Here is a 57,671-nt window from a genome sequence, read left to right on the forward strand (position 1 = left end):
TGAGGTCTTTATTGAAAACTGCGCCAAGCACGGCATTGTCATTGACCCCGCTGTTGCACTTGGAGTGTGAAAGCGCCCTGCTTTTTTGAGGCTTTATCCTTAAATCATCGTGGTTCTTCCTGGAGCGACCAACATGCGGTTTCGACACTTGCTAGGCCTTCTTTCGATCGTCGTGCCTCTTTCGTTGATGACAGCAACGAGCGCTCGCGCCGACGATCTCGGCACGCTTTCCGCGGGCAAGCTGCTGGCCGGCGTGGACGCGAACAACAAGCCCTATTCCTACATCGATAACGGCAAGATGACCGGCTTCGACGTTGAACTGCTGCGCGCCATCGGCGCGAAGCTGGGCTTGAGCGTCGACTTTCGCGCACAGGATTTCAGCGGCCTTTTGCCCAGCGTGTCGAACCAGCAAATCGATCTTGCGGCCGGGTCCATATCGATCACGACGGACCGCCTGAAGATGGTCGATTTCTCCGAGGGTTATCTCACTGGCTTGCTGAGCGTCGCGGCCTTGCCGGGCAGCACTATCACGAGCGACAAGGCATCGGTCAAGGGAAAGCGCATTGGCGTGGTGCAGGGTACGATTGAAGACACGTATTCGGACAGCTACTTGCCGGGCGCGCAGATCGTGCGTTTTCCAAACGTGAATGCGGGCTTTCTTTCCATGCGCTCGAAATACATCGACGGTTATTTCATCGATAAATCGCTAGTCGACGGCCTGCAGGAAAAGTATCCGCAATTGAAGATCGAGGACCGGCTGGACATCTCCGCGATCAACCTGCCAGCCGGTTTCCCGATGCGCAAGGGCAACGCGAAACTCGAGGCAGCGGTCAACAAGACGCTTAACGATCTGGTGGCGGACGGCACGTGGCTCAAGCTATATACGCAGTTCCACCCCGGTTATCCGAAACCTGAAAGCCTGCCGCCGTATGTGATGAAAACCGGTAGCTGATTTCTTAAAGCCCGCCTTTTCCGGAGAGCGCCATGAATGCATTCCTGCAGAACTTCCTCGACTGGCAGTTGCTTACGGGATCGCTGCCTGCGCTGCTTGAAACCGGGCTTGTGAATACGCTGGTGCTCTCGCTCTTTTCAACCTTGCTTGGGATTATCGCTGGCATGGTGCTGGCGCTGATGGCCGTCTCCCACATGCGATGGCTCGAAGTCCCGGCGCGCGTATTCGTGGATGTGTTTCGCGGCTTGCCGGCGGCGCTCGTGATCTTGCTGGTCGGACAAGGACTTGCGCCCGTCGGCCTCGCGATCTTCGGGCCGAACCCGTATCCGCTTGCAATCGTGGCGCTGGGATTGATTTCATCGGCGTATATAGCCGAGATTTTTCGCTCGGGCATTCAGAGCGTCGGCAAAGGGCAGCTTTCCGCATGCCAGGCGCTTGGCATGAACTACTGGACAGCCATGCGTCATGTGATCGTGCCGCAAGGCATACGGCGCATTTTGCCCGCGCTCGCCAATCAGTTCATCTCGATTGTGAAGGACTCGAGCCTTGTTTATTTCCTCGGCTTGCTGACGTCGCAGCGCGACCTCTTCACCATTGGGCAGAACACGTCGGTGAATACCGCGAACCTGTCGCCGCTGGTCGCGGCAGGGCTTGTCTATCTACTGATTACCGTGCCGCTCACGCACGCGATCAATCATATCGACCGCTGGACCAACCGCCATTCCAATCCGCGCTTCGGCGGCGCGAGCGCGACCACGAGGAAGCAGCTCAAGCGTCAGGCCGCCGCCGCACGGACCAGCATGACCGGACAACATAACTAACGCAGTTCAATACGAGCGGGGAAGACATACTTTATGGGACCACAAGTCGAGACCGTCGCCGACGACACCACCCTGCCCGAAGAAGTGGATGTCGTCGTGGTCGGCGGCGGAATCATCGGCGTGAGCACGGCGCTTTATCTCAGCGAAAAAGGCCTTCGCGTGGCGGTATGCGAGAAGGGACATATAGCGGGCGAACAGTCGAGCCGCAACTGGGGCTGGGTACGCGTCACGCATCGCGACATGCGGGAGTTCGAGTTGAGCATCGAGAGCCTGAAGCTGTGGCGCAAGCTCGACGAAACGCTTGGTATCGATACCGGGTTCAAGCAGTGCGGCATCCTGTACATGGCCAATGACGATGCAAAAATGGAAGGTCATCGCGTATGGCTGGAAAGAGCGCGGGCTCTCGCCGGCAAGGACGCATTCGATACACGCGAAATCGATGCCAAAGGCGTAGCCGATCTGTTGCCCGGTGCATCGCGCACATTCAAGGGCGGTTTATACACGGCGGGCGACGGCCGCGCCGAACCGCAAAAAGCTGCACCTGCAATTGCAAATGCGTTGCGCAAGCGGGGCGTGAAAATCCTGACGCCGTGCGCGGTGCGCGGCATTGAAACCAGCGCGGGCCGCGTCAGCGCGGTCGTCACCGAACTCGGCACGATCCGATGCAGGAGCGTGGTCGTCGCGGGCGGCGCGTGGTCGCGCTTGTTCTGCGGGAACCTGGGTATCGATGTGCCGCAACTGATGGTCAAGGCTTCGGTGCTGCGCACTGCGCCCATTGAAGGCGGTCCGGTGGTAAGCGCGAGCAACAAGGAGTTTGCGTTTCGCAAGCGCGCGGACGGCGGTTACACGATCGCGTTCGGCTTTCGTACGTACACGGATATCACGCCGGACAGCTTTCGCCTTTTTTCGAAATACATTCCTGCGCTCAAGAGCCAGTTGGGCGCGCTGCGCATTGGCGTGGGCGAGCGTTTTTTCGAAGAACTGCGCCGGCCGCGCAAATGGGCGCTGGATCAACGCACCGCCTTCGAGGACGTGCGAACGCTCGATCCCGAGCCCATTTCGCAATATACCGACGCCGGCCTGCGCGAGTTCGTGAAGGTCTTTCCGCACATGAGCGGCGCGCGTATTGCGCAACGCTGGGCGGGTTTGATGGACGTTACGCCGGACGCGATTCCCGTTATTTCGGGCGTGCAAAGCGTGCCGGGACTTTTTATTGGAACGGGATTTTCAGGGCACGGATTTGGCATTGGGCCGGCTGCGGGAAAACTAATGGCCGATCTGGTCGCCAACGACACACCGCTCGTCGACCCGCACATGTTCCGGCTGAACCGCTTTAGCGACGGAACGAAGATCGTGATCGACGCAGGTTTTTGAGGAACGCCATGAACAAGGTAGCCATGATCTCCGGCGCGAATCGCGGTATTGGGCTCGCGGTTGCGAAAGAACTGCACACGCGCGGGTATCGGTTATCGCTGGGAATGCGCGATCCTTCGTCAGCGCAATTTCCATTCGATGCCTTCACCTTCGCCTACGAAGCCCGCGATCCGCTGAGCGCGCGCCGCTGGGTCAACGCCACTGTCGAACATTTCGGCCAACTCGACGTATTGATCAGCAACGCGGGAATCTGCACGCATATCACGCTGGAAGACGGCACCGACGACATGCTCGAAGAGACGCTCGATATCAATGTCAAGGCGCCGTTCCGTCTGATCCAGGCGGCATTGCCGTATCTGAGAAAACCGGGAGACGCCCGCGTTGTGCAGATCGCGTCGCTGTCGGGAAAGCGCGTGAAGAATCTGAACGCGGGCTACCAGATGTCAAAGCACGCGGTGATCGCGTTGAACCACGCGGTGCGGCGCGCCGGTTGGGACGACGGCATTCGCGCGACCGCCATCTGCCCTGGTTTCGTGAACACGGAGATGGCCGCTGGCATAGCGGATCTTGAACCTCAGGCGATGACGCAGCCTGAGGACCTGGCAGTGCTCATCGCGAATACGATTGCCATGCCGAACACAGCGAGCGTGGCCGAGATTCTCGTAAATTGCCGTCACGAAGATCTATTTTAAGCAGGCGGGTGCGTGACGTTCCACTGCTTGAGCGCACGCGATTCACGATCGAAACCGAGCACGCTGACAGACGCGGTATCGAGGAGCAAATGCGCGCCTAACGCCGCGGAATCCGCCATCCAGCAGGCGCCCAGCACGCGCAGGAAATGCGCGTGCGAGAACAGCGCAATGCGCGCATGGGGTCCGCTGACGCCAAGCAAACGCCCGATCAACGACTCGGCCCGCGCCTGGATATCCTGAAGGCTTTCGCCCTCCGGTATCGGCGAAGTCCAGACCGACCAGTCCGGCTCTTCAGCACGAATGTCCTTCGTCTTGCGGCCTTCATAGATGCCGTAATTCCATTCGCTCAAGCGCGGCTCTTCTTCAGCATGCGCGATCAATCCGGCTTCCTCGCACGTGTCACGCGCGCGGCTCATGGGGCTGTGCAACACGAGGTCGAAAGTTTGCGCGGCGAGCACCGGCCGAAGCGCATGCGCCTGTTCGCGGCCGTGATCGGTCAGCGGGATATCGGTGCGGCCGGTATGCTGGCCCGATTTGCTCCATTCTGTTTCACCATGACGGATCAGCCAGATCTCAGGTTGGTTCGTAGCGGTTGCGTTCATTGTCGGCCATTAAAGAAAGAGGGATCGGCTAGCTGAAGCTATAAACCAGGACGATTCTACGGCTCGATACGGAAACTTTCAGGGTCACGCTCGGGACCCGGCTTTACGCGGCGAAGCGGTCCGCCCTGAACGGTGTGGTATCGACGAGCGGTTCTTCGCCCGTCATCATCGCGGCAATCAGCCTGCCCGTCACCGCGCCGAGCGTGAGCCCGTGATGCGCGTGACCGAACGCGAACCACATGTTCTTGTGGCGCGGCGCGGGCCCAATGATCGGCATCATGTCGGGCGTGCACGGACGCCGGCCCATCCACGGTTCGTCATCGACGCGATCGCCGAGCGGGAACAAGGTCCGCGCCACCGGCTCGGCGCGCATCAGTTGCACCGGCGTCTTCGGCGCGTCGCGATCGGCGAGTTCCACGCCGGTTGTCAGGCGAATGCCGCGTGCCATGGGCGCGAGCAGGAAACCGTTGTCCACATCGAGCACGGGATGATTCAGGACCGTACCCGCTCGCGGCGCGTAGTGCATGTGATAACCGCGCTTGACCGCAAGCGGCAGCCGATACCCAAGCGCCGACGTCACATCTTTTGCCCACGGCCCCAGCGCAATCACCGCATTCGATGCGCTCACCGGCCCCTCGTCCGTTGTCACGCGCCAGCCATCGCCCTCGGCTGCGAGCGTGGTTGCGTCGCCCATGAAGAAGCGTCCGCCCAGCCGTTCGAAATACGCGGCATAACCCGCAACCAGCGCGCCCGGATCATTGACCGACACGGCATCCGTGTAATGCAGTCCGCCAACGAGCGACCGGTCGAGATGCGGCTCGGTTGCTTGCAACGTTGCCGGATCGAGCAGCTTGTACTGCACGCCGAATTCACGATGCCAGCGCTCCGCGTCGCGCGCTTCGTCGTATTGAGCGGCCTGGGTGTGGAAGACCTTGATCCAGCCGGTTGGCTTGAGCAGGGATTGCACGCCGGCCTCCTGCGCGAGGACTTCATGCTCGGTCACGCAATGCTCGATCAGCGTTGCATATTCGCGCGCGATGGCCGCATGCCGCGAGGGTTCGGAGTTGCGCCAGTATGCCCACAGGAATGGCGCGAGCGCGGGCAGCGCGTCGCGATGGTAATGGACGTCGATGGAATCGTTCCTTGCATAGTGCATCAACGTGCCGATATCGCGAGGCAGCGCGTACGGATAGACCCCTTCGCGCTGCAACAATCCGGCGTTTCCAAACGATGTTTCAAGCCCGGGACGCTTACGGTCCACGAGCGCGACCGAGCGGCCGCGCTTTTGCAGATGCACGGCGATTGACACGCCAACAATGCCCGCGCCCAGCACAATGGTGTCGAACTTCATGCGCCTGATATCTCCTCTGTGGCTGATGTTTTAGCTTCAGGGAGAGATCATACGCGTGCGTTCGCACGGTTCTGGCGCAAGATGCCGCGACTTTATAAAAGTGCCGTAGAGTGTGCCGATATCGGCTGGTTTGATGCGGTCCCCGGCCTGATGCGTTAAAGGCCGGGCATCGGCAAGATGCTTATTCTGCCGCCCACGCCTTCGCGGTATCGAAGGCGAAATCACGATAGGAACGCGGCGCACGGCCAAGCAACTCGCTCATCCGCGCAAGCGCGTCATCGTTCGCGGCCATGCCGTCCTGCTGGAAACGGCCGACCATCAGGCGCATGTCACGCGCCACCCAGCTTGGCGCGCGGCTCGCCATTTGCGCCTCGAAAGCATCAAGATCATCGCCGCCATAGTTCACGGGTTTTCCCAATGCTTCAGCCCAGATCGCGGCCAAGGCGCTTCCGGTCATTGCTTGCGGACCAACCAGTTCAACGACCTCGCGCGGCAGCGGCGTGGCCGAGCGTTCCCGCTTCAACAAGAACGCAGCCGCGATCTGAGCAATATCGCCGGTATCGACCATCGATACGCCGACGCTTCCCACCGGCATCGGATACACCGAATTCTTGGCGATCACCTCTTTCAACGAGACATCGTTCTGCATGAAATAACACGGGCGCAGGATGGTAGCCGGCAGATCGAATTCCTCGATCATCCGTTCAACGGTGTATTTGCCCGTGAAATGGGGAACGTCGGTGAAACGGTCGGCGTTGAACACCGAAAAATACACGATGCGTTCAATGCCGGCATCGCGCGCGAGGCTCAGTGTGAGGATTGCCTGTGTGACTTCGTCGGCCACGACCGCGTTCAGCAGGAAGAGCGTGCTGACGCCATCGAGCGCCGCGCGCATGGATGCAATGTCGGTCATATCGCCTTTTCGCACGTCCACGCCGGCAGGCAGGCTGGCTTTCTCGGGCGAACGAACGACCGCCCGCACGCTGGCCCCCTCGTCAACCAGCCGATGAACAATCTGCGAACCAATAGCGCCCGTGGCGCCAGTAACCAGGATAGTCATGATCGAAGCCCTCAAAAAGGAAGTGAGTGTGAATTCATTCTGGCCGTTCCTTTGACGGGACGAAAGCCCTAATATTGAGACAACTCGTCTCATCGATGGAACGGTCATGGACCTGCATGCATTGTCGGATTTCAACGCGGTCGTCACGCACGGCGGATTCGGGCGCGCAAGCCGTGCCACCGGGCGCCCCAAGGCCAGTCTTTCGCGGCGCGTGGCGCAACTCGAGGAAGCAATGGGCGTGCGCCTGCTCCAGCGCGGTTCGGGAACGCTGATGCTGACCGAGGAAGGACACGCGCTGCACGCGAGTACGGGACGATTGCTGGCGGAAATCGAAGAGGCGGCGGACGCGGTCGGGATGACATCACGCCGGCCGAGCGGCCGCTTGCGGATCAGCGCGCCGACCTTTCTTGCCTACGAAACCTTGGGGCGGCTCTCCGCGGCGTTTATCGCGCACTATCCGGATGTACGCATTGAAGTCATTGCGGAGGACCGGTTCGTGGATCTGATCGCGGAAGATTACGACGTGGTGATCCGGGCCAATCCCGCGCCCAATACCGCGCTCGCCGGCCGCTGTTTCCTGCGCGGTCCCCAGATTGTGGTGGCGTCGCCAGCGGTGGCCGAGGCGCTTAAAAACGACGGCCCCATCCCGGCAGTAGCGCTTCTTTCAGCGCCCGATCAAGGCGTCTGGCATATCGACGGCGCAGAAGGCGCACGCACGCTGCATACACGAACGGTTGCCCGTTTTTCATCGATATCCATGGTTCGCGCAGCCGCGCTCGCGCGCGCGGGCGCCGCCGTGCTGACCGACTATCTGGCCCGCGACGCGCTGCAAAGCGGGCAACTCGTGAATCTGGGAACCTTGCGGGATCGAAGCGTGGAAGTGTGGGCGCTCTATGCCACGCGGCGTCAGCTCAGTCCCAAGATCAGCGCCTTCGTGCAACTTCTGGTCGATACATACGCTGGCGTCAATGTGCCCGCGAGCATCGGCGGCAATTGACGAAATTACTCGGTCCGGGTCACTTCCCTGAGTATGGCGGCGGTGCTGTCGAAGTGATGGTCGTTTATTTTTTCGAGAATCGCGATTACTTCACCATCGGCGCCGTTTTGCTTCGCGACGCGCAGCACATGCTCCTTGTTCGCTGGAAATTCAACGCCCTTCAGCGCGCGCTCGACATCGTCGGGACGCGGTTCGTCAGGATGCCGATGATTCTGCGCGTGAGCGGGATGCTGGGCCATGACGCCCTCCTTTTACGTGATTGAGGCCACATCAGGCGAGCAACGTGCATTCCCGCCTGCCGGAGCACGTCCTGATTGCGCTCAAGCCACGACCACGAGTTGCCAGAAGAAAAACACCGCAAGCGATACCGCGATGGTCAACAACGGCTTGCGCGTCAACGCACATACGCCGATAGCCACGCCGGCCGCGACCAGCTGCGAATTGCGCCACGTCAATTCCGCGCCGCCGCCATGAGGCGCGAGGGTCATCGGCACAATGATCGCCGTCAGCACGGTCACCGGCACGAAACTCAGCGCGGTCCGCACGATAGGCGGAAAACTCAGCCGCTCGCCGAGCACGAATACAGCGGAGCGAATGGCATACGTGATGAGCGCCATGCCCATGATCAACAGGAAATCGTTCATTTGGCACGCTCCAGCTTGGCGGGATTGCTTCTTTCATCGCGCATCGACAACACCATGCCCACCGCCACGCCCACGACCACCGCCGCAAGCAATCCGAGCTTATAGGGCCAGCCGTTCCAAGCAAACGCCAGCATGCCGGCCGTGACCGCCGCCGCCACGAATCGCAGCGCTACCAACTGTGGCACGACGATCGCGATAAACGTAGCGACCATCGCGAAGTCCAGGCCCTTGGACTGCAGTCCGGGAAACGCCGACCCAAACAGCAGGCCGATGACTGTCCAGATCTGCCAGTTCACGTACATGGACACACCCGAGCCGAGGAAATAGTAAGGCCCCGTTTGTCCCACCGGCTGCTTCTGATAATGCGCATACGAGACGGCGAACACCTCGTCCGTCAGGAACGCGCCAAGTGTCCAGCGCCAGCGTGCGGGCAGGTGGGCCACATACGGCGCGAGCGTGGCGGAATACAGCACGTGGCGCACATTGACAATGAACGTCGTCGCCCAGATCACGGCGAAACTGGCGTGCCCGGCGATCAAACCCAGCGCGATGAATTGCGCCGACCCCGCAAACACGGCCAGCGACATGAGCTGCACGGTCCACGCGTGCAACGGCCCCGTGGCCGCGAGCGTGCCGTAGATGACGCCGAACGGGGCGGCCCCGACCATCATTGGAATGGTGTCGCGCGCGCCCGCGCCGAACTCGGCGAGCTTGCGGGTCTGATACGGTGTTTTCAAGGTTTCCTCCATGAACCAGGAGGATAGGACCTGGAACCGCGCGCTCGCTTGTACGTTCTTGCGGTCGGCAAAGACTTAGGGTTATCGCCAGCGTCCTGGCGGCACGCCGAACGTCTTCTTGAAGTGCCGCGTGAAATGGCTTTGATCGGTGAAACCGCTTGCCGCGGCCACATCCGTTACCGACGCTCCCGCGCGTAATCCCTTTAGCGCGCGATTCAGGCGCATCTGGTTGCGCCACGCATGCGGCGCGAGCCCCGTTTCGCGCGTAAAGAGACGCGCGGCGTGGAAGGTCGAAAGCCCGACCGTCTGCGCCAATTCCGTCAGCGATAACGGTGCGCTCATGTCATCGACGAGCCGCGATTTCATCGATTCCACGCGGGCTGTATCGAGCCGCATATGCGCAACCGGCGGGCGTTGCCCCGCATGCCGCACAAGCAGCGTGGATACTGCATCGAAAAGCGCGTGCTCCGCCGCGAGCGGGTCGCCGGCCGACTCCAGGACCTCCAGCCCTTCCAATGCCTGATGCGCCCGCTGCACGCGCCGGGCGACGTCGGCGTCGCGGATGATATCGGCGGGAAACCACGGCGTGGGCTGCGCTCGGCCTGCCACCTCATTTGCGACGGATTGCACGAATTCCACCGGCAGATAAAACACGCGATACCGCCAGCCGACATCCATCGCCCGCGCGCCCGTATGCAACTCGCCTGGATTGATGATGGGCACCGAGCCCGCTTCCGCCACATATTTAGAGCCGCGATAGTCGTAGCATTCCGCGCCCTCTTCGATCACGGGAATGGTGTACGCGTCGTGCCAGTGCGGCGTGAACTCGTGGTCGTAATACTCGGCCGTCAGCATGTCCGCGCCCGGCAGGAGCGGCGTGCGCCAATAGCGCGCGGTATTGCTGAAACGGGTGGCGGTCATGGCTTGCGGTACCGTGGTCGAAACCGCAAGTTTATCCCGGCCGATGCGCGTGTGTTTTCAGCGGTCTGTGAAAAGCGTTTCCGAGTTAGGACACGGCGGCCGCGGACGGTTTGCGAAAACTCGTCAGCTTGCGGCGAAGTTCCTGATCGGCGCGGGCGAGCAACAACGCCAGTACGATTGAAACGGACGCCACTGTCAACGTCTGCGCGACGGGATTGAAAAACCGGATATCGAACAATTCGAATACCAGCCGGTAAATCGGAAAATGGATCACATAAAGCGGATATGAAAGTTCGCCCAATACCTTGCATATCTGTTTGCCAATGCCGCCGATGGACACCGAGCACAGCAAGGCCACCGATAAAGGCACCAGCGTCAGCGAATTGACGAACGCAATCTTGGGATCGCCCACCGTAAAGCACAACAATGCCGCGCCGGTGACCACAGCCGTAAATATCCGGTGCGGATGTTTATGCTGAAGTCCGATGGAAAAGATAAAGACGCCCGCAAAAAACTCTGCGATCACACGCGGAAAACCGACCATGAAACTCTTCGCGCCCCAGCCCGGATTGATTTTATGAAATACCAGCGTACAGGCAATAAAAGCGGCAAAGGCAAGGATGGAAACCGTTGCATTCGGCAATTTGCGAACCTTTGCCAGATACGCAAAAAATACGACGTTGACGAATAACTCGAAGAACAGCGACCAGGACGGATCATTTAACGGAAACGCTGCGCCGAAGACCACGTCCTGACCGAACGGCCAGGCAATGTCGTTGAAGTACGGCAGCCAGAACGCGCCGAGCGCCGTGGCGGTGACCAGTTGCGAAGTGGATATCTGCGGCGTTCCTGTTTTGGCAATCGACAGCAATACCGCGCACACGCCTATAGCCAGTCCAAACAAATAAAGCGGCCCGAGCCGCGCGAGACGCACGAATGCGAACTCGCGGAACGTCATGCCGTTCAGGATTTTCTTGCTGTAGCTGTGCGCGATCACGAAGCCCGAGAGCACGAAAAACAGGTCCACGGCGACCCATGCACCGCCGAACCAGTCCCAGCCCGTGTGCTGGCTATAGTGATGCAGCATGACCGCAACGGCTGCAATGCCTCTCAGACCGTCCAGCAAGTCGAATCGTGTGGACTTCATGGCGTTTATCGCGTTCATGATTTCCGGATCGTGATTTTCGAGCGCCCAGTGTAGGGTGGAAAAAATGCAATCCCGGTCGGGAAAAATATCGGCTTGCGGCGCGACGCCGAGAAAAAATTGAAAAATAAATCGAAAGGAAAGGGTTGCAGTGGTAACCGCTCCAATTTCTTTCATTTTTATTACATCGATTTGTTCCTGCCTTGCTCCCGCCCGGTTCGTGCGCGGGAATTTTGAATCGCTTAGAAAACAAAAGAGTTGCTAATAGACTTTGCGTTGTCCCGGACATTTGCACGCGCCGGGCACCCTTCCACGTTTCAGGGCAAACATGAAAACCTCAAAGTTGTTGATGACACTTGGCGTGGTTGCGCTCAGCGTGCTCGCGCGCGTGGCGCCCGCGCATGCGGACGCACTGGATGACATAGAGAAGCGCGGCGTATTGCGTGTGGCAGTCCCGCAGGATTTCGCGCCGTTTGGATCGGTCGGTCCGAGCATGCAACTGGAAGGACTGGATATCGACATTTCCGCGCTGCTGGCCAAAAAGCTCGGCGCGAAGCTTGAACTGGTGCCCGTTACAAGCGCCAATCGCATCCCCTATTTGCAGACAAAGAAAGTGGACCTGATCGTCTCGACACTCGGCCGCGATGCCGAGCGCGACAAGGTCATCGATTTCTCGCAGTCTTATTCGCCCTATAACAACAGCGTGTACGGGCCGGCGAACATGAAGATCGATGGGCCGGCGGACATGGCGGGCAAGACGGTTGGCGTGGCGCGCGGCACGTTCGAGGATCTGATGCTGACCAAGAGCGTGCCGCCCTCTACAAACATCAAGCGTTTCGAGGACAACAGCGGGATGATTTCCGCGTACCTCGCGGGTCAGGTTCCGCTGGTCGGCACGGGGGATTTTGTCGCGAACAAGATTGCCGCGACCTTACCGGCGTCGGCGCCGAACAAGCCCGCGCTCAAGTACGTGATTCACGAATCGGCGTGTCACGTCGGATTGAACAAGGGCGAGCCGAAGCTCCAGGCGAAGGTCGATGCGATTCTCACCGACGCCAAGAAAAGCGGCGAGTTGAACGGCATTGTGGAGAAGTGGCTGCACGTGCCCTTGCCGGTGAAGATGGCGCAGAGCACGGATTGAGCGTGGTCTTTCTGAATTGAAGCTGGCCTGTTAAGCCTTCAGCGCCAGCTTCGATTCCATGAAGCAGCTTAAATCGACTTCTGGAACGGCGCGCCCGAATGCTCCCGCAATTCGTTGAAAACGATCTTCGGCCACGCCTTCTGCGCAACATCGATTTCGGAAACATGCGAAGCAAGATACGTTGGCGCGTTTGACGCATCCAGCGCAATGCGCGCTGCATAGGCGTCGGTGAAACGGCGCAACTCCGCCGCGTCGTCGCACGTCACCCATCGCGACATCCGATACCGCGCCGGCATGATGCGCACATCGACCTTGTATTCCGCCGATAACCGGTGCGACACCACTTCGAACTGCAACTGCCCCACTGCGCCAAGAATGGTGGAACCGCCCAGCACAGGACGGAACACCTGGATCGCGCCTTCGTCGCCGAGTTGACGCAGCGCTTCGCCCAACTGCTTCGCACGAATCGGGTCGACCACTTCGACCGTCTGGAAAATTTCCGGCGCGAAGAAGGGCAAGCCAACGAACTGCAACATCTCGCCTTCAGTCAGGGTATCGCCGAGACTCAGCGTGCCATGATTCGGAATACCAATGATATCGCCGGGATACGCTTCGCTCACCGTCTCACGGCGTTGCGACAGAAACGTCACCACGTTGCTCGCCCGAAACGTCTTGCCCGAGCGCGTCACCTTCAGCGCCATGCCGCGCTCGAAATGCCCTGAACACACGCGGATAAACGCCACGCGGTCGCGGTGCGCCGGATCCATGTTGGCCTGCACCTTGAACACCACGCCGGTAAAACGCGGCTCTTCAGGCAACACCGGACGTTGCACCGACATACGCATGGCAGGCGGCGGCGCGAGGTCGACAAGCGCGTCGAGAATTTCCTTCACGCCAAAGTTGTTGATCGCCGATCCAAACAAGACCGGAGATTGTTCGCCCGCGAGAAAGGCGGTGCGATCAAATGCAGGCGTCGCGCCCGTGATCAGGTCGATCTCTTCCTTCGCGCGCGTCCAGCTCGAACCGAAACGGCGTTCGCCGTCTGCGTCCGAGAGAGCCTGAACGGTTTCCACCGCACCGCCAGCCGTGTCCTGCCCCGCGCGAAATACGCGCACCTGGTCGTGCGCAATGTCGTAGACGCCCTGGAACTCCTTGCCCATGCCGATGGGCCAGGTAAATGGCACGGCAGCAACGCCAAGGTGCTGTTCGATTTCATCGAGCAGTTCCAGCGGCTGGCGCACTTCGCGGTCCATCTTGTTGATGAACGTGAGAATCGGCGTGCGGCGGCTGCGGCAGACTTCCAACAGCTTGAGCGTCTGGGCTTCGACGCCGTTTGCACCGTCGATCACCATCACGGCGGCATCCACAGCCGTCAGGACGCGATACGTATCTTCGGAAAAGTCTTCGTGCCCGGGGGTATCGAGCAGATTGATGACACAGTCGCCATATTCGAACTGCATCACGGAGCTGGCCACGGAAATGCCCCGCTGCTTTTCGATTTCCATCCAGTCGGACGTTGCGTAGCGGTTGCTTTTCCGGCCCTTCACGGTGCCGGCGATCTGGATCGCGCCCGAAAACAGCAAGAGCTTTTCTGTCAGCGTGGTTTTACCCGCGTCAGGGTGGGAAATGACCGCGAACGTGCGGCGCCGTTTGAGTTCGGAGAGTGCCATCTGTACGGGAAAAGAGCTGAAGGTTGCGCGTTCGGTTCAAGCGCGCGAAGCGGCGTGCGCGGCCTGGATGGCCGATAAATCGACAGGCTGGCAGCCCGCGGCGCGATGAAGGAACGGCGGCGCAAAAAGCCGCGTGGTGTGGATGATACACGTCACCACGCAGCAGCATGGGAAAGGCGCCGGCAAAGCGATTCTCTGACCATCGTTCGGCGTCGTGACAGCCGGCCCCGCCTTACAGATTCATAACCCCGAGCGTACAACGAAAAACGGCCCGGACGCGCAGGTCATGCGCGTCCGGGCCGCCAACTCCAAGGCCCCGTGTCACCCGTCCCATACCTTGAATGAAGGTATTTTCTCCGGACGGTTACACGGTCGAACCGGGCTTTTACCGCACCCTAAAGCTTAGGGCTTTGCTGCCGACGACGGGATTGCCGAAGCTGCCGTCTTGTTCTTGTGATGCTTCTTGTGGTGCTTCTTGGCCTTGTGCGCGCTGGCGGGTTGAGCCGCGTCTGCCGTGGTTGCAGCCGGAGCTGCGGGCGCTACAGCAGGAGCCGAAGCTTGTGCGAACACAGCAGCGGAAAACAAGGCGGCGAGCGATGCAGCAACGAGTTGCTTTTTCATGACAGTAAGACCCTTCGTGGTTGTTTAACAGTGTCGCGGCTTGCGTGTCGCGATTACCTGTTTAACGCCTCATCGCCGAGTGTGTTGACACGGATCGGAAGAAAACTTTGGCAGCGGGGTAAATATATGAGCGGCCGTTTCCGTCATTGCATGACTTTGTTCGCTACTGTTTGGAAGGTTCAGAAGCTCGAAGCCGAACCGCTGCCCACAGCGACACGCGGCGATTCACCCAGCCAGATCCAGACTAGAGCGCCAAGCAGCGCGCACGCGAACATGACGCTGCTCATCGCCTGGGGACCGACACGGGCAAACAGCATCGCGACTAGCGAACTCGACGCCGCGCCGCACAGCATCTGAACCGACGTCAACAGGCCGCCCGCCACGCCGGCAAGCTCAGGCACGGGATCGAGCGCGCCGCGAGTCGCACTCGGCGCGGCAAGCCCGAAGCAGAATGTGCAGGCGACGAGCAACGGCATGATGGTGAGCAAACTCGCAAGATGCAGCGCATTCAATACGCCAAGGCCGACAGTAGCAGCCAGCGTGACGCCGATTGCAACGGCAAGGATGCAGCGCGACCCCACCCCGCGCGACGCAACCAGTCCGTTGACCGTTGCGCCGGCAACAATACCGAGTCCGGTCGTCGCGAACATGGCGGCATAGACGGCTGGCTTTATGTGCAGGACATGCAGCAATACCAGCGGCGACCCGGCCACGTACGCAAACATCCAGCCGAACCCGAAGCCGTTGATCAGGATGGATCCAATGACCGGCCGATGAGTCAACACACGCCAGTATTGTTGACGCAGCCCGGTCGCCACAAAGTCCTCGCTTCGTGACGGCGCTGATTCTTCAAGACCTTTCCATGTGGCGACAGCCGCCAGCAAACCGCACACCGCCACGACGCCGTAGATACCGCGCCATTGGACCGCCGCGAGCAACGCAACGCCAACGGAAGGCGCCACGATCGGCGCAACATTGGCGACGACGGTGATGGCCGCGAGGCGGCGTTGCATCGCGTTGCCTTCGAAGAGATCGCGCACGACAGCCAGCGCGACTGTCATGCCCGCACCTGCCCCGGCGCCCTGCACCAGTCGTGCGCCCAGCAATACGCCCATGCCGGGCGCGAGCGCCGACACAACCCCGCCAGCCGTGAACAACGCCAGCCCGAGGAGAAGCGTGGGCTTGCGGCCGTGGGCATCGGAGAGCGGACCGTACACAATCGGCCCGAACGCAAAACCCGCCATGAAGAGACTGAGCGTCAATCCCGCCTGGCTCGCGCTTGCATGCAGCGAGTTTGCAATATCGACGAGCGCGGGCAGCGCCATATCGATGGAAATGGGCGGCAACGCAGCCAGCGCGCCAAGATAGACGGCGAACAGAACCGACTGCGGACGCAGCCTCAAGCGCGTTGTCATCTCACGCCCGCGACTGCGGCGTCAGCACCACGCGGCCTTTCGTTCCCGCCGCCACCGCCCGATACGCCGCCTGCGCATCGTTGAGCGCGAATGTCTGTGCAATAACCGGCGCCTTGTAGCTGCCGTCCTCGAAGCCGGCGCGCAGCGCTTCAAGCATTGCGCCCGATGACACCAGGTCGCGCTTGAGCGTGTCGACACCTATCAGACGGCTTTCGTTGTGATAGAAATCGGCGAGGTTGAAGGTGACGTCGCGCCGGTCCGTCGCCGATATTTCCACCAGCCGCCCGCGCACTTTCAGCATGTGCACGGCGGTTTCGAACATGGAACCGCCGACGGTATCGAACACGACATCCGCGCCGCCATTCGTCAGCGAGCGAATCTCGTCGACGAAACCGGCCGCTTGCGAGTCCACCATTGCGTCAACGTACGCACTCGCGGAATGCGCGCCGCGCCCTACGCCCACCACGTTCGCGCCGATCCGTTTCGCGATCTGCGCCGCCGCGCCGCCCACGCCGCCCAGCCCGATGATCGCAATGCGCTCGCCCGCCTGCAGTTGCGCGGCCTCCACGACGGCGCACCACGCGGTGATGAAGTTCACACCTATCGCCGATGCCTCCTCGAAGCTCAGATTGGCCGGCTTGCGATGCAAGCTCGCGACCGGCACAACCAGTTCTTCGGCATGCGTGCCATCGCGGGTAAAGCCGACATCGCCGCCCGAACCCCACACCTGCGCGCCCAGCCACTCGGCCGGGCCTTCGATCACCACGCCCGAATAATCGCGGCCCGGCGTGCGCGGCAGCGTGGTCTGGCTCATGCGGCCCTCGACGTTCTTTACGTCACTCGGATTGATCGATGCCGCGAAAACCCGCACGACCGCTTCGTTCGCCGATGCCCGTGGTGATGGCAATTCCTCCACGGCCAGAACGCCCGGATCGCCGTGCTGGTTGAAGCGCAATGCTTTCATGGTAATTCCTCCGTTGCAATGACCGCATTATTCACGCGCCCCGGCATGACGAAAAGGCGGCGGCGCGCATAGAATCGTTGCGTGAAGCGCAAAGATAAAACTTGAAAATGGACATGACACATGCCGGATGAAATCAACGACTTGCGCGTCTTCGCGCAAATGGTCGATGCAGGAAGTTTATCGGCGGCCGCGCGCCAGACAGACGGATCGGCCGCCGCAATGAGCCGGCGTCTCGCGGCGCTGGAAAAGCGCCTGGGCGTGCGGCTCGTCACGCGGACGTCGCGGCGTTTCGACCTGACTGTTGAAGGCGCGCTGTTTCACGAGCGCGCGCTCGCCATCCTGCAAGCGGTCGACGACGCCGAAGCCGAGATCAGCGCCCAGGCGCGCGTGCCGCAGGGTCTGGTGTGCATCGGCGCGCCGTCCGAGATCGGGCGCAAGCAGATTGCGCCGCTGATCGAAGCGTTCTCCGATCAATATCCCGACGTGGAAATCCGGCTGGTGTTGTCGGATATCGGCCTGGATGTGATCGATGACAATCTGGACGTCGCGCTGCGCATCGGCTTGCCGCCGGATACCGGCGTGATTGCAAAGCGCTTGTTGTCGAGCCGGCGCATTGTGTGCGCAGCACCCGATTATCTCGCGCGGTGCGGCATACCGCAGACGCCCGCCGATCTCGCCGGGCATGATTGCATCCGGTTGGTACGCGGCCAGCGTGTGTTCGACAGATGGTTATTCCAGGAGGACGGACGGCGCCGCGAGATTCAGGTGCGCGGGACGTTGTCGACGGCGAGCGGCGAAGTCCTGCACGACTGGGCGCTCAAAGGCCGTGGTCTCGCGTTGAAGGCGCTATGGGATATAGAAGATGACTTACGGAACAGACGGCTGGTCGAGTGCCTCGCGCCCTATCACTGCGATGAAATCGAGTTGTATGCCGTGTTTGCGAATCGACAGTATTTGTCGCCACGTGTCCGGGTGTTTCTCGATTTCGTGCAGCAGGCGTTTAACAAAAGGACGTAATGCGGCGCGGCATGCGGTTTCAGCCCGCGGCCAGCGGCATCCATGGGTCGCTGCTGCTGACCGGATACATCAACGACACTTCCTTACTTACGCGCACTATTTCATGAATGTTATCGCGGAAGTTCTGGCTCTTTTCGTAACTGATAAAGGTCGCGTCCGCAACGGCGGACATGGTGAACAGCGCAAAAGCAATGCGCTCGAGAAGGACAAAGCGGCGGGACATTTCCAAAGTTCCTTGAATCATCAACTCTCAATATTATAAGGGTTTTCCCCTATCATTTACCATCCTTTTGTGAACCGCGATTGCATGATCGACACAGTCAAACTTGCCGATTTGCCGGACTTAATTATTTCTTCATATTGAATGCGGGATTGCTCCGCAATCAGCATTTATTCATTACCCTGCAATGGCATTCGATTTCAAAAGCAACGCACTCCCCGTATTTCCACCAGAAGGCATTGCTGCAGAGCGTGTTGTGCTGCGCCGTGCGGATCTCCGGCATGCCGAAGCCATGCTGGCTTATCGGCTGATGAATCGTCCACATCTCGAACCGTGGGAACCCTCGCGCGACGATTCTTTCTATACAACGCAAGCCGCAAACGAACGCGCCATGCAAATGGAACATGCGATGGCTGATGGAACGGCATTGCATCTGCTGATTTTCCTGAATGAACCGGGCGTGCCGGATAATCCACTGATTGGCGATTGCCACTTTACGAACATTGTTCGCGGTCCGTTTCAGGCATGCAATCTCGGCTATTCAATCGATCAGCGTTACGAAGGCCAAGGGCTGATGCATGAAGCACTTCACGCTGCGTTGGGTTTTATGTTCGATACCCACAAGTTGCATCGCGTGATGGCGAGTTATCGGGCGGAAAATGCCCGCAGCGGACGATTGCTCGCCCGGCTTGGGTTCGAACGCGAGGGATTGGCGAAAGCGTACTTGAAGATAGACGGGAAATGGGCGGATCACGTGATGACTTCGCGGGTTAATCCGGCGGATTAACCCAAAAATTAGTTGTTTAGCCAGTTCTCGATCTTGACTCCGGAATAACGTGCGAGGAAACGCTTGCGAAGGTTTTAGCCGGCGTCGCCCGCACTGATGAGCGTTTGCGCGCCGCGAAGGTGATCGACGAGATAACGCAGCAACGCGGCGACATCGCCGAATTCCACAAAGCCGGGCGTCACGCCATCATCGAAAAGCGGCGAGCCGTTCAGCTTTTCAGTGACCGTGAGGCCGTTGAATGACGCAACCGGAATGCGTTCGGCCGCTTCGATGCGAAACGTATTGCCGCTCGTGGCGGCGTCGCGGATACGCATGAGGAACTGGACCTCGGGCGTTCTCAACTCCGACAGATCGTGTGCCTCGAAAAAGTCAGCAACCGCGAGAATGGCGTTCGTCCCCGCCACTCTCAGCACCACGGACAAGCGTTGCGGGTCCTGATGGAACGCAGCTGAGGACTGCGCCAGCCCAAGCGCCTCGCCTTCCACGCCGGGCGTTCCATCCTCCACGTGCGTCTGTGGCTCGGCGCGCGAGCGCTTGCGCCTGAGCAAGGTATTCGCGGCGGCGAGATCGGGCGGGTTCTTGTCTTTATCGATCCAGGTCCCGACCGTGCTTGCATACAGCACAAGCGCGAGCAGTTGTTCCTCGATCAAGGCGATGCCCAACTCGACCGGATCAATGCCGTTCTTCCTGACCATTTTCGTCTCCTTATTTTTCGACCGATTGATGAGCCGATGGAATCATTGTTTATTTCTTCAGGTCAGCCGAAACTTGACCGCCATTTTCAGCGAGCTTGCGCATCACCTGTTTGTGCAGCCAGATGTTCATGGCGGTGCTGTCTTCCGTGTCGCCGGGATAATTGAGTTCGGTGGCGAGTTCCTTGCGCGCGTCCAGACTGCTGTCGAGATCGAGCAGCTTCAGCAGGTCGACAATGGACGAGCGCCAGTTCAATTGCGTATTGATTCCAGCTTGTCTCTCGATCAGCACCGCCTCTATGTCAACGGGCGGCAGCGCGGCAACCGGAGGCTGCACGTTGCTCGCCGCAGCGGTCGATCCGTTTGACGGATCAGCATCGGGCGATGCGGGCGCAGCGGGCGCGGTCGCGCCCGTCGATTCGGAGTTCGCCGGATGATCGTGCGGAAAAATCTTGTTGAGGATATTCGTGAAGATACTCATGACGTCTCTCCGACAGGCTTTAAAGTTCAATTTGCATTTGAACTCCGCAACCTTCGTTCCACAGCCGGGACGCGCGACATATCCCGCAGACGTTCAATCGCTTCGCTCATTAATAGCAGAAGGCCCCGCCGTTTCCGGCGGGGCCTTCTGAAGCCGCACGTTCAACCCTTATTGCATGCAAACTGCAAATCTACGCTTGCTGAATCAGGCAAGTACCACCACCGGCGCGACCGCTGCCGGATCGCTGATGCTCGGGCGACCGTTTTCAATGTGCCCCGCCAGACGACGCAAGAACGATGAGTCGTCACTGCTGCTGACAGTCAGGTCGTACCAGTGATGACTTGCGGCAAGAATCCACGGCTCTTCAATAGACCCAAGCGGCGGCACGATCACGTGCCGTGGCTGTGCACCATAAGCGTTATCGATCACCGACAACTTCGCAAAGCCGCCCTGACTTGAAAATTTCAGGAACACGTTGCCGTTCGCCACGTCGTACTGCGCGACCACTTCCGGATGTGCCGGCTTGTTGAAAAGGCCACCGCCTTTCGAATGTGACACATTGCCCGCGAACTCACGCACAAAACCATTCGGACCATAAACGGTGAACGCGTAGATGCCCGCCGTCGTGCTCAGATCGAACGTCTCGCGTAACGTCTTGCCGGCTTCGACCGTATAGCGCCACGGGCCGTCGGTGCGATTGGCCGAGTACACATAGAAGTGCGCGCCTTGCGAGCCACTATTGGCAAAATGCAACGCAAACTGCTTGCGCTCTGCATCCACCTGACCGTTCACATGCAACTCATAAGGCAACGCACGGGCGAAGCGCGTGCCCGGTTCCTGCGGGTCGATCACACCGGGCACTGCCGGAACGGTTGGCGCGGGTTGCGTGGCGCACTGGTTATCGGCGATGGTCTTGTAGTTGCTCGTGTCGGGAAGCACCGGCATCTGCGCGTCCGGCGTACGGAAGTCGAAGGCCGTGGTCAGGTCGCCGCAAACCGCGCGACGCCACGGCGTAATGTTCGGCTCCCGCACGCCAAAACGTGTTTCGATGAAGCGGATCACCGACGTGTGATCGAACACTTGCGAGCAGACGAAACCACCCTTCGTCCAGGGAGACACGACCGTCATGGGCACGCGCGGTCCGAGGCCATACGGCAAACCGTCGGCGGTATAGCTGCCGCCACGGCCCGGATTGACGACCGTGTGAAGCTCACCGTCGGTCGTCACCGTCGACAACCCCTGCGCTCGCGACGTGGGCGGTTGCGGCGGCACGATGTGATCGAAGAAACCGTCGTTCTCGTCGTACATGATGAACAACACGGTCTTGCTCCAGACTTCCGGATTCGCGGTCAGCGCATCCAGTATCTGCGAGGTGTATTCGGCACCGTAAGCCGGCGTGTATTTCGGATGTTCCGAATACGCCGCCGGCGGACACAGCCACGAAACCTGCGGCAGTTTGTTCGCGAGGACATCGGCCTTGAGGTCATCGAGCGTGCGCACGGCATTCGCGCGTTGCTGCAGCGAAGAGCCTTGGGGCGCGTTGATGATGTTCGTGAAGTTCTGCAGGATGTTCGTGCCGTAGTTGCCGTTGAGCGGATCGTCGCCGGTGAGACCTTGTTGATAGATCTGCCAGCTAATGCCCGCGGCTTCCAGACGCTCTGGATACGTCGTCCACGAAAGCAGTTGGTATTGCGGCGGACCGTCGCCATCCACATAGTCGTTGTTGTCGAGCAGCGGACCGCCGAGCGTGCCGGTAGGATCGACCGTGCCTGTCATCAGATACGAGCGGTTCGGATGCGTCGGGCCGGGAAGCGAGCAGAAGTAGGCGTCGCAGACGGTGAACGCATCGGCAAGCGCGTAGTGAAACGGAATGTCGCTGCGCAGGTGATAACCCATCGTCATGTCGGTCTTGTTCGCAGGCCATTGATCGTAACGGCCGGCGTCAATAGCCGCATGCGTCTTGTACCAGGAATGATCGAGGTCGCCCACGCACTGCGCGCTGGTGGTCTGCGTGTTCAGATGGAACGGCAGCACGGGTTTCGTCGCATCTGCCTTCGAAGGCTGGAACCATACCGGCTTGCCGTTGGGCAGCGGAATGGGAAAACGGTCGTTGTAGCCGCGCACGCCGCGCATGTGGCCCATGTAGTGATCGAACGAGCGGTTTTCCTGCATGAACACCACAATGTGCTCCACGTCGTTGATGGAACCCGTACGGCCCGATGCGGGAATCGCGAGCGCCTTGCGGATGGATTCGGGAAATACTGTGAGCGCGGCGGCGGCGCCGGCTGAAGTGGCGACTGTTTGCAGGAAACGGCGACGGCTATTCGATGTCATCGTGCTTCACCTCTTAGAGTGTTTAGAAGATACGTCGATACAGCTTCGATCGCGGGGAGACGATCGAACGGGTTGATTCATGGGCGCTGTATATCAAGCGGCGTTCATTGCGTGGTGTCAGGCGGGGAATGCATGACCGGCGCGACCTGTTGCGCATCTGCCGCGAGGCTGGTCTGAGCAGCGGCAATAGCGCTGCTGGCTGCAAGCTCGTTTGAGGGCGTGGCCTGCACCAGGGGTTCTATTGCGCTCGCCGGCAGCGAGGGGGCCGCCGCGGCTTGAGTGGAGCTGAAGCTCTCCTGATCATCCGGACCGCACGCCGCAAGGGCGAGCGTAGTCAACGCGAGTACCGCGGTTCGTCTCATGATGCCTCCGCTTGTTCGATGCTCTCGAATGTCTGCGACAGCTTCTCGTTTCATCGCGGTCGCCAGTGTGCGGATGCTTCAAGAAAATTTTGTGAAACGTTTGCGAAGACTCGGTAAGGACTTTTATACAAAATACTTACGGTTTTATATCATCGAGGTAACGGCGGGAATTTCCCGAAATTAGTTGCATAGCGAATCACTTTATTTTATTGTGTATTCATGTTCGATCATTGCATTTACTTCAACACAACGGCCCTGGCGCGAACGCTCGAGCGCGAATGGACCGTTGCGTACAAACCGTTCGGCCTGACTCCGCCACAGGGATTCATGCTGCGCGCGGTGCTGGCCAAGCCCGGAATCGTGCAAAGCGAACTTGCTTCGGAACTCGCCATATCGCGCTCCACGGCGACTCGAACGCTGGATGGTTTGCAGAAGCTGATGCTGGTTGAGCGGCGATTGACGCAGTCCGACGGCCGGGAAACTGCGCTTCATCCAACCAAGGACGCGTTGCAGATCAAGGATCAATTGAACGCTGCAAGCGCTGCGGTAACACGACGCCTGAAGGCGGAAATGGGTGAGGCCTGTTTCGTGGCGACGGTTACGAGCGTCAAAGAAGCGCGGTCGAGTATCGACTGATTTTTTCCTAAATAGTTGTATAGCGAACTAAAATGGAGATGAGAAATGCCAATCCTGAACGTGAAGGTAAGCGGTGAAAAGTCGACTGAAAAGGTCGCGGCCATTTCAGAGATGCTGCTTGAACTGACGGCTTCCGTGCTGGGCAAGAAACGCGACGTCACTGCGATCACGATCCAGTTTATTGATCCGGACAGTTGGGTGATCGCGGGTAAGCCGCTGACAGCGCACAAGAAATCAAGCTTCTACATGGACATCAAGGTGACGGACGAGACCAATACCAAAGATGAAAAAGCGCGGTATATAGCAGAAGTATATGCAGGGTTCGCGCGGATCCTGGGCGAACTGCACGAAGAGAGCTATATCTATGTGGAAGACGTCAGGGCGGCGTCGTACGGATATGGTGGGCGAACGCAGGAGTATCGCTATCATCATTGAGCCATTCGCGGCTACGCCGGTGGACTTGACCATCGGCGTAGGCGCGCTCCTGACGCGCTTTAAGCGTCGTCTTAATTCGCCAGCACCTCCACAATACAGACAACCATTGCAAAAGCTCCGATGCAGCCCGCCAGCGTAGCGGCTGCTTTGGTAAAAGGTGACATGCGCGCCCCGATCAAATTGGATTGAACGCATTTTATATTTATTTGAAATATAAATGAAAGCTAAAAAGAAAGTTTTTTAAGCATCTGTTCCATCGTCCTTGTCGGAGAAATAGCGCGCCGGTGGTTTGCCTAACGCCTTCTTGAACATGGTGATGAATGCGCTGACCGATTCGTAGCCAAGGTCCTCGGCAACGCGTTGTACCAGGGCACCCTCTGAAAGCCGCTGCAACGCGATGATGATATGCAGTTGCTGGCGCCATCGGCCAAAGCTCATGCCGGTTTCACGCAGCACGAGGCGCGTCAGCGTGCGTTCGCTCATGGCAACTCTTGCACCCCACTCGGCTGCGGTACTGCGGTCGGCGGGATCAGTGGTCAGCGCATTGGCGATATGGCGCAGTTTTGCATCGGATGAAATAGGCAAATGAAGCCGCTCGGTTTTCATCTGCGTGAGTTCGTCGAGCAACACGCTTGCAAGCCGGCCGGTCGGACCGACGACGTCGTAGACTTGCGGAAGTGCGGCAAGCCGTTGAATCAATTCAATCAACAATGGCGTCAGCGAAAGCGTGCAGCATGTCTGCGGCAACGCGGCCGCTGCCGGATCGACGTAAAGAAAACAGAGACGGCCGTTTGCGGTTACGCGGTTGCTATGCAACATGCCACCGGGCACCCAGACGCCGCATTGCGGGGGCACCATCCATAAACCATCCGACACCTCGCACGTCACGCCGCCACGCAGCGCAACCACGAGTTGTCCCTTGCTATGCCGATGCATCGGCAACTCGCTCTCATTTTCCACGACATCCACGCGCACCGCGTTAGCGGGCTGATGCATGGTGTCGGGATCAAAGCTCGTCAGGGTGGCGCGAAGAACCGACATCCGTCATTGACCGTTTTTAGAACTATTTTGTCATTATCTCCAGATTCGTATTCGCAGCCAATGGTTAGTCTTAAGGCTTGTCAAAGTCGGATCGAACTCATCGTGAAATCTCAGTCCAGTCCTTTACCAAGTGCCGCGCGGCCGGCGTTGCTGATATTTGGCATTCTCTTGATCGCCGCGAATTTGCGCGCGCCTTTTACCGGCGTGGCGCCGTTGCTCGGCATGATTCGCGCGAATGCCGGTATGACGGCGACCGAAGCGGGCATGCTGATTACTTTGCCCCTGCTTGCATTTGCAATCGTTTCACCTTTTGCAGCGGGTGTCGCTCGCGAGTACGGGCTCGAACGTTCGTTGTTTGCCGCGCTGGTTTTGATTGGCGCCGGCATTGCCTTGCGCTCGGCGGGCGCGGTCTGGTGCCTTTATCTTGGCACCGCGATCATTGGCGGCGGCATTGCGTTGGGGAACGTGCTGCTGCCAAGCTTGCTCAAGCGCGATTTCCCCGATAAAACCGTCACCCTCACCTCCGCTTACGCACTGACGATGGGCGTGGGCGCAGCCATTGCCTCGGTTATCGCCATTCCGCTTGCGCATCTTTTCAACTCGGAGTGGCGGCTGGTCATAGGCGTATTGATCGTACTGCCCGTTGTAGCCGCATTGATATGGTTGCCACAACTGCGCAACCGGACATCGCCGGCCAAGGACACCGCCACGCCTCCTCATGGCGGCGAAGTATGGCGCTCCGCGCTCGCCTGGCAAGTGACGCTGTTCCTTGGGCTGAACTCGTTCGTCTACTACGTCGCGGTAAGCTGGCTTCCCGCGATTCTTCACGATGCCGGTTTTTCATCCGATAAGGCCGGCTCGTTACACGGTGTCCTGCAACTTGCGACAGCGGTCCCGGGTTTGCTGCTACTGCCCATCGTCCGGAAGATGAAGGATCAGCGCATGGCTGCTTTTATCGCGTCGATCATCAGCATGGTTGGCCTGTTCGGGCTGCTTCTGGTCCCGGCGTTAGCGATGCTCTGGATCATTTTCTTTGGTCTCGGCGCCGGCGCCGCGATCATACTCGGGCTGGCGTTTGTCAGCTTGCGCGCCAGCAGTTCACATCAGGCGGCGGCGTTATCGGGAATGAGCCAGTGCGTTGGTTATCTGCTTGCGGCCGCGGGTCCGCCCCTTGTTGGCCGCTTACACGATGCGTCAGGAAACTGGACTGCGGCGCTGGCGATTTGCGCGGCGCTGTGTCTGGTCATGGCATTGTTAGGACTTCTCGCCGGACGCGCGATGCATATTTCGAGCGCGTCGATTGGGCGGGCAACCGCTAAAGCAATTTAAGCGTCAACGCGAAGAGCAGCATCGCCGACCTGGCGATACCGCTCATCACCACCTGGCTTCCTTAGACTTGAGCCATCCCGCCATCGACAGTGAGTTCAATGCCGGAAATATAGCTGCTGTCATCCGACGCAAGGAACAATGCCGGCTTGGCGATTTCGTCGGAAAGACCAATGCGGCCTAGCGGCACCTGTGACGTGATACCCGACTTGAAGCCTTCAATCTGCTCTTCAGTCAGCCCTGTCTTCCCGAAAATCGGCGTATCGATAGGACCCGGGCTGATTGCGTTCACACGGATCCTGCGTGCCTTGAGATCCGACGTCAATGTCCGCGCCAATGACCGCACGGCCGCCTTCGTGGCCGAATAAACACTGAACGCTTCCATGCCTTTGGTCGAGGCAATCGATGCATTCAGAATGATCGAACCGCCGTCCGGCACCAACGGAAGCAGCTTTTGCACCGCGAAGAACGTACCCTTCACATTGATGTCGAAGGTTTCGTCGAACTGCTCTTCCGTTACCTGATCAACGGGCGAAAGCGTGCCCACGCCCGCGTTCGAAAAGATGATATCAACGCGGCCATATTTCGCTTTGACATGGTCGTGCAGCTTGTCCAGATCGGACAGCTTCGCGACATCGCCCAGCACGCCTTCGCCATTTGCGCCGATGCTTTCCACCGCTTCATCCAGCTCTTTCTGCCGGCGGCCCGTGATGATGACCTTAGCGCCTTCTTTAGCAAAAAGGCGCGCGGTCGCCAGACCCATGCCGCTGTTTCCGCCCGTGATTACGGCGATTTTTCCAGTGAGTTTTGTCATGTCAGTCCTGCTCAGTAAGTTCGTGTGTGACTGGACCGGGCCTGCAATCAAGTCCAGTCCAGTCTCCAGGGATCAAGCACTTCCCGTAGCCGTTGACATCAGTGGCGTGGGCTTGGACTGACTATAGGCGCGGTGTATCGCGGGAAATAGTAGGTGCCGACGAATACACTCGTCGGCTCAAACGAACAATCAAAATGCTATCGATATGACGCGAATGACTAAGCGCACAATACGTCGGCAGGAAGCGAAGGTTCCATGCGTCCGCTGCCTTATCATGTATTGCATCGGTCACGTGCCCGTGCCGCGGATCCGCGGCTTTCAAGGAAAGAATCGGACATGAAAAAGCTCATCAACGATGTCTCCACTGTCGTGCCGGAACTGCTCGACGGACTTGCTGCATTCAACCCCGGCCTGTCGTTGCTGCAAGGCAGCACCATCATCGTGCGGGCCGACGCAGAGGCCGCCGCCGCGCGTGGCGAAGTCGCGCTGATCTCGGGCGGCGGCTCGGGTCACGAGCCCGCTCATGCGGGTTACGTTGGTCCGGGCATGCTGAGCGCGGCGGTTGCCGGCGAAGTCTTCACATCGCCTTCTACCGATGCCGTGCTCGACGCCATTCGCGCCGTCGCCGGTCCTGCCGGCGTGTTGCTGATCGTGAAGAACTACACCGGCGACCGCTTCAACTTTGGACTCGCTGCGGAGATCGCGCGCGCTGAGGGGATCGCGGCCGAGATGGTGATCGTCGCTGACGACGTCGCGCTGTCCGCCAACGGCGAACATGCCGGGCGGCGCGGGCTCGCGGGCACCGTATTCGTTCATAAGATAGCGGGCGCAGCAGCGGCCGAAGGTTTGCCCTTGAACGAAGTCGCGCAGGCGGCACGGGACGCGGCTCTGTCGCTTGGCACCATGGGCGTGGCCCTCACGCCGTGCACCGTGCCCGCTGCGGGCACACCCGGCTTCACCCTCGCCGACGATGAAATCGAATGGGGTCTAGGCATTCACGGCGAACCCGGCATAGAGCGCGGCGTGCTCGAACGCGCTGATGTGGTCGTCGAACGCCTGCTTGCAAGGATCATAGATGACCTGTCGCTTACGTCCGGCGATCGCGTCGCGCTGCTCGTGAACAATCTGGGTGGCACGCCATTGAGCGAATTGAGCATTGTTGCTGGATCGGCGCTTCGGGCCCTTGCCACAAGGGGTATAAACGTGGAGCGCGCGTGGTCGGGCACGTTCCTCAGCGCGCTCGAAATGGCGGGTGTATCGCTCACGTTGATGCGCGTAGATGATCAAAGACTCGCACGGCTCGATGCACCCACGACCACCAGCGCGTGGCCCGCGTTGAGCGGGCGCGTTGCAAGGACGTCGGTCAAGGAAGCGCCTGCCGCGCCCATTGTGGAAAGCGGCGCGCGGCTCTCGCGCGAGTCGGCGTTGAAGCGAGCTATCGAAGCCGCATGCACTCGCCTGCTCGACGCTGAATCTGTGTTGACCGAGATGGATCAGCGCGTCGGCGACGGCGACCTTGGCATCAGCATGTCGCGCGCGGCGCACAGCATCCTCCAGGAAATCGATACCTACCCTTCCGAGAGCGCGCCCGCCGACGTACTGCGGACCATGTCGGCGACGATACGGCGCGTGGTCGGCGGCACATCGGGACCGCTGTATGCGGTGATGCTGTTGCGCGCCGCCGCGGCGTTGGATAAAACGCACGAGCCAGATGCGAAAGCCTGGTCGGCGGCGTTCACTGCCGCCGTTTCGGGCGTAATGGAACTGGGCGGCGCTCAAGCAGGCAACCGGACGATGGTCGATGCACTGCTTCCCGCCGCTGTCGCGCTGGACGCCACGCTTGCTGAAGGCGCAGGCGCCATTGATGCATTGAAGGCCGCCGTCGATGCCGCGACTCAGGGCGCTGCCGCTACCGCACACATGCATCCACGACTTGGACGATCGAGTTACGTCGGTGATCGCGCGCTAGGTTTCGCCGATCCTGGCGCGCACGCAGCCGCGCTTTGGCTTGGCGCTATCGAGGCGGCGTTGCGGAGTTGATCGGTTTAACGGCTTAGTGCCACGGTTTGACTTACTCATGACGGAGACAAGGAAAATGGACTTGAATTTGTGCGGGAAGGTGGCAGTGTTGACGGGCGCAAGCGTGGGCATAGGGCTTGCCGTGGCTGAAGCGTTTGCAGCGGAAGGAACCAACCTGCTCCTGGCGGCGCGCAATGAGGAACGGTTGGTGCAAGCGGCCGCGAGTATCGCCGATAAATTCGGTGTTAAAGCCGTAGGCGTTGCCTGCGACGTGGCGACTGCCGAGGGAGTCGACACGCTGGTCGCCGCAGTCGCGGAAAATTTTGGTGGCGCGGATATTCTTTTCAATAACGCGGGCACGGGCAGCAACGAGACGATCATGGATGCACCGGATGAAAAATGGCTCGCGTATTGGGACCTGCATGTCATGGCTGCCGTGCGCCTGGCACGCGGCCTGGTGCCAATGATGAAAGCGCGCGGCGGCGGCGCGATCCTCAACAACGCATCGATTTGCGCGACGCAACCGCTCGGGTACGAGCCGATTTATAACGTGACGAAAGCGGCGCTGATGATGCTGTCGAAGAACATGGCGAACGAGTTCATCAAGGACAATATTCGCGTGAATACGATCAACCCAGGCCTCGTGCTCACGCCGGACTGGATCAAGACGGCCAGGCAGTTGACGCAGGATTCAGGCGGCGATTGGGAGGGACATTTGCAAAAGGTCGCCGACGAACATGCGCCTATCAGGCGGTTTGCATCGGCGGAAGAACTGGCAGGGTTCGTCGTGTTTCTTTGCTCGGACAAGGCAAGTTACAGCGTAGGGTCGACTTATTTTGTCGATGGGGGAATGTTGAAGGGAGTCTGAAATTCCCGGGCAGCTGCTCCCCGGGGAATTCGACATTGCCGAACGTTGCCCGGCGAGCACGCGCCTAAACGGCATCACCACGGGATCGTTTCACCTTCCCAGCGCGTGAACATTCCCGTTGGGCTATCCGGGCCCAACAGCGCCACACGCACTACCTCAAGCGCGCCTTGCTCGACAGTCTGCGTGCCCGAATATCCGTTGAGGTTCGTCCTCGTATAACCCGGCGAGACAGCATTGACCCTGATCCCCTCCGGCTCGAGTTCAGCGGCCATCGCGACCGTCAAGGCATTCAGAGCCGTCTTTGACGCCGGGTAGACCGGACCGAAGATCGCGCGGTACGGAAAGGCCAGGTCCGAGTTCATCGTCAACGACCCAACGCCACTCGACACGTTGACAATGCGAGCGCCCGGCGTCTTGCGCAGAAGCGGCAGCATTGCCTGATACACGGCGAGCACGCCAAACACATTGGTGTCCCATACCGCGCGCATTTCATCGAGCGGCACGTTGCTCGGGCGCGTCCTTTTCGCGTGTTCCTCAACAGATTGACCGGGCTGCGTGTTCGTGTTCGAGATGGCTGCGTTCTGGATGAGGACGTCGAGGCGGCCAAACTCGTTTCGAACGCGCTCTGCCGCGGATGCAATCGACGCCGCGTCCGTTACGTCGAGCTGGAGCGCGAGGGCATCCGGGCCGATTTCCGTGGCCGCGGCCTCGCCGCGTTCGGGATTGCGCGATCCGACCAGCACCGTCAGGCCGCGCGCCACGAGATCCTTCGCGATCTGAAGACCAATTCCTTGATTGGCCCCGGTGACGAGCGCAACAGGTTTGTCGTGCATATCAATTTCCTTGTCGAATTTATCGAATGGCGTTGCATATGGCGCGTGGCCGGTCAGCGGGCCTCGGCCGCCCACGCACGCGCGTCAGCACCGGCCGGAATACGCATCGGGGACGACGGATCGGTCGCCGCCTGCCATACGGCTTCCGCGACATCCTGTGCGTGCGTGACCGGTGAAGACGTGTCCTGCAGCCCCTCAAGAACCCGCTTGGCGAGGTCGGCGTAGGCCTCGTGATCAAAGCCTTGCATGTGGGCCCGTGCGTTGTCTCCAAAGCGGGTATCGGGCGCACGGCCTGGCAACACCAGTCGCGCACGCACGCCGAACTGCTCGACTTCCAGCGCCAGCGACATGGTGAACGCGTTCACCGCAGCCTTGCTCGCGCTATACGCGGCGATCAGGGGAAGCGCCTTCAAGGTCACGCTCGATGTCACGTTCACCACGACGCCATCCCCGCGTTCCCGAAACTGAGGCAGCACCGCCTGCGTCATGGAAATCGTGCCGAAGGTGTTGGTCTCGAAGATCGCGCGTATCGTTGGAATGGGTGTGACCTCTGCCGGAGATGCCGCCCCAAAGCCCGCGTTGTTGACAAGGACGTCGAGCGGGCCAGCCGCCTCGACAGCCTTGCGGATGCTCTCCGGATCGGTGACATCCAGCGCCAGCACGCGCAGGCGCTCCGACGGCGGCAGCACGTCCGCGCGCGGCGTGCGCATCGTGGCGACGACCTGCCAGTCGCGGGCCAGGAAATAGCGGGCGATCTCGAGGCCGAATCCGGAAGAACAGCCAGTGATCAGCACGGTTTTCATGAGAACTCCTTTATGAGATTGAGCGTGACATGTCCATACGATAGACCGCCGCGAACGTACTCGCTACAATCAAAAATCCAAATTTCATTTGCAGGAGTCCGGCAATGATCGATCCGCTGGCTGAAGTCGTGACGCTGCTGCAACCCAGCGCGCGTTTTTCCAAACTGGTTTTCGGCGCAAGCCCCTGGCACGTCAACCGCTCCGATACCGGCCAGCCGTTCTATTGCGTGATCCTCGAGGGCGGGTGCCGCATCGCTATCGACGGGCATGAGCCACTCGAGCTCATTTCGGGTGACTTCGTGCTGATTCCCGCGGCTTATGGCGTCGCAATGTCCAGCCTCGTGCCGCCCTCGCCGAACGTCGAGACGCTGGCGCCCATTGCGCTCGGCAACAACGAATTCAGACTCGGCGACCCGGACAGGTCCATCGACGCACGCATGATGGCCGGCCACTGCAGCTTTGGTTCGCCGGATGCGTCCCTGCTCGTCTCGCTGCTGCCGCAACTCGTTCACGTGCGCGGCGAACAGCGGCTCGCCACGCTCGTGCAACTCGTGCGGGACGAGACCCGCGAGCAGCGGCCCGCGCGCGAGGTCGTGCTGTCGCGGCTGCTTGAAGTGCTGCTGATTGAGGCCTTGCGATCTGCAGCAACAACCGACGCACCGCCGGGCCTCGTGCGCGGACTGTCCGATGGCCGCCTCGCGGCTGCGATTCGCGGCATGCACGAACATCCGACGCGGGCATGGACCGTGGCTGAACTCGCCAGGAAGGCGGCGCTCTCGCGCTCGGCTTTCTTCGAACGATTCAGCCGCGCGGTCGGCGTGGCGCCCATGGAATATCTGCTCACGTGGCGCATGGCGCTGGCGAAGGATCTGTTGCGCCGTAATGAGGGCCGCGTCGCGGAGATTGCACAGCGCGTTGGCTACGGTTCCGCCAGCACCTTCAGCGTCGCCTTCACGCGACACGTCGGGCGTCCTCCCACGCAATATGCGCGCGAGGAGCAAGCGGCGGCAAGCGGCACGTAAGACGTCGGGAGCCGCTTCAGATTCGCCCGTTTGTGCCGTTAAGGCGTGAGCCACCGCGTAATCCTCGCGGCCTCCCCTCTGCGACTCCCATGAAACTCAGCCTGAAAATCCCGTTAGCCTTCGCCGCCGCTTTGCTCCTTATGCTTGCCGGCGCGCTTTACGGCATCTTTGCACTCAACCAGTCAATCGACGCGTACCGGAACACCGTGCAGCAGAACGTCGCCAACGAACGGATGGTGTCGGCCACCCTGGTCGCTTTCAAGCTGCAGGTCCAGGAATGGAAGGACACGCTGCTGCGCGGCAAGGACCCGGTAAAACTCGATCAATACTGGAGCGCGTTCCAGACCCGCGAAAAGACCGTCAACGGGCTTGCCTCGGAGTTAAGGGCCAGGTTGCCCGAAGGTGAAAGCCGTGCGCTGATCGAAAAATTCGCGGACGCGCACATTTCGATGGGCCAGGGTTATCGTAAAGGGCTCGATGCATTCAAAGCCGCCGATTTCGACCCGTATGCCGGCGACAAGGCGGTCGCCGGCGTGGACCGCGCCCCTGCGGAATTGCTCGAACAGGCCGCGAAGAAAATCTCCGCGGATAGCGCGCGAGTCGCGGAATTCGCGGATATCGAGGCGCGTCACGCCACGGAGATCAGCGTCTCATTGATGCTCGCCGTGCTGGCGCTCGCGATGATCGGCGGCTTCCTGTTCAGCCGCTCGGTCTCGCGTCCGCTCAGCCGGGCGCTCGGCTGCGCGCGCGCCGTTGCGACCGGCGACCTTTCGCTCGACTTCGACTCCAGCGGCAAGGACGAGATTGCGCAATTGCTCATCGCTCTGAAAGACATGCAGTCAAGTCTTTCCCAAGTCGTTGCCAAGGTACGCAAGAACGCTGAAGGCGTGGCCGCTGCGAGCGCCGAGATTGCAGCAGGCAATCTGAGCTTGTCGTCGCGCACTGAAGAGCAGGCCGCCGCGCTGGAAGAAACCGCGGCCAGCATGGAAGAACTCACCGGCACGGTGCGCCAGAACGCCGACAACGCGCGCCACGCATCCGCGCTCGCCGACGAAGCGTCGAGCACCGCAGCGCGCGGCGGTAATGTGATGGGCGAAGTGGTGCAGACAATGCACGGCATTTCCGACAGTTCAAACAAGGTCGCCGAAATCATTGCGGTAATCGACGGGATCGCGTTCCAGACCAACATCCTTGCGCTCAACGCAGCGGTAGAGGCGGCTCGTGCTGGCGAGCAGGGCCGTGGATTCGCGGTCGTGGCAGCCGAAGTCCGCACGCTCGCCCAGCGCAGCGCCACGGCTGCAAGGGAGATCAAGAACCTGATCGCCCAGTCCACGGAACGCGTGAATGCCGGCTCGGAACTGGTCAGCGGCGCGGGGCGAATCATCGTGGACATTGTCGGATCCGTGCAGAGAGTGACGGATATCGTGGGCGAGATTTCTTCGGCTTCGCAAGAGCAAAGCACGGGAATCGAACAAGTCAACACGGCCGTCACGCAAATGGACGAAGTGACCCAGCAAAATGCGGCGCTCGTGGAAGAAGCGTCAGCGGCCGCGCATGCGCTCGCGGAGCAGGCGAGTTCGCTGCGCGATGCCGTGGCGGTATTCAAGTTGCGCGACGATGCAAGGCCGCTTCGCGGTCTTGCATTGCCCGGAACGAGTCGCCGCCCGCTTGCAGCAAGGTACATGCAGACGACCTGATCTGCCACGCGGGCCAAGGCACATGAGCTGGTTTGGCAGCCGAACACGAAAATGCGGGAAGTCACCGCAATCTCGTTCACCGGAGCGGAAGCTTGGTGCGGCTGGACGGATGGTTCACTCGAAAGCGCCGGCGCGCAAGAGCATGCACCGCGTTGTGTGATTGAGGGCACGGCCCGCGACTCGGCGCTGACACCTTTCGTTCACGATACCGTCACAAACCTTCGGTATGACGCTTGTACGTCATCGTCGTTGCACTAGACCTTCTCGAAGAAGAAGTGTGATTCAAGTGGCGTTTTATAGAGTTCGCCAAAAGATTTTCAAACCGCACACTTGAATCTCGTACATGCCTTCACCTCAGTTATTGCCGGCAGGGACCGCCCATTCATTGCTCGTGGGTGAGCTTATCGATTCACACCGGCTATCCGCAATATTCCAGCCCATTGTCAGGCTCGCGGATGGCGTTGTCATTGGTCATGAAGCGTTGCTGCGCGGTCCTGCCGAAACGCCGCTGGAGTTTCCGCAGGCGCTCTTTGCGCAAGCGAAACGCGAGGGCCTTTCCGTCGAACTTGAACACGCCGCGGTACGCCTCGCGATCACTGGCTACGCAGCCGCACCGAAAGACACTCTTCTCTTCATCAATTACAGTGCAGCCGCAATTCAGTCGCTCTTTTCCACGGAACGCGAGACGCTTCTCTCCAACCTCGTTGACGCGAATGCGCACCCTTTGGTGGTCGAGCTGACCGAGCAAAGCGACATTGCCAATCTGCAGCAGTTCGGCACCTTGATGGAATCGATGCGCAAGGCTGGCTACAAGGTCGCGCTCGATGACTACGGCGTGGCAAATGCTTCGATGAGTTTATGGGTTCATCTCGCGCCGCACTTCGTCAAAGTGGACCGGTTTTTCATTCACGGAATTGCACGCGATGCACTCAAGTTCGAAGCCGTGAAATCGATGGTCGCCTTCGCGCGCGCGAGCGGTTCGCATTTGATTGCTGAAGGCATCGAGCATGATTCCGATCTCAGGATCGCCCGCGATCTCGGCATATCGTATGGTCAAGGATTTCTGCTCGGGCGTCCTTCGGCCACGCCTTTACTCACGATTCCGAGAGCCGCTTCAAGCACGCTGGACTCGCACCAGATCGCCGTCTATCCCGGACGAACGCACTCTGCTGTTCGCGCAAACGAAGCAAGCACCTTTCTCGACGCCCTGCTGGTTGAAGCGCCGCACGTGACCGTCCGCTCGCACAACGACGATGTCGTGCAGTTGTTCAACCTGCATCCCGCGCTCCATGCGTTACCGGTGCTCGACAATGACAGGCCCGTCGCCTTGATCAATCGGCGGTCGTTCATGGATCAATATGCATTGCCCTACCACCGGGAATTGTTTGGAAAACGGCCCTGCATGCAATTCGCCAATCGCGAGCCGGTACTGCTGGAGCGCACGGCGAGCATCGACCAGGTTGCACGGCTCCTGACCGGCGACGAGCAGCATATTTTGTCCGATGGTTTCATTGTCATGGAACAAGCGCGTTGCGTCGGACTCGTGCCCGGCATCAGCGTTGTTCGCGCCGTGACGGAGCTTCGTCTGGAGTCGGCCAGGCACGCCAACCCATTGACCTTTCTCCCCGGCAACCTTCCGCTCGGCGCGCATATTGACAGGCTCATTGCCAACGGTGCGACGTTCGTCGCGTGCTATGCGGATCTCGATCACTTCAAGCCCTTCAACGACCGGTACGGATACTGGCAAGGCGACGAGTTGCTCAAGATGGCAGCGTCCACACTTGGATCGGTATGCGAACCAACGCGTGATTTCCTCGGCCACATTGGCGGGGATGATTTTCTGGCGCTCTTTCAGAGTGAGGACTGGGAAATCCGGCTGCGTCGCGCCATTCAGGCGTTCAATCTCGCGATAATCGACTTCTACCGCGCAGAAGACAAACGCGCGGGCGGTATAGCGGGCGAAGACCGTTCGGGCCGTCAGGCATTTTTCGGATTCGTTCGATTATCCGTGGGCGCGATTGTTGTCCCGTCGTTTGCCGCTCGCAGCGCCTCGGAACTCAGTGCTGCCGCATCGGCCGCAAAACTTCTGGCGAAAAAAGACAGCGCCGGTTTCGTCAAGCTCGATTTTGAACGGGCCTTGCATCTTGCGTAGTTTGGAGGCTGACAAATGTGCGAAACAAAGCGGGGCTGCTTCGGCTATTACCGAAGCAGCCCCGCTTGAACAATAAGTCAGCTAAAAACCGCCCTTAACCTTGACGGCGAGTTTCGTCGCCTTTTATTAAGCCTTCACGCTTCCCAAAGCCGCATTCAGCGTCTTGCTGGGCCGCATGACAGCGTCGAGCTTCTCAACTTCCGGCTTGTAATACCCGCCAATATCAGCCGGCGCTCCCTGCACCGCAGCCAGCTCGGCAACAATGGTCGCCTCGTCGTCGGTCAAGCGCTTGGCCAAAGGCGCGAACAGCCCAGCCAACTCGGCATCGTCGGTCTGCTTGGCCAATTCCTGCGCCCAGTACATGGCCAGATAGAACTGGCTGCCGCGGTTATCCAGTTGCCCAGTCTTGGGCGACGGATTCTTGTTGTTCTCAAGCAGCAAGCCAGTCGCGGCATCAAGCGTCTTGGCAAGAACCTTCGCCTTCCCGTTGCCCGTCTTGATGCCCAAATCTTCAAGCGACACAGCCAGCGCCAGGAACTCGCCCAACGAGTCCCAACGCAGATGGTTTTCCTCAACCAGTTGCTTGACATGCTTGGGAGCCGAACCGCCCGCACCCGTTTCATACATCCCGCCACCGGCCATCAGCGGAACAATGGAAAGCATCTTTGCACTGGTTCCGAGTTCCATGATCGGGAACAAGTCGGTCAGGTAATCACGCAGGATATTACCCGTCACCGAAATCGTATCGAGACCGCGAATGACGCGCTCGAGCGTGTAACGCATCGCGCGAACCTGCGACATGATCTGAATGTCCAGGCCAGTCGTATCGTGATCCTTCAGATACGTTTCGACCTTCTTGATCATCTCGGCTTCGTGCGGACGGTACGGGTCCAGCCAGAAAATCGCCGGCATGCCCGAGTTGCGCGCGCGCGTGACGGCCAGCTTCACCCAGTCGCGAATCGGCGCATCCTTGACCTGGCACATGCGCCAGATATCGCCCTCTTCCACGTTCTGCGTCAACAGCACTTCGCCCGTCGCAATATCGACAATCCTCGCCTCGCCCGCTTCCGGCACTTCGAAGGTCTTGTCGTGCGAACCATATTCCTCGGCCTGCTGCGCCATCAAACCGACGTTCGGCACGGTGCCCATGGTGACCGGATCGAAGTTGCCGTTGGTCTTGCAAAAGTTGATGATCTCCTGATAGATACGCGCAAACGTGCTTTCCGGAATCACCGCCTTGGTGTCTTTCGGACGGCCGTCGGCGCCCCACATCTTGCCGCCAATGCGAATCATCGCGGGCATGGAGGCATCCACGATCACGTCGTTCGGCGCGTGCAGGTTGGAGATGCCCTTGGCGGAATCGACCATTGCGAGTTCCGGACGATGCTCGTGGCAGGCATGCATGTCGCGGATGATTTCCTCGCGCTTCGAACTCGGCAGGCTTTCGATCTTGTCGTACAGGTTGACGAGACCGTTGTTCACGTTGACGCCGAGTTCATCGAAGAGCTTGCCGTGCTTGGCGAATGCATCCTTGTAGAAGATCTTGACTGCGTGACCGAAAACGATGGGGTGCGAGACCTTCATCATGGTGGCCTTCACGTGCAGCGACAGCATCACCCCGGTCTCGCGCGCATCTTCCATCTGCTCTTCGTAGAAATCGCACAGCGCCTTCTTGCTCATGAACATGCTGTCGATGATCTCGCCATCCAGCAGCGACACCTTCGGCTTGAGCACAATGGTCTTGCCGCTCTTCGTGACAAGTTCCATCTTGACGTCGCGCGCGCGGTCGATGGTCATGGACTTCTCGCCATGATAGAAGTCGCCGTGCTTCATGTGCGCCACGTGAGTGCGCGAAGCCATGCTCCACTTGGCCATGCTGTGTGGATTCTTGCGCGCATAGTTCTTGACGGCGGCGGGCGCGCGGCGGTCGGAGTTGCCTTCGCGCAGCACGGGATTTACGGCGCTGCCAAGGCACTTGGAATAACGCTGGCGAATGGCTTTTTCCGCGTCGGTCTTGGGATCTTCGGGAAAATCAGGAACCTTGTAGCCCTTGCCCTGCAGTTCCTTGATTGCGCCGATCAACTGATGCTGCGACGCGCTGATGTTCGGCAGCTTGATGATGTTGGTCTCGGGCAAGAGCGTCAGGCGGCCGAGTTCGGCGAGGTTGTCCGGTACGCGTTGCTCTTCGGTCAGGAACTCGGGGAACTCACCCAGGATACGGCCAGCAACCGAGATGTCGCTCGTAGTAACGTTGATTCCCGCCGGCGCGGTGAACGTGCGGATGATCGGCAGAAAGGCGTTGGTCGCCAGCAGCGGAGCCTCGTCAGTCAGGGTGTAGATGATCGTGGGTTGTTGGGTGCTCATCGCTAATCCGAGAAAAAAGAAAGAGGTTGAAACGCCGCCGGTCTTGTCACGTCACAAACCGGCTTGATTGCTATGCTCGATTGCAGTTAACTGTTGAATTTTGCCTCATTTTTCTTTCGAAGGGATTTAACCACCGGTTTTGGGTCTGGTTTTGCAGCCGGCGAGCAGGCTTCGCGGCCCGTCGAGCGGCGCTGAGTCCGTGTTGTTTCGGGATGTGGAATGTCGGCGGACGGCTTTCTTGAACACGCTGCTATGTGGTCAATTGAACCCGCTCGGGCTCGTCCGGCTCGAACCAGTCGGGATTGCGCTCGGCAACCGGCTTGAGCGACGTGAGGATCTCGCGCAGGTGGGCACGCATGGCTTCCTCGGCGCCGTCGGCGTCATGCGCCTTCAGCGCGCTCACAATCCGCGCGTGCTGCTTGATGAGCAACTCCAGCGGCGACACGTCCGGCAAGCTCAGGTAACGCACGCGGTCCATTTGAGCCTTGATGTCCTGGATCGTGTCCCACGCGGCCACGCAATCGATGGATTGCGCGATCAAAAAATGAAATCGTTCGTCGAGCGCGAGAAAGGCGGAGGTGTCGTTGATCTTTGCCGCGACTTTCTGCTCGCGCAAATTATCGGCGAGATCCGCGAGTTGCGCCGCCGTGATTTCCGTGGCCGCCTTGCGTGCGACCGCTGCTTCAATGGCTTCGCGAATGAATCGGCCTTCGCGCACGCGTCTTGGCGATATCTTCTTGACGAAGGTTCCGCGTTGAGGCAAGACCTGCAGCACGCCAGACTCGACGAGTTTGATGAACGCCTCGCGCACCGGTTGCCGCGATACATCGAACATCTCCGATACTTCCGTTTCGGACAGCGGCGTACCAGGCACGAGCAAGCCGGAAAAAATCGCTTCGCGCAACGCGCGAAAGATCTGCTTGCCGATGGGTTCGTGGGAATCGATCTGAAGCTGGCCGCGCAAATTGGGTAACGCGATTCGTGATTCCGATACACGCCCGCGGCCACGGCCGGAAGCGACTGGCGCGATCAGCGTAGATGCAGCGCTCGCGCTTTCGTTCGTGCCATGTGCCGGGGAAGCGGCTTGCCGCAACGAAGCCGACAGAACCTTTTTTATCACCATACCGGTATCTGAACGAAGAAGTAAATAGGCGGCAAGCGGTGCATAAAAGCACGGCTTGTCATCTACCATACTACCACGCGGCGTTTGCCAATCAGTTCCGGCCGACCCTTCGCAAGCCTACGATACAACCACTCGCCGCGCGCCAACGCCCCTCCCGCGCGGCTCGCGAATCCATATGAGCGAGCACAACGCACCGAGCACTGCAACGGCGCCCGCGAGCACGAACGCACTGCCGTAGGCACCGTGTGTCGCCTGCACGATAAACCCCGTCACCGCGGGTCCGATCACGCCAGCCAGATTCGCGAGCAGATGCACGAAGCCGCCCACGCCGCCCACATTCTCACGTCGCACAGTGTCCTGAATCACGGCCCAATACACCGCGCCGGTGACGTAAAGAAAGAAGATGGACACGGACATCAGTGCAACAGCGCCCTGCATGCTTTCAACGCGCCCGGCGAAACCCACGCATACGGCTGCTGCACCAAGACATACCGACAGAACGATCCGCCGCGCGAGCAGCGCCTTTCCGGTGATCCGCAAGATCATGTCGGTGATGAAGCCTCCGGCGGCAAGACCAATGCTCCCGAGCACCCACGGAATCACGGTCGCGATACTCATGTCATGCAGCGACAAGTGGTGCGCTTCCATGAGGTAGGTCGGAAACCACGACAGGAAAAAGAACAGCACGTAGTTGTAGGAGAAAAACGCGAACGCGGTTGCAAGAATGATCGGCTGCCTGAGATAGAAACGCAGGCCGGGTTGTTCTCCAGCGGGCGCATTCTCCATGGATGAAGCTTGCTGCTGTCCCTCGATAATCAGCGCGAGTTCATCGGGCGAGACACGCTTGTTCTGTTGCGGCCTTTCAGTGGTAGTGAGCGACCACAACACGAGCCAGGAAAGTCCCAGCAGCATGATTGCGACAAACGCCCAGCGCCAGCCAAACCGGATGGCGAGATACCCCACCACGGGTCCCGCGAGCGCGCCGCCAAGCGGCGTACCGGAACTGACGACGCCAATCGCGCTCGCCACTTCGCGGCGCGGAAACCAGTTGTTGACCATCTTGCTGTTGGACGAACTGAACGGTCCCTCGCCCATGCCGAACAACACACGCAGCACGATGAGCGACGCAAGGCTGCTTGCCAACGCCGTCGCGCCACAAAACACCGACCAGATGCCCATGGAAGCACCGAACACTTTCTTCGCACCGATCTTGTCGGAGGCCACGCCGCCAATGAAGTTGAACAACGCGTAGCCAATGAAAAAACTGCTGAACACGATGCCCATCTGCGCATGCGAAAAGTTCAGATCCTTTTGAATCAGCGGCGCGGCAATGGAAAGCGCGGCGCGATCGAGGTAGTTGATCACCCCCGCGAGAAACAGCAAGCCGACTACGAACCAGCGCTGACTTTTAAACATGGACGTCTCCTTATCTACGCCTCTTCTTGATTGGGCGTTTTGGCAATGCCTGGATAAATTTCAGTCGAACTGCAGATGGACTTTCATCGACTGGTTGCGGTCTTGCGCGACTTCGAACGCGTGGTTCGCGTCTGCGAGTGGAAAGACGTGTGTCATCAACGGGCTCAAGTCGATCTTGCCCGTGGCGATCTCCTGGGCGGCGATAGCGTATTCGTCGGTGAAACGGAACGATCCCTGATAACGCAATTCCTTCGCCATCACGAGATTGGCGGCCACAGGCGATTGCCCCGCGGGCAGATTTCCCACCTGAATCACCGTGCCGCCCGCGCGCGCCGCGCGCAACGCGGTATCGAGTCCGGCAGGACTGCCCGACGCTTCGATAACGACATCGAATGTGCCGCGCGACTGCGACCATGCGTCGACCTGTGCCTGATCCGTCGCGAGCACGGTCTGGTCCGCACCGAGCGTCGAGGCCATCTGCAATGCCTTCTGCGCAAGGTCGAGCGCGACCAGGCGATGCGCACCCGCGCGCCGCGCCACTGACAACAAGATGCAGCCGATCGGCCCGCACCCGACCACGAGCACGTTTGCACCGACGAGCGATCCCCCATGCCTCAACGCATGTAATGCAACTGCGAGAGGTTCGGCCATCGATGCCTGCGCGAAGCCTAATGTGTCCGGCACAGGCACGCATTGCCGCGCGGCGACCGCAATGTACTGGCGGAACATGCCTTGCATATGCGGGAACGTCGAAGCGCTGCCCATGAAGCGCATGTTCAGGCAATGATTGGTCATGCCCTTCACGCAAAAACGGCACTCGCCGCAGTTGAGTCCCGGGTTCACCGCAACGCGCTGGCCGATGCGCAAGCCCGTGACGCCATCGCCAAGGGCCGCGATCTCGCCTGCTACTTCATGACCCAGCACAAAGGGCTCGCGCACCGCGAAGTCGCCGCTCTTGCCCTTGAAGTAATACGACAGATCCGACCCGCAGATACCGCCCGCGCGCACGCGGATCTGCACCTGGCCCGGCTGGGGTTGAGGGGCATCGACTTCATCGATACGCAAGCGTTTGGGTTCGTGAAGGACGGCTGCAAGCATCGGGAAACTCCGTTGATATTGATTTGCGACGTGTATCAAGCGGCGCCCGTCTAGCGGCGCGCCGCAAAAACAGGGGAAGAATGTGATTCGCGGACTACCTCCGATTCGGCTTGCGGCGCCCCCCAGTCGTGGAGATCGCCTCCGCGGCGCGAAGGCGCCGTTTCCGGCAGGAGACAAAGACAGAAAGTCGAGACAATGCCCAACACGGCAACATAAGCAATCAGTCCAACGGAACTGCCGCCGGTCATCTGCAGCATCTTCACTGCCACGAGCCCCAGAATGCCGCTGCCCACGAGCGAGCCAATCTGCCAGATCAGCGCAATGCCGCTGCATCGAACGCGCGCCGGGAACAACTCGGGAAACATCGATGCTTGCGGCGCATAACAAAGACTGTGGCCAACCGTAATGCCGAGGATCATCACCGTCTGGATTGCGAGGCGGCTGCCGCTATCGATGGCATGAAAGAGCGGCACCACAAGCAGGACCTGCAACACGCTTCCCGCAATGAACGTTGCACGCCGTCCAATACGATCCGACAACGCGCCGGCGAGAGGAATCGCAATCAGTTCGAACATGACGGCGACAATGATCGTCTGCAGCAACAAGCTCTCGCTGATGCCATGTGCGCGGCCATAGGCGAGCACGATCATGGTGTACATCGCGAACGTGCAGGCTTCGATCAGCTTCGCGCCCACGCCCTTCAGGATGGTCGGCCCGAACTGCCTGACGACTTCCACCACCGGCCGCGATTCAACGGCCTGCGTCTTGCGGATCTCGGCGAACACGGGAGACTCCTCGGTCCGCAAGCGGATATAAAGCCCGACGGCCACCAATACGATGCTGCCAAGAAACGGCAGCCTCCAGCCCCAGTCGAGCAGTTGCTCGTGTGTGAGCGTTGCGGTGAGAATGGCAAAGATTCCCGCCGGGATCAGAAAGCCTGCGGGAGCGCCGAGCTGAACGAGACTCGCGAAGAAGCCGCGCGTTCGTGGCGGCGCATACTCGGCGGTCAACAAGACCGCGCCTGCCTGCTCCCCGCCGACACCAAACCCTTGCAGCACGCGAATGAAGATCAATGCAGCGGGCGCCCAGATTCCGATCTGCGAATAGTCCGGCAGCAAGCCGATGGCGAACGTACCCAGACCCACGATCAGGATGGTCACGATCAACGCCTTCTTGCGCCCGATACGATCGCCGAAATGTCCGAACACGATGCCCCCCAGCGGCCGCGCGATAAAACCCACCGCATAGGTTGCGAATGCAGCGAGCGTGCCGATCAACGGATCGCTGCTCGGGAAAAACTTCGTGCCGAACACGAGCACCGCCGCCGTGCCGTACACGAAGAAATCGTAGTATTCGGCGGCCGTGCCTATTGTCGATGCAAACGCGACGCGCCTGAGCATTGCATTACTGGTCTGGTCCGTCATTGCCTGTCTCCTTGTTGTTCTGTTCGGCGATGCCGTTTACCAGTTCCAGAGCGTGCCATCTTCGAGCCGCGCAACGGGCAGATACGCCGGGTCGTACGGATATTGGGCGGCGAGTGCTTCGTCTATGTCCACGCCGTGACCGGGTGCATCGCCGGGATGCATGGTGCCGCGATCGAACGTCCATGCGTGCGGGAAAACATCGAGCGCTTCCGGCGGGAACCCCATGTATTCCTGCACGCCGAAGTTCGGCACCCACAAGTCAAAATGCAACGCGGCGCCCATGCACACCGGCGACAGGTCCGACGGCCCGTGACAACCCGTGCGCACCTGGTAAAGCGAAGCGAAATCCGCGATGCGCTTCAGGTGCGTGATGCCGCCGGCATGCGTGAGCGTCGCGCGGATATAGTCGATGAGCTGCTCTTCAATGAGCTGCTTGCAGTCCCAGATGCTGTTGAACACTTCGCCCACCGCAACAGGCGTCACGGTATGCTCGCGGATCAGCCGGAAGCCCGCCTGATTCTCCGCGGGCGTGGGATCTTCCATCCAGAAAAGCCGGTACGGTTCGACCGATTTACCCAGACGCGCCGCTTCGATGGGGGTGAGGCGGTGATGCACGTCGTGTAGGAGATGGGTATCGAAACCGAATTTATTACGTACTGCTTCGAAGAGTTTCGGCACGAAGTCCAGGTACTTTTCCGACGACCACGTCTGCTCTTCCACTACGCCCTTGGTTGCGGGCTCGTACATGCCCGAGCCTTTCGATACACCATACACCGACCGCATGTTCGGCACGCCGCATTGAATGCGGATTGCCTGATAGCCCTGCTCTATGTGATCGGCATAACGGTCGAGCGCTTCGGGAATATCGCGCCCTGTTGCATGTCCGTAGACCATCACGCTTTCGCGCGAGGCGCCGCCGAGCAGCTTGTAGAGCGGCAGGTTCGCAACCTTGCCAAGGATGTCCCAGAGCGCCACGTCCACCGCCGCGATGGCTGTCATGGTCACCGGTCCGCGTCGCCAGTACGCGCCTTTGTACAAAAGCTGCCAGATATCTTCTATGCGGCCCGGGTCGCGCCCGATCAACATTGGGCAAACATGCTCCTTGAGATAGGACGCCACGGCCAGCTCGCGGCCATTCAGTGTTGCGTCGCCAATGCCGTAGACCCCTTCGTCCGTCACGACCTTCAGCGTGACGAAGTTACGCCCCGGACAGGTGACGATAACATCGGCGCGAACGATTTTCATGGAGCTTTCCTTGAGATTTCCTCGATGATTTGATGCTACCATACAAGTAGACGTGAACGTCAATCGAGGGTTTTCCCGGCTTGGGGTTATCGAATGAACAACGAATCAAGGCTTTGCCGCGATGCGCTTGCATCGCTTGAAGAAGGCCGTGTGCTTGGACGCGATTGGCCGGAGCCGGCGATCGGTATCGTGCATCTGGGCATTGGCAATTTTCATCGGGCGCATGAGGCTGTCTACACCGAAGAAGCCATGCTTGCCGCAGGCGGCGACTGGGCAATATGCGGCGTGACCTTGCAGGGCGATGTCACGAAGCGTGACACGTTGATGTCGCAAGACGGTCTTTACAGCGTGGTGGAACGCGGACCAACGGGCGTGAAGACAACCGTTGTGCGCACGCTAAGAGAAGTGCTCGCCATGCCGCACGATCGCGTGCGCCTGTTCGAACTGCTGGCCAATGCCAACGTTCGCATCGTCTCGCTGACCGTCACCGAGAAAGGTTATTGCCGCGATCCGGCATCCGGCGACGTGGACCTTGCACACGCCGGCGTTGCGTTTGACCTGAAAAATCCCGGCGAGCCTGGCACCGTGCCGGGCATTCTCGTCGCTGCGCTAGGCGCGCGGCGTGACGCAAACGTAGCGCCGTTCACCGTGCTTTCGTGCGACAACCTTTCGCATAACGGCGCGTCGTTGCGGCAAGTCGTTTGCAGCTACGCACGCGCGCTCGATACCGATCTTGCCGCGTGGATAGAACGCGAGGTGGCATTTCCATCCACCATGGTGGATCGCATTGTCCCGTCCACAACGGACGCGGATCGCGACGCGGCATGGAGCGCGCTCGGCTTGCGCGACGAGGTCCCGGTTCCGTGCGAACCCTTCCGGCAGTGGGTGATCGAAGATCACTTTCCGGCCGGACGACCGGCTTGGGATCGCGTCGGCGCACAGTTGGTAGACGACGTCACGCCGTTCGAGCTTGCCAAGCTGCGCATGCTGAACGCCACGCATTCCACCCTCGCTTATCTTTCCATGCTCGGCGGTTTTGCGACTATCGATGAGGCGATTTCCTTCGCGCCCATGCGGTCCCTGATCCACTCGATGATGACGCATGAGATTGCACCAACGCTGACTGTGCCGCCCACATTCAATGTGCTGGCGTACCGCGATGCGTTGCTCGATCGATATGCAAATCCGGCGCTCAAGCATCGCTGTGCACAGATTGCGATGGACGGCAGCCAGAAAATCCCCCCGCGTCTGCTGGGGACGATCTCAACACGTTTGGCGCGCGGTGAGTCGATTGCGCGCCTGGCGCTTGGTGTGGGCGCGTGGTTCGTTTTCTTACGCGGCGTGGCTGACGATGGTTCCGCCTACACAATCAATGATCCGATGGCTGAAAGACTCACATCGCTCGTGCAAGGCGCTGGAAACTCACCGGCGAGCCTTGTCGATGCAATGCTCGGCTGTCGGGAAGTATTCAGCGTCGAGTTGGCATCGAACGAGACCTTGCGGCGTGCGTTGATAGAAGCTGTGGCGCAGTTGAACAAGGGCGCACGCTCCGCAATAGAACGTGCGTCCCTTGAGCCCTAGATTCATACAAGGCTGGAGATAACGCTGGCGAGGCGGCTTATTTCACATCGAATGGATAATCGCCGTGCGTCCGATGTCCGTCCTCCGCCACCGCCGCCCAGTGCACCATGTAGTGCCCCGCTGGCAGAACCGGCAGCGCCACGGAGGCAACTGTCGGCTGTTGTACATCAACAGAAGACTTCGCTGTGTTGACCTGCTTGCCGGCGGCATCGGTGACGGTGAGCGTGGTGAATGCAGGTTCCAGCGGCCCGTCAAACGTAATCTTCACCTGCGTGGGCGACGCGACCGAAGCGCCTGCTCCCGGCTCCTGTTTCTGCGGGAACACATGCGCGAAAGCCGTTACAGCAAAGGCGAGTCCGACGACTAGCGCGGTCAAATACTGGATTTTCATTTTTGGTCTCCGTGTCATTGGAACAACGGCTTGCCGATGGTGTTCGGCGCAACGTCATCGAAGAAGATATGGGCCTGGACCAGAATGCCCACGTGCGATCCGCTCGCTCGATTGATCGGGATCTGCGCCTCTATGCCGAACTGCCCGTAGCGGTTGATCCAGATGAAGCCCGGGTTCACCGTACCCGTGGTCTGCCCCTGGCTGCGCGACAATGGCACTTCGACCAGCGGCACGATATTCGACAAAGGTTGCGGCAATCCAAGGTCGTGCACGTGTTGCTGAAGATACGGCAGGCTGTACTGAACGGTGAAACCGTAGTTGAACGCATTCGGCTGACCGGCACCGGTGGTAAGCGCGGGCCCGGCTTCACCGGTAATGGCGATCGGGCGCAAATACGCGAGCGAATCGGGAAGATCGCCCATGCCCTTGCCCGCGAATAGTGTTGGCGAAAGCGTCGAGAAGTTATCCGCGATGGCGCGGCTTCCTGTACCGCCAATCTCCGCATCCAATCCAACCGATGTCATGAACTCGTGCGCCTCGTTGACGTAAAGCAGGTACTTCATGCCGATATCGAGGTTGTCGAAACCACGCGCCTTCGGATTGTTCTGCATCACGTATGTTTCGCCGACGGATACTGCCAGCCTCGGCGTGATGAGCTTGTCGTATTCGACATCGAAGGTATTGATGCTTTGGTCGCCGTTATCGCCGGGCACGCGTTGATGACCGTACTGGACGTTGGCTTCATCGCCGACGCCGGGGTCGTCTACCGACATCGTCGATGGAAAGACGCGATCGCCCGCTACCGCGTGTGCGCGGGCCAGCGAAGGAATCATGAAGCAAGCGGCGGTTAAAGACGAAAGGATTGAAGACGCGAGCAGCGGCGCTGCGCGACGCGTTGAAAGGGTTCGCATGATGGTCCGTTTAGTTTGGTGACAGGTCGTGGTCGCGCCGTCGCGCGACGCTTTTTCAGGCGCGCGACGGGCGATAAAACTATCGACTCGGGTCAGGACAAAACGGGAGGCGCGCGAGGCTGGACGAACGTATAGGGCTCGGCGCGCACGACGCTTTCAAAGCGCGTGGCGACTGTATGTTGCGTGAGCCGGACCGTAATTGCGAATAGCGCCTGGATGGTCGGCACTGCCGGCATGTGGACAAGCAGGCTGCAATACGCGCAGTCCTGGCCATCTGACATCTGGGTGTGCTGGGTGTGCTTGTCGGTGTCCGGGTTGTTCCCAGACGATGAGTCCTGCATGGACGGCATTGAACAATGCTCGTCCTGCATGCTGTCATGTGTGCGGTTTGCCGCGAGCGTATGAGAGACCGTCGGCGCGAGCGTTGCCATGAGGATCGCAAGCAATCCCAGCAGGCTGCCAATCTTTCGATAGAAACGGCTCAACATGCTGCGCCCGGTTATCCGCGGAGAGGACTGCGCGGATTATGACATGTGGCAAACGGTCATAGCTTCAAGTTGTGGGGAGATAGGCTCATGGCTCGCGATGGTCGCGGCGAAAGAGCGTCCATTCGTCGATCGCGGTGCCATCCGGCAAGTGGCAAACGCTGGATTCGTTGCCCGCGGCGTCCTTGCGCGTCTCGCGTTTTCCGCCGAGGCTGATGCAGTATTTTGACGCGGGGTTTGCCAGACCGACAGGCTTGGGACTGTCATCTGTTTGTTGAGACGCGCACGCGCTTATGGCAGTAGTTAATACCATCAAGGCCATACCGTTGATTAAAGTGTTCGAAGAGATGTTCATCGCGATAATCCATTTGTTTGCGAGTCGATCACGATGGCTTTGATCGTCGCAGGTTTGATAAGCAGGGGTGCGATTATAGCCAGCACGAAGCACGGAAATAGATTACATATAAATCAAAGCGTTACCGCACATTTCCAGCATCTCTCCACAACCTTCTCCCCAGAAGCTGTGGATAACCTTTATATTGACCAAGCACCATTCACATCATGCAATAACAGACCATAGGACAAATCCGATTTACCCGAATGCGTTGTTTTTGGCTCAGGGCGAGGGTCGGTTTTAACCCGTTTGGTTCATCTGCGGCTATTTTGTCGATCGTTAAAAAATCGCTGCAGAATAAGAATAGATGAACAAGAATAATTACCGGCTGGTCTTCAGCCGACTGAGAAACATGCTGGTCGCGGTCGAGGAAACCGCCACGGCAACGGGTAAGGAAGCGGGCCAGACTTCCGGGCAAACGTCCCCACGCAGCAAAAAATCACAGGGGATGATTTTCACACTGCGGCAGATCGCATTCGCGGCGCTTGCATTGCTTGGCGCGCTGCCTTCATGGTCGAACGCGCAGATCGTTTCGGGTGGCGCAAACGCGCCGGGCGTCATCAATACACAAAACGGTTTGCCGCAGGTGAACATCAACCGGCCTTCGGGCGCGGGTGTGTCGATGAACACCTATGGCCAGTTCGACGTCCAGAAGAATGGCGCGATCCTGAACAACTCGCCCACCATCGTGCAGACGCAGCAAGCCGGCATGATCAACGGCAATCCAAACTTCGGCCCCGGTCAGTCCGCGCGCGTCATCGTCAATCAGGTGAACAGCAACGCCGCGAGCCAGATCAATGGGCGGGTTGAAGTGGCCGGGCAACGCGCCGAAGTTGTCATTGCCAACGGCAGCGGCATCTCCGTGAACGGCGGCGGTTTCATCAACACGTCAAGGGCCATCCTCACGACCGGCACGCCGAACTTTGCAGCCGATGGCGCGCTCTCGGGCTTTAACGTGTCGCGCGGCACCATCAGCGTCCAGGGCGCGGGACTGAACGCGGCGGATATCGATCAGGTGGACCTGATCGCGCGGGCGGTGCAGGCGAACGCTGCGGTCTATGCAAAGAACCTCAATGTGGTGACGGGCGCGAACAGCGTCAGCCATGACACGCTCAATGCCACGCCGATTGCGGGCGATGGTCCTGCACCGGGTGTGTCGATCGATGTGAGCAATCTCGGCGGCATGTACGCAAACCGCATCGTTCTGGTGGGGACCGAGAATGGCGTTGGAGTATCGAACAAGGGCGTGCTGGCCACGCAGGCGGGCGACCTGACGCTCACCACGCAGGGCAAGCTGGTGCTCACCGGGCAGACCAACGCGAGCGGCAATCTCGCGCTGTCGGCGCGTGATGGCATCGACAACAGCGGCACGACCTACGCGCAGCAGAACGTTACGGCAAGCACGCTGGGCACGCTTGCCAATAGCGGCGTGGTGGCCGCGCAGCAGAACACGACGCTCAACGCGGGCAGCATCGCCTCGACCGGCACGCTCGGCGCGGGTGTGAACAACGACGGCACGATTGCCAATGCGGGTGACCTCGTGGTTTCCGCTGCGGGTGCACTCACCGCGACCGGGCAAACCGAAGGCGGCGGCAACACGAGCATTAGCGGCGCGTCGATCAACCTTGCGGGCAGCAACACGTCAGCCAACGGTACGCTGGCGCTTGCCGCGAGCGGCGGCGATCTGAATGCGTCGGGTGCGACCACGACTGCGGGCGGTGCGCTGGTTGCAAACGCCGCCGGCACGCTCGTCAACGACAGCGGCAGGATGTCGGGTGCGTCGGTTCAGGTGGCGGCGGCGAATGTATCGAACCGCAGCGGCCAGCTTGTGTCGGGCAGCACGCTTGACGCCACGGCTGCAAGTGACTTGTCGAATCAAGGCGGCACGCTGCAGTCTGCAGGCGCGCTGGCGCTCAATGCCGCATCGCTCGATAACACGGCTGGGCGCATCGTCTCGCTGAATAACGACGGACTGGATATCACCGCGACCGGCGTGCTGAACAATGGCGCGGGTGGTGAGATTGGCGCGAACGGGGCGTTGAGTGTAAGTGCAAGCACACTGGCAAACCAGGGCAAACTCACCGCCGCAGGTGATGCATGGGTGCGTGCACAGACTATCGATAATCATGGGGGCACTATCATCGCGGGCGGCGTCCTCGATGTTGCATCAGGCGGCGCACTGAACAACCAGGGCGGCACGTTCTCAAGTGCGGCGACAACGGTGTCCGCTGCATCGATTGACAATACCAACGGCGATATCGAAGGCGATGCGCTCGCGGTTTCGGCCTCCGGTGATCTAGTGAATCGCGGCGGCACGCTCACGCAGTTCGGTGCAGCGGACCAGACGATACAAGCAGGCGGTACGCTGGATAACACGGGCGGCACGATTGCGTCGAATGCCGCCAATCTACGCATCGACGGTCAAGCCGTCACCAACGACAAAGGCAACATTCAGCACGCGGGCACAGGCACGCTCGCCCTGAACTCGGCTGGCTCAATATCAAACGTCGCAGGCAATGTGGTGACGAATGGCGCGCTTGCGGCACACGCCGCTGGCGGGCTGAACAATGCGCAAGGCACGATACAAGCGTCGCGACGCGCGGATATTAGTGCTGCATCACTCGGTAACACAGCAGGCCGCATCGTCTCGCTGAATAACGACGGACTCACCGTCACCACGACCGGTGCGTTGAATAATGGCACGGGCGGCACGATTGGCACGAACGGCGCGTTGAGTGTGACTGCCAGCACACTCGCGAACCAGGGCCAGTTCACCGCTGCAGGCGATGCATGGGTGCGCTCGCAAAGCATCGACAATCATGCGGGCACTATCACTGCGGGCGGCGCGCTGACGGCAGTAAGCGCGGGCGCGCTGAACAATCAGAACGGCACGCTGTCAGGCTCTGCCACATCCATCTCAGCAAGTTCGATTGATAACACCAGCGGCCACATCGAAGGCGATGTGCTCTCCGTCGCTGCGGCTGGCAACATTATCAATCGCGGTGGCAAGCTGACTCAATATGGCACCACCGATCAGACGATACAGGCCGGTGGCACGCTGGATAATACGGGCGGCACGCTTGCTTCGAACGCCAATAATCTAAGCGTTAGCGGGCAAACTGTCACGAACGACAAAGGCAATATTCAGCATGCCGGCACGGGCACGCTTTCGCTGAACTCGACGGGTGCGGTATCGAACGTCGCGGGCAGTGTCGTGACGAATGGCGCGCTTGTGGCACACGCCGCTGGCGGGCTGAACAATGCGCAAGGCGCGATCCAGGCATCGCGACGCGCGGATATCAATGCTGCATCGCTTGATAACACGGGTGGGCGCATCGTCTCGCTCAATAGCGACGGACTCAACATCGCCACGACCGGTGCGCTGAACAACGGTGCGGGCGGCACGATTGGCACGAACGGCGCGCTGGACATCAGTGCAGGCACGTTATCGAATCAGGGGACGCTCACCGCAGCGGGCGACGCCTCCGTGCACGCCCAAAGCCTCGACAATCACGCAGGCTCGATCACGACCGGCGGCGCGCTCGATGTTCTATCGACCGGCACGCTGAACAATCGGAACGGCACGCTGTCGGGTTCCACCACAACCGTTTCAGCGGCCTCGATTGACAACACCCACGGCGACATCGACGGCGATGCGCTTTCGGTTTCCGCCTCGGGCGATCTGGTCAATCTTGGCGGCACGCTCACGCAATACGGCAGCACCGATCAGCAGATCAGCGTCGGCGGCGCGCTCGATAATACGAGCGGCACGATTGCCACCAACGCGTCAAACCTCGGCATTTCGGCGCAGTCGATCAGCAACGATCACGGCACCGTCCAGCATGCAGGCACGGGCACACTTGCCGTGACCACGCCGGGCGCTGTGTCGAACGCATCGGGCAGCGTCCTGAGCAACGGCGCACTGGCGATCCAGTCTGGCGGCGCGGTGGACAATCAGCGGGGCGCGATGCAGGCCGCACATCGCGCGACTGTCAGCAGCACATCGCTCGGTAACGCCGGCGGGCGCATCGTCTCACTCAACGGCGATGGATTGAACATCACCGCTACAGGCGCGCTTTTGAACGGTGAAAGTGGGACCATTGGCACCAATGGCGCGCTCAATGTCACTGCCGCCGCGCTGTCAAATCAGGGAACGCTAACCGCAGCAGACGATGCCTGGGTCAGCGCGCAGAGCATCGACAATCATACCGGTGCGATCACGGCAGGCGGCGCGCTTGATGTCATGTCGGACGGTGCGTTAAACAATCAGGGCGGCATGCTCTCGGGTGCCGCGACCACCGTCTCGGCCACATCGATTGATAACTCCCATGGCGATATCAACGGCGACGCCCTGAACGTCACGACTTCTGGCGACCTCGTCAACGATGACGGCGCGCTCACACAGTACGGCACCGCCGATCAATCGATTCAGGCGGGCGGCACGTTCGACAACACGAATGGGTTAATTGCGACCAACGCGAACGCCCTTAACGTCTCGGCGCAATCGATCACCAACGATCACGGCACCATCCAGCACGCGGGTGCAGGTACGCTATCCGTCAGCTCGACTGGCGCACTATCGAACATCGGCGGCAGCGCACAGACCAACGGCGCGCTCGCGCTCACCAGCGCAAGTCTCGACAACACGTCCGGCACGCTCCTTGCCATGCAGGCCGCACAAATCAACGCGGCCTCGGGCATCGTCAACCGCGACGGTTCGCTCTACGGCGGCAAGGCTCTTGCCATATCGACGCAAGGCGACATCGACAACACGCGTGGCTCGGTGCAGACCTCGGGCGATTTGAGCGTCGATGCCGGGGGCGCTATCACCAACACGCAGGGCACGATCAGCGCCAATGGTACGCACGGCATGACAACCGTCACGGCGGCGCACATCGATAACGCAGGCGGCAAGCTCACCAACGCGGGCGAAGGCGCAACCACAATCACCGCCTCCGGTATAACGAACACAGGCGGCACGCTCGGCGGCAATGGCGACGTGACCGTAAATGCCGAGACGCTCGAGAACGACGCGGGCGCAAATCTCGTTGCGGGGGGCGCGGCGGACCTGAACATCGCGCAGCGCGTGAACAACGTGGGCGGCACGCTCTTTGGCGGCACGGCGCTGAATCTGAATCAGATGAGCGCTGCCGTGATGAACGATGGCGGTGCGATCCTCGGTGGCATGGATATCGCATTGAACGTGGCGTCACTGTCGAACGCGGGCGGCGCGATCCGTGCGAACCGGGATGTGTCGGCGGCAGGTTCGGTCAGCGGCAACGGCGACATGATCGCGGGCCGCAATCTCGCGCTCGCAGTCGTGGGCGATTACACCAATGACGCGGGCAACAACCTGCACGCAGACGGCGACATGGCCGTGAGCGCCACGGGCACACTGACGAACTCGGGCACGCTGGCAGCCAACGGCGCGTTGACTGCAACGGGCGCGAACGTCGTCAACACGGCCGATGGCGATATCAATTCCTCGTCAACGACCGTGATCGCCGCGAATGCGATGACCAACGCGGGCCGCATCGAAGGCGATACCGTCACCACGAAGAGCGCTACGCTCGCCAACACCGGCGCGATCATCGGCAACGACGTGACGGTCAACACCACCGATATCACCAACACGGGCGCTGCAGCCGTGATCGCAGGCGCGAACAGCGTGCACCTCTACGCGTCGGACTCCGTCACCAACGCCGACAACGCACTGATCTATAGCCTCGGCAATCTGGAGATCGCACGGGACGGCACGCGCGACGCCTCCGGCATACTCGCGAACCAGACGGGCACGCTCACCAACAGCGCGGCGACAATCGAAGCGGAAGGCGACATCGATATTGCCGCGCGCACCGTCAACAACGTGCGCACCGGTGTCGTGACCGAAGCGGGCACGCCACAGGACGCGGGCACGACCACGCTGACCATCTGGACCGCAGGGCTGCCAGCGGGCAACATGGGCCACTACTACAGTCTGCTGTATCCCGAATGGCGCTGGGGCGATGGTGCAATCGGCACAGGTGTGATCGGCCACCTGATGCACCCGATCACGGTCAAGGTCCAGAAAGACCAGGTCACGAACCTCGATTCGAACGCACAGACGTTCTCGCTCGCGACGCCGCTTACCGACACGTACCAACTCATCGCCCTCACGGGAGACGTAGAGACGCGCACCATCACGAACAACCCTGTGCAGTATTACCAGAGCCTCACGGACAATGGCAACGGCACGTATTCGATCACCTTCTGGCCGGACTTCGACCCGAACAAGAACATCCGGCCCGATCAGCTCAGGATAAATGAGGCTCTGGGCGAAGACAACCACGACTACGTGGAAATGAAGCACACCACGCAGAGCAGCACCACGACCGATCAACTGTTAAGCGCGGGCAATGCAGCAACGATCCAGGCACAGGGCGCGATCCGCATCAACGCCGACACCGGCAGCATCAACAACGACTCGTCCACGATGGCCGCGGGCGGCGATCTCGTGCGCCGTGCCGCGGGCGGCAGCGTGAACGATACGGGTACGGTGCTGCAGCAAACGACCATCGACACTGCGATGTCCGATTGGTACTGGCACCAGAAGACGGGCGGCGACAGCGATTACAAGATCGATGTGCCCGACGCGATCTCGCAGAGCACGACCACGGTCAATGCCCTGCCCGCGATTGCCACGTCGAACCAGACCGTGCAGACCGATGCGCAGAGCATCAGCATCAATTCGGTGAATCGCCAGGGCCAGACCGTGAACGGCTCGGGCGTGACCGGTGGCAGCGCGGACGGCACGCAGCTTGGCGGCATCACCGGGCAAAGCGCCAGTACGGGCGTAAGCGGCACGGCAACGGACAGTGTCAGCAGCCAAAGCGCGAGCACGGGTGTGAGCGGTAAGCAGACAGACAGCGTCAGTGGCCAAGGCGCTCAGAGCGCCACTGTCAGCGGCGCGCAGGCGACTAGCGCAACTGGCCAGAGCAGCAACCCGCAGACAGTGGGTGGCGCAAGTGGCGGCATCCCGAATCTGAAGCTGCCGGTCAGCGGCCTGTACACCTACAACACCGCGCCCGATGCAACCTATCTGATCGTCACCGATCCACGTTTTACGCAGTATTCAAGCTTCATCAGCAGCGACTACATGCTGGGTCAGTTGGGCCTCGATCCGTCGAAGACCGAGAAGCGCCTGGGCGACGGCATGTACGAACAAACCCTGATCCGCAACCAGGTCACGCAACTCACCGGGCGCACGTTCCTCACGGGCTACGCGAGCAATCTCGATGAATACACGGCGCTCATGAACAGCGGCGTGACCTACGCAAAAGAATTCGGCCTGCAGCCGGGTCTGGCGCTCACGCCCGCGCAGATGCAGCAGTTGACCACCGACATGGTGTGGCTCGTCTCGCAGGACGTGACGCTGCCCGACGGCACACATCAGACGGTGCTCGTGCCGCAGGTGTATCTGGCGCAATCGAGCACGGTCGATCTGACCCACAGCGGCGCGCTCGTTGCGGGCAACGCGGTGAACCTGAACGCCACGGGCGATGTGAACAACAGCGGCCACGTGACCAGCAATCTTGCGACGACGATCATTGGCAACAATGTGGTCAATAGCGGCGTGATCGGCAGCGGCGGCATGACGGCCGTGGTTGCGGTGCAGGATGTGCGCAACACGAGCGGTCGCATCGGTGGCGGCGATGTCATCGTGCAGGTCGGACGCGATGTCATCAACGAGACGCAGACCTATGGCGTATCGAAGGACTTTGGCGCGAATTCGCTTGTCGGACGCGTGACGGGCACGGGGATCGACGCCATCGGCACGATCTCGGCAACGGGAAATGCGGCTGTCATCGCGGGGCGCGACGTGAATGTGAATGGCGCGCTGATCCAGACCGGAGGCGATGCGGCAATTGCCGCCACACGCGATCTGAATCTCGGCACGGCAGCGCTCGTCGCCACGCGAGACGTGCACACGACCGACGCGCTGAACGGCAGTTATGACGCGGTGACGCGCAACCTCGGCAGTGCGATTGTCGCGGGCGGTAGTCTTGCAACGATCTCCGGGCGCGATACAACACTCACAGGTGCGACGGTCAGCGCGCACGGTGACGCGACGCTGATCGCGGGCGGCAATCTGTTGGTCACCGCAGCGAAGGATACGAGTATCCACAACGAGCAGTCGATGGGCGGCAAGCAGGCGCAGCACATTAGTTCAAGTTACGACGAAGCGGTGCAAGGTTCGAGCGTCAGTGCAGGCGGCAACGTGGCGCTTGCAGCGGGTCAGAACGGCAGCGGCAACCTTGCTGTGCTTGGCTCGACGGTCGCAGCCGACACGGGCGGCGTCAGGCTAGTTTCGACCGGCGATATGACTCTTGGCAGCGTCAGCGAAACGCACGATGTGCAAAGCTGGGAGCATAACCAGCATTCAGGGTTCCTCTCTAAAGAGACGGTCAACGATGCCGCGAATTCGCATCAGGTTATAGCTGCTGGTTCGACGGTATCGGGCGATACGGTCATGGCAGCAGCCGGTCACGACATGACGATCAGCGGTTCGACGGTTGCGGCCACGCATGATGTGGCGCTCGCGGCGGGCAATAACC

49 protein-coding genes (1 of these 49 running past the window's edge) are annotated in these 57,671 nt (G+C 60.2%); 18 read left to right on the plus strand and 31 right to left on the minus strand.

Features of this window, described 5'->3' with window-relative positions; translation table 11 throughout:
• Window positions 1-187: 187 nt before the first annotated feature.
• From AWB64_RS21275 to AWB64_RS21290, 4 genes are read left to right on the plus strand one after another with little or no spacing between them, the layout of a single operon-like run.
• Window positions 188-952: a substrate-binding periplasmic protein gene (locus AWB64_RS21275; RefSeq protein WP_341845239.1), complete on the plus strand. Its 765-nt coding sequence runs from the start codon at window positions 188-190 to the stop codon at window positions 950-952.
• 32 nt (window positions 953-984) lie between these two features.
• Window positions 985-1,773, plus strand: a complete 789-nt coding sequence (locus AWB64_RS21280) for an amino acid ABC transporter permease (RefSeq protein ID WP_060857421.1) — start codon at window positions 985-987, stop codon at window positions 1,771-1,773.
• Between the two features lie 33 nt (window positions 1,774-1,806).
• A complete protein-coding gene (locus AWB64_RS21285; RefSeq protein WP_060857422.1) occupies window positions 1,807-3,147 on the plus strand; it encodes an NAD(P)/FAD-dependent oxidoreductase in 1,341 nt (446 codons plus the stop codon).
• Window positions 3,148-3,155: 8 nt separating this feature from the next.
• Window positions 3,156-3,839, plus strand: coding sequence for an SDR family NAD(P)-dependent oxidoreductase (locus tag AWB64_RS21290; RefSeq protein ID WP_060857423.1), 684 nt, complete (start codon window positions 3,156-3,158; stop codon window positions 3,837-3,839).
• Here AWB64_RS21290 and AWB64_RS21295 read toward each other — a convergent pair.
• From AWB64_RS21295 to AWB64_RS21305, 3 genes are all read right to left on the minus strand, one after another.
• The gene (locus AWB64_RS21295; protein WP_060857424.1) at window positions 3,836-4,441 is read right to left on the minus strand and encodes a histidine phosphatase family protein; all 606 of its coding nucleotides are present in this window, start codon (window positions 4,439-4,441) and stop codon (window positions 3,836-3,838) included. The genes AWB64_RS21290 and AWB64_RS21295 overlap by 4 nt on opposite strands.
• A gap of 103 nt (window positions 4,442-4,544) precedes the next feature.
• Window positions 4,545-5,792: an NAD(P)/FAD-dependent oxidoreductase gene (locus AWB64_RS21300; RefSeq protein WP_060857425.1), complete on the minus strand. Its 1,248-nt coding sequence runs from the start codon at window positions 5,790-5,792 to the stop codon at window positions 4,545-4,547.
• A 181-nt stretch (window positions 5,793-5,973) separates the two neighbouring features.
• Window positions 5,974-6,852 carry an SDR family oxidoreductase gene (locus tag AWB64_RS21305; protein ID WP_060857426.1) on the minus strand — a complete coding sequence of 293 codons (879 nt, stop codon included), beginning with the start codon at window positions 6,850-6,852 and terminating at the stop codon, window positions 5,974-5,976.
• 106 nt (window positions 6,853-6,958) lie between these two features.
• On the opposite strand from AWB64_RS21305, the gene AWB64_RS21310 reads away from it, so the two are divergent.
• Window positions 6,959-7,849: a LysR family transcriptional regulator gene (locus AWB64_RS21310; protein WP_060857427.1), complete on the plus strand. Its 891-nt coding sequence runs from the start codon at window positions 6,959-6,961 to the stop codon at window positions 7,847-7,849.
• Between the two features lie 5 nt (window positions 7,850-7,854).
• Here the strand turns inward: AWB64_RS21310 and AWB64_RS21315 are convergent, their stop codons facing one another.
• The 5 genes from AWB64_RS21315 to AWB64_RS21335 all read right to left on the minus strand — a co-directional run bounded on the left by AWB64_RS21315 (window position 7,855) and on the right by AWB64_RS21335 (window position 11,316).
• Complete coding sequence (locus AWB64_RS21315) at window positions 7,855-8,088, minus strand: DUF2795 domain-containing protein (protein ID WP_060857428.1); 234 nt, start codon at window positions 8,086-8,088, stop codon at window positions 7,855-7,857.
• Window positions 8,089-8,169: 81 nt separating this feature from the next.
• Window positions 8,170-8,493, minus strand: coding sequence for a branched-chain amino acid transport AzlD family protein (locus AWB64_RS21320; protein WP_060857429.1), 324 nt, complete (start codon window positions 8,491-8,493; stop codon window positions 8,170-8,172).
• The gene (locus AWB64_RS21325; RefSeq protein WP_374728643.1) at window positions 8,490-9,164 is read right to left on the minus strand and encodes an AzlC family ABC transporter permease; all 675 of its coding nucleotides are present in this window, start codon (window positions 9,162-9,164) and stop codon (window positions 8,490-8,492) included. Before AWB64_RS21325 ends, AWB64_RS21320 begins: the two co-directional genes overlap by 4 nt.
• A gap of 147 nt (window positions 9,165-9,311) precedes the next feature.
• Window positions 9,312-10,151, minus strand: a complete 840-nt coding sequence (locus AWB64_RS21330) for an AraC family transcriptional regulator (RefSeq protein WP_060857431.1) — start codon at window positions 10,149-10,151, stop codon at window positions 9,312-9,314.
• An 85-nt stretch (window positions 10,152-10,236) separates the two neighbouring features.
• Window positions 10,237-11,316, minus strand: coding sequence for an acyltransferase family protein (locus AWB64_RS21335; protein WP_157766668.1), 1,080 nt, complete (start codon window positions 11,314-11,316; stop codon window positions 10,237-10,239).
• A gap of 307 nt (window positions 11,317-11,623) precedes the next feature.
• On the opposite strand from AWB64_RS21335, the gene AWB64_RS21340 reads away from it, so the two are divergent.
• On the plus strand, window positions 11,624-12,436 hold the full coding sequence (locus AWB64_RS21340) for a transporter substrate-binding domain-containing protein (RefSeq protein WP_060857433.1): 813 nt from the start codon (window positions 11,624-11,626) through the stop codon (window positions 12,434-12,436).
• Window positions 12,437-12,504: 68 nt separating this feature from the next.
• Here the strand turns inward: AWB64_RS21340 and AWB64_RS21345 are convergent, their stop codons facing one another.
• The 4 genes from AWB64_RS21345 to AWB64_RS21360 all read right to left on the minus strand — a co-directional run bounded on the left by AWB64_RS21345 (window position 12,505) and on the right by AWB64_RS21360 (window position 17,106).
• Window positions 12,505-14,106, minus strand: a complete 1,602-nt coding sequence (locus tag AWB64_RS21345) for a peptide chain release factor 3 (RefSeq protein ID WP_060857434.1) — start codon at window positions 14,104-14,106, stop codon at window positions 12,505-12,507.
• Between the two features lie 402 nt (window positions 14,107-14,508).
• Window positions 14,509-14,727 (minus strand): hypothetical protein, encoded by a 219-nt coding sequence (locus tag AWB64_RS21350; RefSeq protein ID WP_060857435.1) that lies wholly within the window; start codon window positions 14,725-14,727, stop codon window positions 14,509-14,511.
• Between the two features lie 179 nt (window positions 14,728-14,906).
• Window positions 14,907-16,142 carry a multidrug effflux MFS transporter gene (locus AWB64_RS21355; RefSeq protein ID WP_060857436.1) on the minus strand — a complete coding sequence of 412 codons (1,236 nt, stop codon included), beginning with the start codon at window positions 16,140-16,142 and terminating at the stop codon, window positions 14,907-14,909.
• A gap of 1 nt (window position 16,143) precedes the next feature.
• Entirely contained in the window at window positions 16,144-17,106 is a 963-nt protein-coding gene (locus tag AWB64_RS21360) for a quinone oxidoreductase family protein (protein ID WP_060857437.1), read from the minus strand.
• A 120-nt stretch (window positions 17,107-17,226) separates the two neighbouring features.
• Here AWB64_RS21360 and AWB64_RS21365 point away from each other — a divergent pair, with 120 nt between their 5' ends.
• Window positions 17,227-18,123 carry a LysR family transcriptional regulator gene (locus AWB64_RS21365; protein ID WP_060857438.1) on the plus strand — a complete coding sequence of 299 codons (897 nt, stop codon included), beginning with the start codon at window positions 17,227-17,229 and terminating at the stop codon, window positions 18,121-18,123.
• A gap of 19 nt (window positions 18,124-18,142) precedes the next feature.
• Here the strand turns inward: AWB64_RS21365 and AWB64_RS21370 are convergent, their stop codons facing one another.
• Window positions 18,143-18,346, minus strand: a complete 204-nt coding sequence (locus AWB64_RS21370; protein WP_060857439.1) for a hypothetical protein — start codon at window positions 18,344-18,346, stop codon at window positions 18,143-18,145.
• Window positions 18,347-18,530: 184 nt separating this feature from the next.
• Here AWB64_RS21370 and AWB64_RS21375 point away from each other — a divergent pair, with 184 nt between their 5' ends.
• Window positions 18,531-19,130, plus strand: a complete 600-nt coding sequence (locus tag AWB64_RS21375) for a GNAT family N-acetyltransferase (protein ID WP_060857440.1) — start codon at window positions 18,531-18,533, stop codon at window positions 19,128-19,130.
• Window positions 19,131-19,204: 74 nt separating this feature from the next.
• Here AWB64_RS21375 and AWB64_RS21380 read toward each other — a convergent pair whose 3' ends face one another.
• The 4 genes from AWB64_RS21380 to AWB64_RS21395 form a co-directional block, all read right to left on the minus strand.
• On the minus strand, window positions 19,205-19,825 hold the full coding sequence (locus AWB64_RS21380; protein ID WP_060857441.1) for a hypothetical protein: 621 nt from the start codon (window positions 19,823-19,825) through the stop codon (window positions 19,205-19,207).
• A gap of 49 nt (window positions 19,826-19,874) precedes the next feature.
• Window positions 19,875-20,303: a DUF3597 domain-containing protein gene (locus AWB64_RS21385; RefSeq protein ID WP_060857442.1), complete on the minus strand. Its 429-nt coding sequence runs from the start codon at window positions 20,301-20,303 to the stop codon at window positions 19,875-19,877.
• 204 nt (window positions 20,304-20,507) lie between these two features.
• Window positions 20,508-22,637 (minus strand): phosphocholine-specific phospholipase C, encoded by a 2,130-nt coding sequence (locus AWB64_RS21390; protein WP_060857443.1) that lies wholly within the window; start codon window positions 22,635-22,637, stop codon window positions 20,508-20,510.
• 104 nt (window positions 22,638-22,741) lie between these two features.
• Window positions 22,742-22,999 carry a hypothetical protein gene (locus tag AWB64_RS21395; RefSeq protein ID WP_157766669.1) on the minus strand — a complete coding sequence of 86 codons (258 nt, stop codon included), beginning with the start codon at window positions 22,997-22,999 and terminating at the stop codon, window positions 22,742-22,744.
• Between the two features lie 219 nt (window positions 23,000-23,218).
• On the opposite strand from AWB64_RS21395, the gene AWB64_RS21400 reads away from it, so the two are divergent.
• Together AWB64_RS21400 and AWB64_RS21405 are read left to right on the plus strand one after the other, a co-directional pair.
• Complete coding sequence (locus AWB64_RS21400; RefSeq protein WP_060857445.1) at window positions 23,219-23,635, plus strand: MarR family winged helix-turn-helix transcriptional regulator; 417 nt, start codon at window positions 23,219-23,221, stop codon at window positions 23,633-23,635.
• 45 nt (window positions 23,636-23,680) lie between these two features.
• A complete protein-coding gene (locus AWB64_RS21405) occupies window positions 23,681-24,070 on the plus strand; it encodes a tautomerase family protein (protein WP_060857446.1) in 390 nt (129 codons plus the stop codon).
• 240 nt (window positions 24,071-24,310) lie between these two features.
• Here AWB64_RS21405 and AWB64_RS21410 read toward each other — a convergent pair whose 3' ends face one another.
• The gene (locus tag AWB64_RS21410; protein WP_060857447.1) at window positions 24,311-25,111 is read right to left on the minus strand and encodes an AraC family transcriptional regulator; all 801 of its coding nucleotides are present in this window, start codon (window positions 25,109-25,111) and stop codon (window positions 24,311-24,313) included.
• Window positions 25,112-25,213: 102 nt separating this feature from the next.
• On the opposite strand from AWB64_RS21410, the gene AWB64_RS21415 reads away from it, so the two are divergent.
• Window positions 25,214-26,440 carry a CynX/NimT family MFS transporter gene (locus AWB64_RS21415; RefSeq protein ID WP_244164144.1) on the plus strand — a complete coding sequence of 409 codons (1,227 nt, stop codon included), beginning with the start codon at window positions 25,214-25,216 and terminating at the stop codon, window positions 26,438-26,440.
• Between the two features lie 61 nt (window positions 26,441-26,501).
• Here AWB64_RS21415 and AWB64_RS21420 read toward each other — a convergent pair whose 3' ends face one another.
• Window positions 26,502-27,251 carry a glucose 1-dehydrogenase gene (locus AWB64_RS21420; RefSeq protein ID WP_060857449.1) on the minus strand — a complete coding sequence of 250 codons (750 nt, stop codon included), beginning with the start codon at window positions 27,249-27,251 and terminating at the stop codon, window positions 26,502-26,504.
• A 336-nt stretch (window positions 27,252-27,587) separates the two neighbouring features.
• Here AWB64_RS21420 and dhaK point away from each other — a divergent pair, with 336 nt between their 5' ends.
• The gene (gene dhaK / locus AWB64_RS21425) at window positions 27,588-29,291 is read left to right on the plus strand and encodes a dihydroxyacetone kinase subunit DhaK (RefSeq protein ID WP_060857543.1); all 1,704 of its coding nucleotides are present in this window, start codon (window positions 27,588-27,590) and stop codon (window positions 29,289-29,291) included.
• A gap of 55 nt (window positions 29,292-29,346) precedes the next feature.
• Window positions 29,347-30,138 carry an SDR family NAD(P)-dependent oxidoreductase gene (locus tag AWB64_RS21430; protein WP_060857450.1) on the plus strand — a complete coding sequence of 264 codons (792 nt, stop codon included), beginning with the start codon at window positions 29,347-29,349 and terminating at the stop codon, window positions 30,136-30,138.
• A 74-nt stretch (window positions 30,139-30,212) separates the two neighbouring features.
• Here AWB64_RS21430 and AWB64_RS21435 read toward each other — a convergent pair whose 3' ends face one another.
• On the minus strand, window positions 30,213-30,971 hold the full coding sequence (locus tag AWB64_RS21435) for an SDR family oxidoreductase (protein ID WP_060857544.1): 759 nt from the start codon (window positions 30,969-30,971) through the stop codon (window positions 30,213-30,215).
• A gap of 53 nt (window positions 30,972-31,024) precedes the next feature.
• Window positions 31,025-31,774 carry an SDR family oxidoreductase gene (locus tag AWB64_RS21440; protein ID WP_060857451.1) on the minus strand — a complete coding sequence of 250 codons (750 nt, stop codon included), beginning with the start codon at window positions 31,772-31,774 and terminating at the stop codon, window positions 31,025-31,027.
• A 104-nt stretch (window positions 31,775-31,878) separates the two neighbouring features.
• On the opposite strand from AWB64_RS21440, the gene AWB64_RS21445 reads away from it, so the two are divergent.
• From AWB64_RS21445 to AWB64_RS21460, 3 genes are all read left to right on the plus strand, one after another.
• The gene (locus AWB64_RS21445) at window positions 31,879-32,796 is read left to right on the plus strand and encodes an AraC family transcriptional regulator (protein ID WP_060857452.1); all 918 of its coding nucleotides are present in this window, start codon (window positions 31,879-31,881) and stop codon (window positions 32,794-32,796) included.
• A gap of 89 nt (window positions 32,797-32,885) precedes the next feature.
• Window positions 32,886-34,493, plus strand: coding sequence for a methyl-accepting chemotaxis protein (locus tag AWB64_RS21450; protein ID WP_082850574.1), 1,608 nt, complete (start codon window positions 32,886-32,888; stop codon window positions 34,491-34,493).
• Between the two features lie 343 nt (window positions 34,494-34,836).
• The gene (locus AWB64_RS21460) at window positions 34,837-36,645 is read left to right on the plus strand and encodes a phosphodiesterase (RefSeq protein WP_060857454.1); all 1,809 of its coding nucleotides are present in this window, start codon (window positions 34,837-34,839) and stop codon (window positions 36,643-36,645) included.
• A gap of 126 nt (window positions 36,646-36,771) precedes the next feature.
• Here AWB64_RS21460 and AWB64_RS21465 read toward each other — a convergent pair whose 3' ends face one another.
• The 6 genes from AWB64_RS21465 to manD all read right to left on the minus strand — a co-directional run bounded on the left by AWB64_RS21465 (window position 36,772) and on the right by manD (window position 45,315).
• On the minus strand, window positions 36,772-39,009 hold the full coding sequence (locus tag AWB64_RS21465; protein ID WP_060857455.1) for an NADP-dependent isocitrate dehydrogenase: 2,238 nt from the start codon (window positions 39,007-39,009) through the stop codon (window positions 36,772-36,774).
• A 250-nt stretch (window positions 39,010-39,259) separates the two neighbouring features.
• Window positions 39,260-40,132 carry a GntR family transcriptional regulator gene (locus AWB64_RS21470; protein WP_082850582.1) on the minus strand — a complete coding sequence of 291 codons (873 nt, stop codon included), beginning with the start codon at window positions 40,130-40,132 and terminating at the stop codon, window positions 39,260-39,262.
• A 117-nt stretch (window positions 40,133-40,249) separates the two neighbouring features.
• Complete coding sequence (locus AWB64_RS21475; RefSeq protein ID WP_060857456.1) at window positions 40,250-41,548, minus strand: MFS transporter; 1,299 nt, start codon at window positions 41,546-41,548, stop codon at window positions 40,250-40,252.
• Between the two features lie 60 nt (window positions 41,549-41,608).
• Window positions 41,609-42,646 (minus strand): L-idonate 5-dehydrogenase, encoded by a 1,038-nt coding sequence (locus tag AWB64_RS21480; protein ID WP_060857457.1) that lies wholly within the window; start codon window positions 42,644-42,646, stop codon window positions 41,609-41,611.
• A 50-nt stretch (window positions 42,647-42,696) separates the two neighbouring features.
• Entirely contained in the window at window positions 42,697-44,070 is a 1,374-nt protein-coding gene (locus AWB64_RS21485; RefSeq protein WP_060857458.1) for an MFS transporter, read from the minus strand.
• Between the two features lie 36 nt (window positions 44,071-44,106).
• Window positions 44,107-45,315: a D-mannonate dehydratase ManD gene (manD, locus tag AWB64_RS21490; RefSeq protein WP_060857459.1), complete on the minus strand. Its 1,209-nt coding sequence runs from the start codon at window positions 45,313-45,315 to the stop codon at window positions 44,107-44,109.
• A gap of 93 nt (window positions 45,316-45,408) precedes the next feature.
• Between manD and AWB64_RS21495 the strand changes: the two genes are divergently transcribed.
• Window positions 45,409-46,896, plus strand: a complete 1,488-nt coding sequence (locus AWB64_RS21495; protein ID WP_060857460.1) for a mannitol dehydrogenase family protein — start codon at window positions 45,409-45,411, stop codon at window positions 46,894-46,896.
• Between the two features lie 37 nt (window positions 46,897-46,933).
• On the opposite strand, the gene AWB64_RS21500 is transcribed toward AWB64_RS21495, so the two are convergent.
• The 4 genes from AWB64_RS21500 to AWB64_RS31000 form a co-directional block, all read right to left on the minus strand.
• The gene (locus AWB64_RS21500; protein WP_208603296.1) at window positions 46,934-47,287 is read right to left on the minus strand and encodes a copper resistance CopC family protein; all 354 of its coding nucleotides are present in this window, start codon (window positions 47,285-47,287) and stop codon (window positions 46,934-46,936) included.
• Between the two features lie 14 nt (window positions 47,288-47,301).
• Window positions 47,302-48,198, minus strand: coding sequence for a hypothetical protein (locus tag AWB64_RS21505; RefSeq protein ID WP_060857462.1), 897 nt, complete (start codon window positions 48,196-48,198; stop codon window positions 47,302-47,304).
• A gap of 92 nt (window positions 48,199-48,290) precedes the next feature.
• The gene (locus AWB64_RS21510) at window positions 48,291-48,686 is read right to left on the minus strand and encodes a DUF2946 domain-containing protein (protein WP_063493256.1); all 396 of its coding nucleotides are present in this window, start codon (window positions 48,684-48,686) and stop codon (window positions 48,291-48,293) included.
• Window positions 48,687-48,771: 85 nt separating this feature from the next.
• Window positions 48,772-49,038: a putative hemolysin gene (locus AWB64_RS31000; protein WP_075643318.1), complete on the minus strand. Its 267-nt coding sequence runs from the start codon at window positions 49,036-49,038 to the stop codon at window positions 48,772-48,774.
• Between the two features lie 346 nt (window positions 49,039-49,384).
• Here AWB64_RS31000 and AWB64_RS21515 point away from each other — a divergent pair, with 346 nt between their 5' ends.
• Window positions 49,385-57,671 carry the 5' portion of a two-partner secretion domain-containing protein gene (locus tag AWB64_RS21515; protein WP_075643319.1) on the plus strand. It continues 2,864 nt past the right edge of the window, so the window shows 8,287 of its 11,151 coding nt (coding positions 1-8,287); it begins with the start codon at window positions 49,385-49,387; its stop codon lies off the right edge, out of view.

Origin of the sequence: Caballeronia sordidicola (assembly GCF_001544455.2) — a bacterium.
GTDB lineage: Bacteria > Pseudomonadota > Gammaproteobacteria > Burkholderiales > Burkholderiaceae > Caballeronia > Caballeronia sordidicola.

Coding starts and splice junctions, on each gene's coding strand:
- AWB64_RS21275 (WP_341845239.1), top strand. CDS start 188: ATGACAGCAACGAGCGCTCGCGCCGACGATCTCGGCACGCTTTCCGCG.
- AWB64_RS21280 (WP_060857421.1), top strand. CDS start 985: ATGAATGCATTCCTGCAGAACTTCCTCGACTGGCAGTTGCTTACGGGA.
- AWB64_RS21285 (WP_060857422.1), top strand. CDS start 1,807: ATGGGACCACAAGTCGAGACCGTCGCCGACGACACCACCCTGCCCGAA.
- AWB64_RS21290 (WP_060857423.1), top strand. CDS start 3,156: ATGAACAAGGTAGCCATGATCTCCGGCGCGAATCGCGGTATTGGGCTC.
- AWB64_RS21295 (WP_060857424.1), bottom strand. CDS start 4,441: ATGAACGCAACCGCTACGAACCAACCTGAGATCTGGCTGATCCGTCAT.
- AWB64_RS21300 (WP_060857425.1), bottom strand. CDS start 5,792: ATGAAGTTCGACACCATTGTGCTGGGCGCGGGCATTGTTGGCGTGTCA.
- AWB64_RS21305 (WP_060857426.1), bottom strand. CDS start 6,852: ATGACTATCCTGGTTACTGGCGCCACGGGCGCTATTGGTTCGCAGATT.
- AWB64_RS21310 (WP_060857427.1), top strand. CDS start 6,959: ATGGACCTGCATGCATTGTCGGATTTCAACGCGGTCGTCACGCACGGC.
- AWB64_RS21315 (WP_060857428.1), bottom strand. CDS start 8,088: ATGGCCCAGCATCCCGCTCACGCGCAGAATCATCGGCATCCTGACGAA.
- AWB64_RS21320 (WP_060857429.1), bottom strand. CDS start 8,493: ATGAACGATTTCCTGTTGATCATGGGCATGGCGCTCATCACGTATGCC.
- AWB64_RS21325 (WP_374728643.1), bottom strand. CDS start 9,164: ATGATGGTCGGGGCCGCCCCGTTCGGCGTCATCTACGGCACGCTCGCG.
- AWB64_RS21330 (WP_060857431.1), bottom strand. CDS start 10,151: ATGACCGCCACCCGTTTCAGCAATACCGCGCGCTATTGGCGCACGCCG.
- AWB64_RS21335 (WP_157766668.1), bottom strand. CDS start 11,316: ATGAACGCGATAAACGCCATGAAGTCCACACGATTCGACTTGCTGGAC.
- AWB64_RS21340 (WP_060857433.1), top strand. CDS start 11,624: ATGAAAACCTCAAAGTTGTTGATGACACTTGGCGTGGTTGCGCTCAGC.
- AWB64_RS21345 (WP_060857434.1), bottom strand. CDS start 14,106: ATGGCACTCTCCGAACTCAAACGGCGCCGCACGTTCGCGGTCATTTCC.
- AWB64_RS21350 (WP_060857435.1), bottom strand. CDS start 14,727: ATGAAAAAGCAACTCGTTGCTGCATCGCTCGCCGCCTTGTTTTCCGCT.
- AWB64_RS21355 (WP_060857436.1), bottom strand. CDS start 16,142: ATGACAACGCGCTTGAGGCTGCGTCCGCAGTCGGTTCTGTTCGCCGTC.
- AWB64_RS21360 (WP_060857437.1), bottom strand. CDS start 17,106: ATGAAAGCATTGCGCTTCAACCAGCACGGCGATCCGGGCGTTCTGGCC.
- AWB64_RS21365 (WP_060857438.1), top strand. CDS start 17,227: ATGCCGGATGAAATCAACGACTTGCGCGTCTTCGCGCAAATGGTCGAT.
- AWB64_RS21370 (WP_060857439.1), bottom strand. CDS start 18,346: ATGTCCCGCCGCTTTGTCCTTCTCGAGCGCATTGCTTTTGCGCTGTTC.
- AWB64_RS21375 (WP_060857440.1), top strand. CDS start 18,531: ATGGCATTCGATTTCAAAAGCAACGCACTCCCCGTATTTCCACCAGAA.
- AWB64_RS21380 (WP_060857441.1), bottom strand. CDS start 19,825: ATGGTCAGGAAGAACGGCATTGATCCGGTCGAGTTGGGCATCGCCTTG.
- AWB64_RS21385 (WP_060857442.1), bottom strand. CDS start 20,303: ATGAGTATCTTCACGAATATCCTCAACAAGATTTTTCCGCACGATCAT.
- AWB64_RS21390 (WP_060857443.1), bottom strand. CDS start 22,637: ATGACATCGAATAGCCGTCGCCGTTTCCTGCAAACAGTCGCCACTTCA.
- AWB64_RS21395 (WP_157766669.1), bottom strand. CDS start 22,999: ATGAGACGAACCGCGGTACTCGCGTTGACTACGCTCGCCCTTGCGGCG.
- AWB64_RS21400 (WP_060857445.1), top strand. CDS start 23,219: ATGTTCGATCATTGCATTTACTTCAACACAACGGCCCTGGCGCGAACG.
- AWB64_RS21405 (WP_060857446.1), top strand. CDS start 23,681: ATGCCAATCCTGAACGTGAAGGTAAGCGGTGAAAAGTCGACTGAAAAG.
- AWB64_RS21410 (WP_060857447.1), bottom strand. CDS start 25,111: ATGTCGGTTCTTCGCGCCACCCTGACGAGCTTTGATCCCGACACCATG.
- AWB64_RS21420 (WP_060857449.1), bottom strand. CDS start 27,251: ATGACAAAACTCACTGGAAAAATCGCCGTAATCACGGGCGGAAACAGC.
- dhaK (WP_060857543.1), top strand. CDS start 27,588: ATGAAAAAGCTCATCAACGATGTCTCCACTGTCGTGCCGGAACTGCTC.
- AWB64_RS21430 (WP_060857450.1), top strand. CDS start 29,347: ATGGACTTGAATTTGTGCGGGAAGGTGGCAGTGTTGACGGGCGCAAGC.
- AWB64_RS21435 (WP_060857544.1), bottom strand. CDS start 30,971: ATGCACGACAAACCTGTTGCGCTCGTCACCGGGGCCAATCAAGGAATT.
- AWB64_RS21440 (WP_060857451.1), bottom strand. CDS start 31,774: ATGAAAACCGTGCTGATCACTGGCTGTTCTTCCGGATTCGGCCTCGAG.
- AWB64_RS21445 (WP_060857452.1), top strand. CDS start 31,879: ATGATCGATCCGCTGGCTGAAGTCGTGACGCTGCTGCAACCCAGCGCG.
- AWB64_RS21450 (WP_082850574.1), top strand. CDS start 32,886: ATGAAACTCAGCCTGAAAATCCCGTTAGCCTTCGCCGCCGCTTTGCTC.
- AWB64_RS21460 (WP_060857454.1), top strand. CDS start 34,837: ATGCCTTCACCTCAGTTATTGCCGGCAGGGACCGCCCATTCATTGCTC.
- AWB64_RS21465 (WP_060857455.1), bottom strand. CDS start 39,009: ATGAGCACCCAACAACCCACGATCATCTACACCCTGACTGACGAGGCT.
- AWB64_RS21470 (WP_082850582.1), bottom strand. CDS start 40,132: ATGGTGATAAAAAAGGTTCTGTCGGCTTCGTTGCGGCAAGCCGCTTCC.
- AWB64_RS21475 (WP_060857456.1), bottom strand. CDS start 41,548: ATGTTTAAAAGTCAGCGCTGGTTCGTAGTCGGCTTGCTGTTTCTCGCG.
- AWB64_RS21480 (WP_060857457.1), bottom strand. CDS start 42,646: ATGCTTGCAGCCGTCCTTCACGAACCCAAACGCTTGCGTATCGATGAA.
- AWB64_RS21485 (WP_060857458.1), bottom strand. CDS start 44,070: ATGACGGACCAGACCAGTAATGCAATGCTCAGGCGCGTCGCGTTTGCA.
- manD (WP_060857459.1), bottom strand. CDS start 45,315: ATGAAAATCGTTCGCGCCGATGTTATCGTCACCTGTCCGGGGCGTAAC.
- AWB64_RS21495 (WP_060857460.1), top strand. CDS start 45,409: ATGAACAACGAATCAAGGCTTTGCCGCGATGCGCTTGCATCGCTTGAA.
- AWB64_RS21500 (WP_208603296.1), bottom strand. CDS start 47,287: ATGAAAATCCAGTATTTGACCGCGCTAGTCGTCGGACTCGCCTTTGCT.
- AWB64_RS21505 (WP_060857462.1), bottom strand. CDS start 48,198: ATGCGAACCCTTTCAACGCGTCGCGCAGCGCCGCTGCTCGCGTCTTCA.
- AWB64_RS21510 (WP_063493256.1), bottom strand. CDS start 48,686: ATGTTGAGCCGTTTCTATCGAAAGATTGGCAGCCTGCTGGGATTGCTT.
- AWB64_RS31000 (WP_075643318.1), bottom strand. CDS start 49,038: ATGAACATCTCTTCGAACACTTTAATCAACGGTATGGCCTTGATGGTA.